Raw genomic sequence first — 56,532 nt, 5'->3', positions numbered from 1 at the left:
CGCTCCGGCGATGAGCGCGAGCCCCACGACGGTCGAGATGGCGCTGAGTGCGACGTTGGTCGTCATGCCGGCGATCTTGTCGCCCGAAGTATCGAACGGGGTCAGAGCGTCGGCGAAGCCGAGGCACCCGAAGATGAGCAGGACAGCGCCGCAGAGCGCGGCTCCGTAGCGGTACACGCGGGCGAGGTGGTGATCCACCGGCAGTTCGTCTTGCAGCTTCATGCCTCCGATTCCCTTCAGGAACGTCTCGCGGATGCACCTTTCATGACATATGTACGAAGATGGGCTGTGCCGCAGAAGTGCGCTTCAGGTCGGCGCCCCGTCCCCATCCAGGAGGTCAATGTGACCGGCACAGCTCGTCCTCTGAACGGCCGCGTCGCCGTCGTGACCGGCGCGGCACGGGGCCTCGGCGCGGCGATGGCGCGTGAGCTCGCTCGGCGTGGAGCCACGGTGGCCCTGCTCGGCCGGGAGAAAGCGACACTGACCGAGGTGAGGGACACGCTTCCCGGGCGAGCCCTGTGCTGGGAGGTCGATGTCACCGACGATGCCCGCATGGAACAGGTGGCCGGCGAGGTCCGAAGCCGCCTCGGGCATGCCTCGGTCGTAGTGGCGAACGCGGGAGTTGCCGAAGGTGGCCCATTCGCCGAGTCCGACCCTGCTACCTGGCGGCGCGTCATCGAGGTGAATCTGATCGGCAGCGCGAACAGCGCACGGGCCTTCCTCCCCCACCTGCGAACGACCCGCGGTTACTACCTGCAGATCGCGTCGTTGGCCTCCATCGGAGCAGCGCCCATGATGAGCGCCTACTGCGCTTCCAAAGCCGGCGTGGAGTCCTTCGCTCATTCGCTGCGCGCCGAACTCGCCCATGAAGGTGTCGGGGTGGGCATCGCCTACCTGAACTGGACCGACACCGACATGATCCGCGACGCCGACGAACACCCCGTACTGCGGGAACTGCGCGCGCACATGCCGAGGCCCGCACGGAAGGTCTATCCCGTGGCCACCGTGGCGGAGCGCATGGTGCGTGCCGTCGAGCGGCGCAGCGCGGCCGTGTACGCACCTGCGTGGCTCCGTGCCACACAGGTGGTACGCGGCGCCATGCCGCCGGTGGTCACGCTGCTCTCGAAGCGGGAACTGCCCCGTCTGGAACGCAGAACCTCGTTCGCGGCGACGGGGCTGCTGGGCGCCGGCGGCCGTGCGGACCTGGAGGACCGCTGACCAACGCCTCCCGACTGAGCGCCGGTTCAGGACGTGGGCGTCAGAACGGTGTCGATGAGGTGGACCGTCGCGTTCTTCGTGGTCACGTCACCGCAGACGATCTTCGCGGAGTCGTTCACCGTGAAGGCGTCCCCGGACCCGGACGTCGTCAGCTCGCCGCCCTGGAGGGTCTTGAACGAGCCGTCGGGCAGCTTGTCGACTGTCACCTTCTCACCGACGACGTGGTAGGTGAGGAGGTCGGTCAGCTGTTCCTTGTCGTTGAGGATCTTGTCGAGGTCGGCCTTCGGGATCTTCTCGAAGGCATCGTTCGTGGGTGCGAAGACGGTGATGTTCTCGGCGTTGTTCAGGGTGTCGACCAGACCGGCCTTCTTGACGGCGGTGACCAGCGTCGACAGTTCGGGATTGTTGGACGCCGCGGTGGCGACCGGGTCGTCGGCCATGCCTGAGGCACTGCCCTCGCCGCTGGTCGGCAGGGACGAGCAGGCGGGGCCGAACGGAGCGGCCTGTGATTCCGCGTTCGCCGCGGGGGCCACGGCGACGAGGGCGAGTGGCGCGAGCAGTGCGCCGGCTCCGGCGAGAGCGATACCCCTGAAGCGGTTGGTGGTCATGACCTTCACCTTCTCCTGAGAGGGAGTACGGGCCGTTGGCGCTGCCCGCCACATCAACCACTTCGCACCGAGTACGCCTCTTGGATGACATTTGGCGCATTTTTCTCAATACGACCTGCGCGAAACGACGTGCGCGAAAACGGCTCCCCGCTCAAGCCCGCGTGCGGCGGCAGATATCTCGGCAGTGTGGTCAGCGAGCCTTCGCAGGCTTCGCGCGATGTCCGGGCCGATGCCCCTGTTCGTGCGCTGCCATCGCCTTCTCGGCCGCTTGGGCCATGTTGCGGGCCATCCCGCCGAACACCAGCGCGTGGAAAGGGGAGACACTCCACCAGTACATGTGCCCGAGCAGACCTCTGGGGTGAAACAGGGCACGCTGGCGGTAGCGCGTCCCGCCGGCCCCGTCTTCGTCCTTCTCGACGTACATCTCCAGCCAGGCCAGGCCAGGCAGCCGCATCTCGGCCCGCAGCCGCAGCAGTCGGCCGGGTTCGATCTCCTCCACGCGCCAGAAGTCCAGGGATTCGCCCACCCTCAGACGCTGCGCGTCGCGGCGGCCCCGGCGCAGTCCTACCCCGCCGACGAGCCGGTCGAGCCACCCTCGGACAGCCCAGGCGAGCGGAAACGAATACCAGCCGTTGTCACCGCCGATGCCCTCGATGACCCGCCAGAGGGCCTCCTGCGAAACGTCGACGGACTGCTCGCGGCAGTCCGTGTACAGGCTGCCGCCGGCCCAGTCCGGGTCCGTCGGCAGCGGGTCACTGGGGACGCCGGGTACCGACGCCGAGGACCATCGGGTGGCGACCTTGGCGTCCCTGACCCGCTGGAGGGCCAGCACCAACGCCGTGTGGAAGTCCAGGGGGCGGCCCGGCAGGTCTGGGACGTACTGGACGATGTCCCGCTCGTGGCAGATCACTTCGTGACGCAGGGACTCCGCGAGCGGCCGGGCGATCGACCGCGGTACGGGCGTGACCAGGCCGATCCAGTGACTGGAGAGCCTTGGGGTGAGCACTGGCACGGGCACGATCAGCCGGCGGGGCAGGCCGGCCACCGAGGCGTACTCCCGCATCATTTCCATGTAGGTGATGACGTCGGGGCCGCCGATGTCGAACGTCCGGCTCACTTCCTGGGGCATGTCGGCGCTGCCGACCAGATACCTCAGCACATCGCGGACCCCGATCGGCTGGATCCGGGTGCGGACCCAGCTGGGGGTGACCATCACCGGCAGCCGCTCGGTGAGGTAGCGCAGCATCTCGAAGGACGCGGAGCCGGAACCGATGATGACGGCGGCGCGGAGCACGGTGGTCGGTACGCCCGAGTCCATCAGGATCCGGCCCACCTCGGAGCGCGACCGCAGATGCGGGGACAACTGTTCTTCGGGGACACCGGCCGGGGTGAGGCCGCCGAGGTAGACGATCCGCGCGACGCCCGCGGCGCGGGCCTGTTCGCCGAAGATACGGGCCGCTTCGCGGTCGGTCTTCTCGAAGCCGGCTCCGGAGCCCAGTGCATGCACCAGGTAGTAGGCGACGTCCACGTCGCGCATCGCCGCGCCGACCGAATCGGCGTCGGTGACATCTCCTCGTACCACTTCGGCGCGGTCGGCCCAGGGGTAGTCGCGCAGCCGGTCGGGCGAGCGCGCCAGGCAGCGGACCTCGTGACCCGCGTCCAGCAGCTCGGGAACCAGTCGGCCCCCGATGTAGCCGGTCGCACCGGTCACCAGACATGTCAGGCCCGTCCGCGGTGCCGGGGTGTCATCGTGGGTCGTCATGGGCGTCTCCGTCGTGGCGCGTGCGTGTACCCGTCGTCCCCCGCCACGACTTCTTCTGTCCGGAAGGCGCCGGCGGATGCACTTGTCGGCGCCCGCGCGGTCAACTCCTCGTACTCCTTGGCGAGTACCTCGGCGGTGACCGACACCGAGTAGTCCCTTTCCACCGTGGTACGGCCGCGTTCGGCCATCGCGCGCAGCGCGGAAGCCGGCAGGGCAAGCAGACGGCGCAGCCCGAACGTGACCGAATCGGCCGAGGAGGTGTCCAGCAGCAGGCCGCTGACACCGTCGGACACATAGTGCGGCGCCCCACCGCGCCGGGGCGCGGCGACGGCCATGCCCGCGTCCATGGCCTCCAGGATCGCCAGTCCGAACTCTTCCTTCACGCTGGGGCACACGTAGAGCGCGGTGCGCCCGCTGCTCGACTGATGCTCCACCAGAGCCCGTTGGAGGAGACGTACATCGCGGTTGGACATCGCCGGCAGCACGGCGAGGCGGGCGGCTGCCTCGGGCCTGCGTACGAGCAGACGCCTGATCCGTTCTCTCATCTCCCTCTCGACCAGGGTGGGTTGATGAGCGGTGCCGCCCACCAGCACCAGTGCGGAGTGCTGATGGATGCCGTCGAGCCATGCCTTGACCAGCACGTCCTGCTGCTTGACGGGATGCAGTCTCCCCACGCACAGCAGTACGGGCAGGTCGCGGGAGGCGGCCGACAGCCGGTCGGGGCGGTCACCGTCACGGTAGAGGGTCTCCAGCAGGTCGTGCCGACGCCGGGCGTCGCCGTTCGCGGGACGGTAGGGCGTGATGCCCTCCGGCGGGGCCGGCAGAGGTCGTCCGCGGTGTCCCTGTGCCAACTGCGGGAAGTGGAGGACGAGTTCTTCGACGCTTCCCGCACGGCCCGGAATCGCCACCACTCCGTCGGCGCGGGCGACCATGCGATCGGCGAGGAAGACGCGGTGCAGATCGTGCCGCAGCGCCGCCGATATCCGCGTGCGGCGGCCGGGGTCGGCGACGTGGCGCCGCATGAGGGTGCGGTGGGGGTCGGCGGTCACGGTGAACACCAGCCGTGCGCCGAGCCGGCGGGCCGCCTCGGCCATCGCGAGTGAGCCGTCGTCCGCGTACCGGACGTGGACCACGTCGGGCCGGGCACCGGCCCCCGCCAGCAGCTCCATGGCCCACCAGGCGAGTGCGGCCCGGTGCTCCCCCATCTCCTCCTGGGCCAGGGAAGGGACGGTGTCCACCGGCAGGGCGAACACCCAGTGGTCGTCTCCCTGGCACCGGATCAGCGGTCCACCGCTGGCGAGGTCCTCACGGCCGGCGGTCACCAGCGTGACCACCCGCGCGACCGGCTCGGTGCCCGTCAGCGCGTCGCCGAGCCCACCGAGCAGCACGCTGAGTCCGCCACTGAGCCCGGCGCCGGGTGCGTCGAACCGCCCGAGCAGCATCGACTGGGCCAGCAGGATCCCCTTCCCGGTGGCGGAGGGCAGCGCGCGCACGACCTCGCGCAGCGGCGCGGCGTACCTGTGCGCCCGCCCCATCTGCCGTCCCCAGACGGCGGCGAGCAGCAGCCGCTCGTAGGCGTCGTCGTCCTGCCCGCCCACACCTCGGTTCGTGTACGCACCGCCACCCCCGCCCGGCTTCCAGGCGCCCGGGGCGGGCAGAGCGGTCGCGCCGTCCTCGATGTGCGCGAGGTAGCGCCAGGCCGCGTGGCGGACGCCACGGTCGGCGTCACGGGCCGGTCCGGCCGCTTCCGCCGGTTCCAGCGGACGAAGACCGCACGCCTGGGCCACCTCCAGCAGGTACTGGCCCTCCCGGGGAGAGGATCCGGCGAGCAGTCGGCGACGCAGCGCCTGGGTGGCCCGGCTGCGGCCGTGCCACAGCACGGCCTGTTCCCAGCCCTCCGATGCCGCGGTCCGCAGTGCGGGGCTGCCGTTCGCGAAGCCGGCAAGGTCCTCCGGGTCCAGCGGCAGCCCCATTCGGACGGCCCGGCGGACTCCCGCCAGCAGCAGATCCTCCGGAGCGCATCCGGCCTCGGGCCGAGCGGTACGGGAGTGCGGCGCCCGGTATTCGGCGCGCAGCAGTGCGCCCAGCGCACGGCCCACGCGCGGGTCGCTGCCGGGGTCGCTGCCGAGGTCCGGACCGCCGTTCGGTCCGGCACCGCGGAAATAGGCGGACCTGATCTCTCGGAAGTAGTCCGGCGGCTCGGGGCGTACGGCCACGGCCGGGGTCCGCTGTACGGCGCGGGCACGGCAGGGATCGACCGCCGAGAGCATTTCTTCCACGGTGAGCTCCAGGAAGGGTGGGTTACGCAGCGCACCTACTTCCACGTCGGACCACCCGCCGGATGCACCCGGACGGGCCGTTTCGCGTCACAGCGCGCGAGGCCCTCATCTGGCACGATCGAGGCCCCTGTGGACCGCTCCGGTGCCACGGGCCGCCCGCGGAAAGGGATCGGATGGACCGCGTCGTCGTCGTCAGCCCGCCCTTTTTCTCCCATGCCCGGCCGATGACGGTTCTGGCGTCGGCCCTGCGCACAGCGGGCGCCGAGGTGTGGTTCGCCTGCGCGCCGTCGTTCGCGCGGGCGGCGGAGGAAGCGGGTGTGGGGTTCGCACCGCTGACCGTGACGCGGAACGCCAATACCGGCATCGCGGAGAGCACGGTTCAGGAGGCCACCGAGGCGACTCGGCTACGGGAGTTCCTGGACGCGACGAGGCAGGGCGCCGTCCCGGCCCTGCTCACTCAGGCACGCCACCGCCGCGCCGACATGCTGGCGGAGCCGGAACGGGTACTGGAGGAGTTGTCGGCGCTGAACGAACGGCTGCGCCCTGACTGGTACGTGGTGGATCAGCTCGGTTACGCCGCGACGCTGGCCCTGCACTGCCTCGGGCTGCCGTACGCCACGTACTGCCCCGGCCACCCGAGCTACTTGCCCGCCGGTCCCGGTGCCTACTTCGGAGTCCCCTACGCCTGGCCTGAGGCCGTCCGCCCCGACGAGGGCGAGCTTGCGGCTCTGCGGAAGTCGGCGGAGGCCAACGACGCTGTGTTCAACCGCCTGTTCGCGGACTTCGCCGAAGCCCGCGCACCCCAGCGGCCTCCGCCCGGACGCGCCTTCGCCCTGGCCTCACCGCACGCTGTGGTGCTCAACTACCCTTCATTCGACTGGCTTCCGGCGTCGTCAGCAGACCCGGTGCGACTGTCCATGGGGCACTGTTCCCCCCTTGCCTCCGGACCACCGGAGCCGCTAGCGGAACCCTGGGCCGGTGAACTGGAGCGTCTGGGTGCCGGTGGACGACCCGTGGTGCTGGTCGCACTGGGGACCTTCCTGTCCGCTCGGGACGACATCCTGGCCACCGTCGCGGAAGGCCTGCTCGAGTACACGGTGGCGAGTGTCGTCGTGGCCGCCGGGGACCGCAGCGCGGAGGTGCTGAGGCGGACAGAGCATGTTCCGGGCCGGCGGGAGCGGCTGCTCGTGGTCGACACCGTGCCACAGACCGACCTGCTGCCGAGGGTGGCGGCGATGGTCCACCACGGCGGCAACAACTCCTTCACGGAGTGCCTCCAGGCAGGCGTACCCGCACTGCTTCTGCCCTTCTCCAGCGACCAGTTCGCCGTCGCGCACGATGCCGAGCGAGCTGGAGCGGGCATCTGTCTGAACCCGGCCACCCTCTCGCCCAGGAGCGTCGGCAGGGCCGTCGCCGGCCTTCTCGCCGAGTCCCCTCCGGGCCTGGCCCGGCTCACTGCACAGGTGCGGTCCCGTGGTCCGCACTGGGCGGCGCCGCGCCTGATCGAGGTGATGGCGGACAGGGGTTCACGGAGTTGACCGGCGGTGCGACCGGGCGGCCGGCGCGAGGGGATCAGGGCATCAGGGGCGCGAGTCGCGCATGGCGAGCAGTTCCTCGTTCATTCCGGCCAGGAAGCGTACGACAACAGCGAGTTCGTCCTCCGTGAAGCGGCTGCGGACGCTCTCGGTGGTCTGGGCCAGCGGGCGGAAGTACTCGCGGGCGACGGCCATCCCCGCGGGCGCGTAGTGCAGATGCACGACCCGTCGATCGGCCCCGTCGCGTACCCGTCGGATGTGCCCCGCGCGTTCCAGCCGGTCGAGGCAGGCCGTCACCGCGCCGGATGTGAGGTTCAGGTGCTCCCGCAGCGCCCCCGGGGTCATCGCGCCGCCCGTGCCGTTGTGCGCCGAGTCCAGCACGGCGACGAGCGCCTGGACGTCGGTGGGGTGCAGACCTTGCGCGTGGGCGAATTCATGAGTGATGCGGTTCAGCTCGCCGGTCATTCCGCGCAGCAGCACGGCGAAGGCATGGAGTCCGGTGGGGTCGGCGCTCATCGTACGCATGTCGGGGGTTTCGTCAGCGGTCTCCATGACCATAGGATACTTTCTCTCAATCATTGAGATAGTCAGTCATTGAGTAACCGTCCGACAGTGGGGATGTAATGAAGACCGCACCACGCGTAACCCGATGGCTGGTCCCCATCGCACTTCTGGTTGTCTGGCTCGGGATCGGGGGCGCGCTCGGCCCTTACGCGGGCAAGCTCGGCGAGGTGTCGACGAACGATCAGGCCGCCTTCCTGCCGCAGAGCGCGGAATCCACTCGCGTCGTCGAGGCCCAGCAGGCGTTCAGCCCGTCCGAGACGATCCCGGCGATCGTCGTCTGGACGAACGACGGCACCCCGATCACGGGCGAACAGCGCACAGCGGCCTCTGAGGCCCTCAGCGCCCTCGCCGGGAAGCCCGGGGTGAGCGGCACGCCCAGTCCCGTGCGGCTCTCCGAGGACGGAGAAGCCCTGTCGGGCGTCGTCCAGGTGAGATCCGACCTCGACAAGGAGCTGCCCGCCGTCATCGCGACCATTCGGACAGCAGCCGAGAGCGTCAGCGGCACCACGGCCGAACTGGCCGGCCCCGCGGCCACCCAGGCGGATCTCGCCGACGCGTTCGGGGGTATCGACGGCCTCCTGCTGGGAGTCGCCCTCATCGCCGTACTGCTGATCCTGCTGCTCGTCTACCGCAGCGTCCTGCTTCCCCTGGTGATCATCATCGGTGCTGTGCTGGCCCTGGGGCTGGCCTGCGCGGTGGTGTACGCCCTCGCCGACGCGGACATCGTCAGGGTCGACGGACAGGTCCAGGGAATCCTGTCGATCCTGGTGATCGGCGCCGCCACGGACTACGCGCTGCTCTACACGGCACGCTTCCGTGAGGAGATCGCCCGGCGCGGGGACCGCTTCGCCGCCACGCGCGCCGCGCTGCGCAGGTCCTTCGGTGCGATCACCGCGAGCGCGGCCACCGTGGCGCTGGGTCTGCTGGCCCTGCTCATCAGCGATCTCACCAACAACCGGGCGCTCGGCCCGGTCGGCGCGATCGGCATCGTCTGCGCCGTGCTGAGCACGCTCACCTTCCTGCCGGCCGTCCTGCTGCTGCTCGGCCGCTCGGCCTACTGGCCGGCCAAGCTCAAGACGGCCTCCGAGGCCGACGAGGCGGCGGGCAGCCGCGGGATCTGGCACCGGATCGCGTCCCTGGTCGACCGCAGGCCCCGACGGGTGTGGATCTCCACCGCCCTCGCCCTCACCGCACTGGCGGCGTTCGCCCCGACCCTGAACTCCAAGGGCGTGCCGCTCGACGAGATCTTCGTCAACGAGGCACCGTCCGTGACAGCTCAGACGACCCTCGGCAAGCACTTCCCCGGCGGCTCCGGGAACCCGGCAGTGATCATCGCCGACTCGCGCCGGGTGCAGGAGGTCACCGCTGCCGCGGCGGACACCGAGGGCGTGGCCGACGCCTCGGCCGTCACAGGGCCGAAGGCAGCGGGAGCGCCCACCGGCGGCGCGGTGCTGGTGGTGGACGGACGCGTACGGATCGACGCGACCCTGAAGGATCCGGCGGACAGCGATGCCGCGAAGGAGACCGTTCAGCGGCTGCGGCAGAGCATGAAGGCCGTGCCCGACGCGAACGCTCTGGTCGGCGGCTCCACCGCGCAGCAGTACGACACCCAGACCACCTCGGAACGCGACCGGATGCTCATCGTCCCGGTGGTGCTGGCGATCATCCTGCTGATCCTGATCGTGCTGCTGCGCTCGCTGCTGATCCCGGTGCTGCTGGTCGTCACCGTGGCGCTCAACTTCCTGGCCACCCTCGGCGTCTCCTCGCTCGTCTTCGAGCACCTCTTCGGCTTCAGCGGAACAGACGCCTCCGTGCCGCTGTACGGATTCGTCTTCCTGGTCGCACTCGGGGTGGACTACAACATCTTCCTGATGTCACGGGTCCGCGAGGAGTCCCTGCGACACGGGACCAGGGAGGGTGTGCTGCGCGGACTGACCACGACGGGTGGCGTGATCACTTCGGCCGGAGTGGTGCTGGCCGCCACCTTCGCGGCGCTGCTGGTGATCCCGCTGGCGTTCCTGGCGCAGATCGCCTTCATCGTGGCCTTCGGTGTCCTGCTGGACACCCTGGTCGTGCGCTCGCTGCTGGTACCCGCCCTGATCATCGACACCGGTCCGCGCGGATGGTGGCCGAGCGCGCTCGCCAAAACCGGGTACGGGCGGGCAAATGCGCCCGCGCAGCCTGCGAGCGACAACTCGGCAGGCGCGGCGTTGGCGGACAACAAGTAGCACGAGCCGGCGAAGCGGCCAGGTGATCGTTGCGGTCGGTGGAGCGCCCGGAGCTCCACCGACCGTAGCTGGATCCGTTACTCCGTACCAAGCTCCCGCCTGGCCCTGGGCGCACGAGCGCGGCGCCGGAGCCGATCGCCTCGACGACCGTGGCCATCGTCCCGCCGAGATCGGCTCCCGGAGGCAGGGCAGGTGCACTGCCCACGACGGGGCGTCCGGCGAACCCGGTGTCCAGGTGCGGCAGTCTGGCCTCCAATACAGCGGGCCCACGGCGTCGTTCCTTTCGCATCGCGCCGAGCCAGGCGGCCAGAGCGGCCTTCGCGGCGCTGTAGTCGGCCATGCCGGGCTGGGGCCGCTCGGCGACCACACCCGTGACGGCGACGACCGCACCCGTCTCGGGAAGCAGAGGGAGCGCTGCCCGCATGATTGCGACCGGCGCGAGGGCGTTGACCGTCATCACATACTCGGCCACCGCCTCATCGACCTCCTCGGCCCTACCGAAAGCCACCACACCCAGCGCGACCACCACGGCGTCCAGACCGCTCAGTTCATCGGCAGCCCACTGGGCCAGCCCGGCGCACGCCTCTCCGTCGTAAGCGTCGAAGGTACGCAAAGGGGCACCACCGCAGACTCGGGCAGCCTCAGTAAGGCGCCCGGAGTCGCGGCCCGCCAGAGCGACTGTGGCGCCCCGATCGGTCAGCAGTCCCGCCAAGGTGCCGCCGATGACGCCGGACGCCCCCGCGACGAGGATGCGCGCACCGCTGATGTCCATCAGCGCTCCCGTCCGTGTCGACTACAAGGGGGTTAGATGATCCGCATATCCGGTATTCCGGGGTCCGCTGGTTCACGGATGCAGACGAACAGTGAAATTTCGTGCACTGCCACGGGAAGACGTACAAACTCCCGCGCACATCATGAAGAGGCATCGCCGTACGGCAGGGTTTCGTCCCCCCGGTCGCGCTCCTGTACCAGCAGCTCCTCCAGATCCGGGAGCCGGTCGAGCCCTCGCACCGCCTGAGCCATCCTCGCGTTGCCTTCGAATCGGTCGCGGTGGCGGTGCAGAAGATTCCAGTACCCGGCGGTGAAGGGACAGGCGTCCTCACCCACTCGTACGGAGGGCTTGTAGCGGCAGGGGCCGCACAGGTCACTCATTCGGTTGATGTACGCGCCTCCGGACGTGTAGGGCTTGGTGGTCATACGACCTCCGTCCGCGTACTGCGACATGCCCACCACATTCGGGACCATGACCCAGTCGTAGCCGTCTACGAAGCTGCGGTGGAACCAGTCGGTGACGGCACGGGGCTCCCACCCTCGTTGCAGGGCATAGCTGCCGAGGATCATCAGGCGCGGGATGTGGTGTGTCCAGCCTGTCGTTCTGACCTGCTCCAGGACGTGGGCAAGGCAGTTCGCATCGGTCCCGTCCGGGGACAGCTCCGTGAACCAGTCGGGCAGTCGATCGTGGTGACGCAAGGTGTTGCTCTCGCGGTACCGGGCGCCGAAGTACCAGTAGACGTGCCAGACGAACTCGCGCCATCCCGCGATCTGGCGCACGAAGCCCTCGGCGCTGTTGAGTGGCACGTCGCCCGATCGCCATCGTGTCTCCGCGCGCTCGACGCATTCCGCGGGGTCCAGCAGGCCGAGATTGAGCGATGAGGAGAGCAAGCTGTGGCTCATGGTCGCGTCCCCGGCGAGAACCGCGTCTTCGTGCGCGCCGAATGTGGCGAGCCGGTGCTCGACGAAGCGGTGGAGCGCGGCACGTGCCTCACGGCGGGTGGCGGGGAACCTGCGTGGTGCGTCCTCGCCGACGAATTCGACGTCCTCGTCGCGCGACCAGCGGTCGAGATCGGCTCGCACCTCGGCGTCGATGTGGCTCTCCCGAGGGCGATAGGGCGCCGGAACACCCAGGTCGGTGGCTCCGAGCGGCGGGGGCTGCCGGTTCTCGTGGTCCAGGTTCCATCGGCCTCCGGCGGGGCGGCTCCCCTCCATCAGCAGGTCATGCGTCTGACGGACCCAGCGGTAGAAATCCTCCTGACGCAGGTGCTTCGTGCCGCGGTCGTCGGCCCAGTTCCTGAACTCGTCGTGCGTCACGAGGAAACCACGAGCCGGCAGAACGCGTACGGAGGTCAGCGCGCTGACGAAGGCGAGGGCCGCGTGGGACGTGGGATGGTGCACGGTCACCGGGGCGCTCCCCACTGCCTCGCGCAGGCCCTGGCGATAGGTGTCCGCTTTGACGTACCGCACGCGGTCACCGAGCTCGGCGGCTCGATGTCGCATCGCCGACAGGACCAGGTGCGCCTTGGCGCGGTGGAACCGCCGTCGCCGGAACACGCTCTTGGCCTCGATCATCAGCAGCGGCGCGTCACGATCCGGGCCGCCTCGCGCCGGGTCGATGAAATGCGGGCCGAGCTGATCGCCGAACAGCCAGTGGTGGGTGCCGGGCTCTTTCTCAGTCATGCCGAGCGCTCCGTAGACGATCTGTCTCCTGGTCGGCGAACCGCGCGACGCAGGCTCCGTGCCACAGATCAAATCGCACGACAGGATGGGCCGGGGCCCTCACACGCCGGGCGCTGGGTTCGTCTGGCCGCAATTGATCCGGGGCGGGCAGCGGATGCGCGAGCGCGGAAACAGCGGGAACCTGAGCATATGACTGACCCACTCGTACCTCCCGAGGAGACTCCTCCGGTCGAGGGCTCCACAGCAGAAGCTCACCAGGAACGTCCCGACGGTGGCATGTTTGAGCACCCGGGCCTCTGGGTTTGGCTGATCCTCATCGGGGCCGTGATCGTCGCTGCCTTCTTCATCGCTCGCGTTATCTCTCTGTAGCCTGAGCGCTGACGGGCACGTACGGCACACTCCGCTGTCCGCCTGCGCCAAGAAGGTTGAGCACCACGCCACGGGTCGCCGAGACAGCTCCCCGCAGACTCTCGCCCTGTGGAAACACGGAGGCATGGGAGCCGAGACTCGCAGTTACATGCTGTCGGGCGGGACGGGTGTGGCCTGGTGGTAATACATCTGCCACGTCGTGGCCGCGCCCTGCTTGCGCCAGAGCGAACTCCGCCGTGCCCGGTCTCCATCCAACGTTGTCTCGTAGGTGAGGTGCACCAGTCCGGGCGCCAGCAGGACACCGGTGATCTTTGAGGGCTCGTAGCGCGGACCGCTTACTGTCGCACCGTCCAGCTCGGGCAGCGCGGCCAGCATCTCGTCATACGTCCACCGGCGCCCCGAAGCGCCGACCTCGACGAAGTCCGGGTCCAGTAGCTGTCGGGCGAGCGAGCGTGACATGCGCACGCCGGGATTCATGAGGCGCAGCTCGCCTGCGATCGCTTCGCGTACCTCATCCGTCTCTCGGCTCATGCAGGCATCTTCGCCCAGGTGACCAAGCCCGTCGCAACCGAGTTACCACGCGCAGAGCACGGCGGGACTGCTGGGCTGGCGCCGGCGTCGAGCATGTCCAGCGCGTCTGCCCGGCTTTCCAACTTCGTGGCATGCAGCACCAAGTCAATCCGGCCGGACACGAACGGCGTCCTGACCACGATCTCGGCATGCCCAGGGCGCTGATCCCCAGCTGGTCCCCAAGAACGGCCAAGGGCCGGTTTCGGATTTCTCCGAAACCGGCCCTGAACTGCGACTCTCTCGAGTCGGGACGACAGGATTTGAACCTGCGACCCCTTGACCCCCAGTCAAGTGCGCTACCAAGCTGCGCCACGTCCCGATGCGTTTCCTCCCGGTTGCCCCGGTTGGCCGCGCATGGGAAACATTACCTCACTCCGAGGACCGCAATGACGCCCGTGCCTGCTGGGCGCGGGTCGCGAGACCCTCCGCTCCGCAGGCCGTGGCCATCTTCTGGGCTCTGGCCAGTTCCCGCGGGGAACGGATCGCGATCCCGTAGTCGTAGCGGGCCAGGGCGTGCTCGTACGTGGATGTCGCGGGGGCCGTCTCCAGATGGCGCACCGCCTCGGACAGCAGGTGGGTGGCCTCCTCCGGCGGTGCGAAGAGGGCGACGCAGCGCAGAGCCTCGCCGATCGCCGTGTCCGTTCCGAAGCGCTCGGCGTGGACGCGGGCCCTGGCGGCGAGTTGGGCGCCACGGACCGGGTCCTCGTCGGCCAGGGCGCGGGCCAGGTCGCAGGCCCAGGGTGCCCAGATGCCGTTGAAGCGTTCGCGGGCCTCCATCGCGGCGCCCGCGGCTTCGAGTTCGGCGATGGCATCCTTCGTACGGCCTTCGGCGAGCAGCAGCCGGCCTCGGACGCACGGGCCGTCCGGCAGGACCATGGCGCTGGGGTAGGGCGCACCGAAGTCGTACCGGTCGGCGACCAGCCGGGCCTCCGATATCCGGCCGCGGGCCAGCAACGTGTCGATGAGGAGGCAGGCCGCGTCCCAGTGGACGGGCAGTCCGCTGCCGACCCGGTCGGCGAGGCGCAGTCCCTCGCGCAGGAAGCCCTCCGCTTCGGCGAGGCGTCCGCGACGGCGGTGGACGAGGCCGAGGAGTGTGTGGGCGAAGGCGAGGTGCGCGCCGCTCCAGCCGGAGATCTCGAAGGCCCGCACGGCCTCCCCGAAGAGTTCCTCGGCCCGGTCGAGCTGGTCGGTGAAGGCGTAGGTGATGCCGACCATCGTAGGGAGTTCGAATCCCCACTCCGTGTCCGTCCAGCCGAGACCGCGGGCCGGATGTCCGTCGACGAGGGCGCGTTCGCAGAGGTCGACGACGAGTTGGGCGTTCTCGCCCCGGAGCATGGCGTCGAAGGCGCGCAGGATGAGCAGGGCCCGTTCGGCGTTGTCCCGGCCGGTCAGGTGGTCCGCGTTGCGGGAGAGCCGGCGCGAGCGGGCGGGCCCGTCGTCCTCGACCGCCTGCATGCCCTCCCAGAGGAAGTGCGCGGCCTGCAGTCGCATCAGACCGGGACCCGGGGCGGTGCGGGATGCCTCGGCGGCGAGTGAGACCGCCGCCTCCTTCAGCTGGTTGTTGTGGGCGAGCGCCGCCGCGAGCCGGAAGGTGGCGTCGATCCGCACGTCGTCGTCGAGGCCCGGCATGTCGAGGGCCGCGCGCAGATGCTGGACCGTGGTGGGCGGCGAGCTGAGCAGCGTGGCGCAGCCCAGTTCGTACAGCAGGGCCGCCTTGGCCTGCGGTCGCGGTGGTTCCTCCAGGGCCCGTTCGAGGCAGCGCCTGGCCGCTTCGGGGGCGCCGACCGCGAGGTGCTGGCCTGCGGCCTCTCGGAGTTGTGCGACCACTTCCTGGTCGTCGTCCGGGTGGACTTCGAGCAGGTGGCGGGAGGCCGCGGCGGCGCCGAGACCGGCCCGGGTGATGGCCCAGGCCGCCCTGCCGTGGAAGGCGGTACGCGTGGCCGGCGGGATCGAGCGGTACACGGCGGTGGCGATCAGCGGATGGACGAACTCCAGCGGGTCGAAGCCGCTGACGATACGGGCGTCGCGCAGCCGTGCGGTGCAGTCCGCGGCCTCCGCCGAGCTCATTCCGGCGAGGGTGGCGGCGACCTCCTGCGAGATGTCGGTGCCGAGGACGGCGGCGGCCCAGGCGAACCGGTTGGCGTTGGTGCCCAGGCGTTCGAGCCGGGCGACGAGCCCGCTGCCGCGCGCCGACGCGCCCAGCTCGCGCAGCATCCCGGCGGATTCCTCGACCGGCGGCAGTTCGCGGTCCTGCACCTTGGCGACGAGTTCGACGGCCTCGTACGGATTGCCGCCGGTGACGGCCCACACCTCGCGGCAGAAGGGGTCGTCGGCGTGCTCGCCGAGCCCCGCGCGGACGAGTTCGGCCGTGGCGTCCGGGGTGAGCGCGCGCAGGGCGACACGGACGAGGGCGTTGTGGCCCTCGGGCGCGGCGTGTACCGCGGTCAGCGCCGCGTTGCGTTCGGCGAGTTCCTGCGGGCGGTGGGCCTGGACGACGAGGACCGGCAGTTCACCGAGGCGTGCGGTGAACGAGGCGAGCCAGGCGAGGGATTCGCCGTCCGCCCAGTGGGCGTCGTCCACCATCAGCAGCAGCGGCCGGTGGCTGAGCCGCGAGGCGAGCCGGCCCACGACGTAGTCGAGGCCGTCCCGGACACCCTGCGGGTCGGGCTGCGGCCCTGTCGGTTCCGCGAGACCGAGTGCGGGGGCGGTGATCTCGTACCAGTCGCCGAACAGGGCCCGCGTCTCGTCCGGGGGGAACTGGTCCAGGGCGGGTTGCAGCAACTGGCGTACGACGTGGAACGGTACGGAGGTGACGGTCTCGCCGCCGCGTGCGGACCAGACGGTGCAGCGGCCGGAGGCGATCGAACTGACTTCCGCGAGCAGCGCGGTCTTGCCGATACCCGCCTCGCCGCTGAAGACCAGCAGTCCGCCGGATGCCTGGGCGCCGCACAGGGCGTCCACGGCTTGTGCGGCAGCGGCGAGTTCCGGTTCGCGCTCGTACAACGGCCGGGACGGCTTCATGCCTACCCTTCCCCAAAGTCTGGCAACGACGACTGCCGAGCCTAGTCGCGTGCGGTGCCCCGCGGACAGGGTTCGAAGAGTTCCTCGCAGGTGCGAGGCACAATCGGAGGGTGGACGAGACTCGCAGGGACCGTGATTCCGAAGGCCGGGCGCGCAGTGCACGCCCCCGGGACGGGCTTGGGCGCCCCCTGCCCTACGGGGCTCCGGGGGTGGAGCGGCAGCCCGAGGGAGTGGTGCGCACCCCCGAGGAGACGGTGCGCGAAGCGCAGCGGCTGCTGGACGCGGGCATGCCGTTCCACGCCCACGAGGTGTTCGAGGACGCGTGGAAGTCGGGCCCGGAGCGGGAGCGCGAACTGTGGCGCGGCCTGGCCCAGCTCGCCGTGGGCCTGACCCACTCCGCCCGGGGCAACGCGGCGGGCGGGGCACGGCTGTTGCGGCGCGGAGCGGTCGCGGTCTCCGGTTACCGGGATGCGCCTGTGCACGGCATCGGTATCGGCCCGCTGATCGCCTGGGCCGATGAGCTGGCCGACCGGGTGGAGGCGCAGAGCCCGAATCCGGTGGACGCGGCTGCCGAGGCACCTCGATTGCGGCCGTAGACCGGACGGCCGCAGGGGGCCGTCACCCCGGTGCCCCCTCGCCCGCCCGGCACTGCAAGCGATTACGATCCGGCGTCATGAGCACTTCTCACGGGGACCAGCACGAAGAGCAGGACCGGAGCACAGATACGGATACGGATACGGATACGGACGCGCCGATACCCGAGCCAGTCACTGACGAAGGCAGACTGACTCCTCGTCAGGCCCGCCGTCTGCGGATCGCCCTATCCTCCGTCGGCATGGCGGCCATGGCCTTGGTCCTCGCTCTACGCATCGCGAGCCGGTCCTCCGTCCTGGTCGTCGGCGTGTACGGGCTGGCGCTCATCCTCTGCGGAATTGTGATCGAACTCAGCAGAAACGGCCGCACCCGGCTCGCCAGCTGGCTCCTGGGAACGGGTCTCGCCGCCGCGGTGGGCGCGGACTGGCTGCTGATTCCCTGAGCGCCGCGCTGTCGAAGCGGGTGTCGCGGTTACGGCAGTTCCGCATCCCTCTCGAACGCGGCCTGGAAGTCGGCATCGCCCATGGCCTTCCGTACAGCGGTGGTGATGCGGCTGACGTCGCCGCGTTCGGCGAGGGGCAGGGGTGCTCCCACCGAGGCTCGGGACCGGGCGGCGGTGCCCAGCAGGCCGGCGGCGGCTTCGGGGCGACCCGCGAGCTGCCACACGCCCGCCAGCCCCTCCAGTGCCAGGGCGATCGCCCTGGGGTCGCCCGTGCTCCGGGCCGCGTTCAGGCCCTCCGTGTGCAGGTTCAGGGCCGCTTCGGCGTCACCCTGCTGCTCGGCGATGAAGCCGAGTTCGGCCAGGATCAGGGCGGTGCCGTTCTCCGCGTCGAACTGACGGTTCCACTCCAGCCAGGTACGCAGATACGCCTCGGCCACATCGAACCGGCCTTGCCTCCGCGCCCCGAGCGCGAGCCCTGTCTCGGCGAACTCCTGGGCCCGACGGTCCCCATGCTCGACGGCCACCCGTCGGCCGCGCTCGTGAAGCTCCTCGGCCCGTGCGTGATCACCGGCCAGCAGGGCGGTCCTGCCCAGTTCGGACCAGCGGGTGGACACCTCGGTCCACAAGCCCAGGGCCTCGGCAATGCCCAGAGCCTCGCGGTGCCCGGCCTCGGCGGCCCGGTAGTCGCCCTCGATCTCGGCCAGCCTGCCGAGCACTCCGGTGGCCTGGAGTTGCCCCCATCGGTCGCCGGTCTCACGGAACAGCGAGAGACTCGTCTCACCGTCGGACCGGGACGCCGCCAGATCCCCGCGTACGTAACGTTGCACGCCCCGCACACTCAGCGCCGCCGCGATGCCCCAGCGGTCCCCCGCCGTACGGAACTCGTCCAGCGAACGGCGTACGAGTTCCTCTCCGTCCTCCGCGGCGCCGAACAGCGTCGCGGCGTAGCCGAGGAACCAGCCTGCTCCCGCCCGGTCTCCGGGGTCGCGCATGTCCTCGTAGAGCCGCAGCGGGGAGTGGCCCTCTCCCCGGAGGCTGTTCCGGTCACCGCACAGCAAGGTCATTCCCGCGTGCCAGGCCGCGAGGACCGCGCGGTCCGAGCCTTTCTGTCCGCCCCCTGGATCCGCACCATGCAACTCCTCGGCGGCCAGTGCCTCGGCCATGGAGCGTCTCGCCTCCGTGAACCTGCCGCGCAGAAACCAGTACCAGGCCATGGCACGGACCAGCCGTCCGGCGAGCCGTGCGTCGCCGGCCCCGGCCGCGGTGTCGAGCGCCGCGCGGATGTTCGCCGACTCGGCGTCGAGCCGGCGCAGCCAGCGCTGCTGGTCGCCACCGCGCAGGTGGATGTCCGCCTTCTCGGCCAGTGCGGCGTAATAGGAGGCGTGGGCGCCTCGTAGCCGGTCGTACTCGGACGTGACCGCCCGGTCGTTCGGAGTGGCCCCGGTGGCGTGCGCGGTGCTGCCCGTGGCCGTCCGGAGCCGGTCGAGGCAGTACGCGGCCACCGACTCCAGAAGCCGGTAGCGGGGCCCGTCGGTCTGCTGAACGACGACCACCAGGGACCGGTCCACCAGCCGGGCCAGCAGGTCGACGACCTCGACGGGCTTCACCCCGTCCCCGGGGCAGAGAGCCTCGGCGGCCTCCAGGTCACAGCCGTCGGAGTGGATCGCGAGGCGCCGCAGCACCGCCCGCTCGGCTGCGGTCAGCAGCTCCCAACTCCAGTCGATCACCGCCCGCAGTGTCTGCTGGCGTGCCGGAGCGTCGCGCCTCCCGTCCGTCAGGAGCCCGAACCGGTCGTCGAGGCGCTCGGCGAGCCGGTCGGCGCCGAGGACCCTGACCCGCGTGGACGCCAGCTCCAGGGCGAGCGGTATCCCGTCCATGCGACGGCAGATCGTGGCCACGGCCTCGGCGTTGTCGTCGGACACAGCGAATCCGGGCGACGCGGCGGCGGCTCTTGCCGCGAAGAGCCGGACCGCGCTGGAACACAGCACGTCCGCCGATTCGGCTCCCGGCAGTGGTACGTCGAGGGGCGGCACCGGCCAGAGCAGCTCGCCCGAAACGCCCAGCGGCTCCCGGCTGGTGGCCAGGATGCGCACGCCCGGCGCAGCCCGTAACAGCAGGTGGGTCAGACCGGCCACCGTCTCGACGACGTGCTCGCAGTTGTCGAGCACCAGAAGAAGCCGACGGTCGCGCAGGGCATCGGCCAGCCGCTCCGCCAGGGGCAGCGCACCCGTGGCCGGCCGCGCGCCGGACCACGCGTCGTCCCGGATGCTCAGGGCGGCGGCCACCAACTCGGCAGGCCCTTCCGTCGTCCAGGCCGCACCCGATGACCCGGCCTGTCCCGGTTCGGCCTCCCCCGCCTTGGCGGAACGTGCCAGTCCGGAGAGTTCCACCAGCCACACGCCATCGGCGAAGGGCTCTGCCGACCCGCTCGCGACCTCCAGGGCAAGGCGTGTCTTGCCGACCCCGCCGGGTCCGGTCAGGGTCACGAGCCGCTCCGTCGCCAGCAGGGCCCTCACGTCGGCCACGGCCTGTGACCGCCCGATGAGCGGCGTGACCGGGGCAGGCAGGTTGGTGCGACGGGGGGCCGTGTCGTCACGCGGGCCGAGGCTCGCCGTACGCGTATCGGAGCCTGAGACCGGGGCGGCCCTCAGGGCAGCCGGGTCCTGGCGGAGGATCTCCTGGTGCAGTGCGACCAGTGCGGGACCCGGTTCGAGGCCGAGCTCCTCATCCAGCCGACGGCGCACGTCCTGATAGACGTCGAGGGCCTCGCCCGGCCGTCCGGCGCCGTACAGGGCTCGCATGTGGGCCTGGCGCAGCCGCTCCCGGAAGGGGTGGCGCTCCGACAATTCCTGTAGTTCTGCTGCCAGTTGACCGTGGTCTCCCAGCTCCAGCCGGGTTTCGGCGAACTCCTCCCAGACCAGCAGCCGTTGTTCCTCCAAGCGCGTCGCTGCGGCGCGTGCGAACGGCTCGTCCGCGAATCCCGCGAACGCCGGACCCCGCCACTGGGCGAGGGCCTGGGCGAACCTGGCGGCCCGCTCCCGGGGGTCCGCGGTACGACGGGCCTGGTCGGCCAGCGAGATGAAACGCTCCGCGTCCACCGCGTCGCCGGTCACCTTCAGGAGATAGCCCGGAGGGCGGTGCGCCACAAGTCCGCCTCCACCGGCGGCAGTCAGCGCCTTGCGCAGCCGGGACACGAGGGTCTGCAGCGCGCTCACGGGGCGGGCGGGCAGCCTGTCGCCCCAGAGGTCCTCGACCAGCCGGCCCGAGGACAGCACACGCCCAGGCTCCACCAGCAGGTCGGCCAGCATCAGCCGGACCTTCGCGTCCGGCACGGCCACAAGTTCACCGTTCGCGGTCCACACCGCCAACGGGCCCAGCACTCCGAAGCGCATCTGACCAGCCTATGGCGCACTGGCCTGTAGCGGGGCACCAGCCCCTGCCCCGCCGTACGCGCCTCCTGAAAGCGGCCGACAGCAGAGCGAAAGGGGACCGAATGCGCCATCCCGCAGGGTCTTGCTTGTAACAGCTCAGCAGCACCCATACCACTGCTACATACAGGGAGTCACGATGAGCAGGTTCGCGGGCAAGAAGACTGTTGTCACCGGCGGGACCCACGGCATCGGCCTGGCGATCGTCAAGGCGCTCCTGGCGGAGGGGGCCGAGGTCGTCCTGACGGGCCGCAACGAGAAGACCCTCGAAGAGGCACGGACCGAGCTGAAGGGCGAGAGCGCGCACGTCGTACGTTCCGACGCGGCGAGCATGGCCGACATCGCGGCCCTCGCCGAGTACGTCCGTACGGAACTCGGCGGTGTCGACCACCTCTTCATCAACCACGGCATCGCCGAGTTCGCCGAGTTGCACGAGGTCACCGAAGCGTCCTGGGACCGGCACTTCGATATCAACACCAAGGGCGCCTTCTTCACTGTCCAGGCCCTCGACCCGCTGCTCACCGACGGCGGATCGATGGTGTTCACCACGGTCGGCAACGACGTCGTCTTCCCCGGCCTGAGCGCCTACTCCGCGTCGAAGGAAGCGATGCGCGCGTTCGCCCATGTCCTGGCGGCCGAGCTGCTGCCCCGGAAGATCCGGGTCAACTCCGTCGCCCCGGGATTCATCAAGACGCCGACGATGGGTGTGGCCGGCCTGAGCGAGGAGGAGCGCCGGGAGTTCGAGCGGCAGGGAGACGAGTCGACCCCGCTCAAGCGCAACGGCACGGTCGAGGAGGTGGCCACCGCCGCCCTGTTCCTGGCCGCCGACGCGACCTTCACCACCAACGTGGAGCTCGCTGTCGACGGAGGCTTCGCCCAGGGCCTCGTCAGCACGCACTGAGACGACCAGGAGAGCCAGGAGGACCTTCATGTCCGTTCACGAGACCGGAAACTCGAACAAGCCCCCGGAAGCGGCCGACAGTCCGGATCCCTCGGTCGCGGAGCACGTACGCCGGTATCTCGCGACCGACGGCGCGAGCGGCTACCGGGAAGGAGGGATGACGAACCTCATCCTCACGCGCCGGGGCCGCACGACACGCAAGCTCTATCGGACCGGCCTCTTCTTCGGCGAGGACAACGGCCGCTACGTCCTCGTCGCCTCCGGCTCGGCCGTCACGCACACCCACCCGCAGTGGTATCTCAATCTGACAGCGAACCCGGAGGTGCATCTGCAGATCCGTGCCGAACGGTTCGCCGCACACGCCCGCACTGCCGAGGGCCAGGAACGGGAGCGGCTGTGGGCGCTGATGACCGGTCTCGCTCCTGTGTACCGCGACTACGAGGCACGGAGCCGCCGGACCATTCCGGTAGTGGTCCTCGATCGCGTCGCGCCGGGGCACACGTAGTTTCGCCGGTGAGGGTTGGCGGAGTCAGCCCTCACCGGCTTCGTCGTTCTCGGGATTCCCGTCGGGCGCAAGATCTCGCTGCCAGGTCTGGGCGACGAGGTCGTGTCCGAAGCTGTGATGGGGTTCTTCCGAGACGAGTGCGAAGCCCTGCTTCTGGTAGATCCTCCGCGCGGATCCGAGGACGTCGTTGGTCCACAGGGTGATCACCTGGTACCCGGCCTCCCGCGCGAACCCCACGCACTCCTCGACCAGCCGGGCCCCGAGGCCCAGGCCGCGCGCCGCCGGATCGACGAGCAGCAGCCGCAGCTTCGCGGTCCGGTCGTCCGCGCGTACGCAGAAGACGCAGCCGGCCCGCACACCGTCGACCTCCGCGATCCACGCCGCGTGCCGCCCGGGGCTGCTGTTCTCCTTGGCGTAGTCCGCGACGATCTGAGCCACGAGGGCTTCGAAACTGGTGTCCCAGCCGAACTCGCGGTCGTAGAACTCGCCGTGTGCCTGTACCACCCAGCCCAGGTCGCCGGGCTTCCCCAGCGGCCGAAGAGTCACTTCACGCTCCGCCATGACACTCTCCCTTCCCACCTGCTGAAAATGATCACTTCAGTAGGTTAGCCAGGTGACGTACCTGCATCAGCGGGTCATCCCACCGCCGCGTGCCTGCGCGCCGAGGGTGTCTGACAGCCGACGATGGCCGGAGCCTCGCGGACCAGATTGTCGTCGGTCAGCGCTTCCACCATGAACAGCGCGAAGTCGGTACGGCGTGTGAGGTTGTCGGCGAGGACCGGGTCGCCGACGTGCCGGGTCCAGACCGGCAGTCCTTGGCCCGCGCCCTCTTCGAGGTTGCTGCCGCGTACCACCGTCCAGCGCGTATCGCTCGCGAACACCCGGCGGCATGCCTCCACCTGGTCGTCGATGTCCCCCACCCGGAACAGTCGTGCCAGTGGGCCGAAGATCTTGAGGAACGCGCGGAGCTTCAGCGAGTAGACGTCCTTGCCGTCCCGCGTGATGTGCCACCCGCACGAGAACACCAGCCGCGCCCCCGCCGGTGCGTGGTCCAGCACCGCCTGGGCCGTGCCGGTCGAGTAGCCGTGGACGCCCCACGGGGCCAGGACCGTCAGCACTCCGTCGCACCCGGCGACCGCGCGTGCGATGACCTCCCGGTCGTCCGTCGCTCCCGGGACGACGGTGATGCGGTCCGCGAAGTCCGCCAGTTTGCCGACGCTCTGCTCACGGCACACACCCACGACCTCGTACCCCCGGTCCAGGGCGTGCTGAACCATGTACCGGCCGAGTTTGCCCGAAGCCCCGACGATGCAGATCTTCGAACGCCCCTGGCCGTCGGCCTTCTCCTGTGCCTGTCGCGTGTCCACGCGTGCCCCCTTTCAGCCGGCTGCCGGATGATCCGGCAGGCCGACACCACTGCCCTTCACCCCCTTACACCCGTAAGGGAGTGCTGTGAGCCATTATCCTTACGGTTGTAAGGCCGTCAAGCGCAAGAGGCGGCGAGAACGTCGGAGACTCCGGAGACAACAGGTGACATCGACCCCGAAGCCAGATCAGAGGCCCCGTCGTTCCCTGAGCAAGGAACTCGTCTTCGAGGCCGCCGTGCGCGTGGCCGACGAGCGCGGGGTCGCCTCGGTGAGCATGCGGAAGGTGGCGGAGCAGCTCGGGGTGGAGGCGATGTCGCTGTACCACCACGTGGCCAACAAGGACGAGATCCTGGACGGGATCGTCAACCTGGTCTTCGACGAGATCGAGCTGCCGCACGACGCGCCCGACTGGAAGACCGCCATGCGCAGGCGCGCGGTCTCGGCGCGGACGGTGCTCTCGCGTCACACCTGGGCCCTGGGGCTGCTGGAATCCCGGCGCAACCCCGGGCCGGCGACCCTGCGGCACCACGACTGGGTGATCGGGTGCCTGCGCGGGGCGGGGTTCTCGATCGGGTCGGCCGCCCAGGCGTTCTCAACCCTCGACAGTTACGTCTACGGGTTCGTCCTCCAGGAGTCGAGCCTGCCGTTCGACACGTCCCAGGATCTGGAGGACGTGGCGGACGGCATCATGGAGCAGCTGCCCGCCGAGGAGTATCCCCATCTCACCGAGATGATCACCGATCATGCCCTGCGGCCGGGCTACGCCTACGCGAACGAGTTCGCGCCCGGGCTGGATCTGATCCTCGACGGCCTGGAGCTGCTCCTCGCCGCGCCGAGTACGGGGCGGGACCAGGTCTTTTAGGGCCGGGTCCAAGGCCCGTTCACAGAGCGGTGATCCGTACGGGCGAGCCGTGCGGGGCCACGCGCGCCAGCCACCCGGCGCCCAGATGGATCGGACGGCCCGGCAGCGCGGGCAACAGCAGTCGCTGCCGGTGGAGTTCTCGCCCGTCCTGGCTGACGACGAGGTGCGGGCGGGGCAGCCGCAGCCCCGTGCGCAGGACGAACCGGCCGTCGAGGGGGAGGTCCGCGTCCGGGGTGATCCGGTTCGGTGCGACCCAGAGGAGCGGGGAGTCGACCTCCAGGGGGACCAGGCGGTCGGCGGGCCGGTCGTGGCCCGCCAGGAAGCGCAGGACGGGAACAGCGGCGGCCCGGCCCTCGGCCGCCGCGACGCCCGCGCGCTCCGCGGGGTGCAGGAGGTTGCCGACGGCGAACACTCCGTGCCGCGACGTGCGGTAACCCGTGTCGTACGCGGGTCCTCGGGTACCCGCGTCGAGCAAGAGCCCGCCGCGCCTGGCCAGTTCGTGTTCGGGGACGAAGTCACCGGTGAAGACGACGGTGTCGCAGGGAAGAGACGTGGTGCGGCCGTCGTCGTGGCGCAGCTCCACGCCGGAGATCCGGGCCCGGCCGGTGAGGCCGGTGACGGTCGCGCCGGTGAGCAGCGGGAAACCGGCCATTGCGCGTACGAGGGCGGGCAGCGGGGACGCGGGCTGGTCGGTCACCATGGCGACGACCTCCAGCCCGGCGAGGCGCAGGGTGTCCACGGCGGCGTGGCCGACGGGTTCGTTGCCGATGACGACCGCGCGGGCGCCGATCCGCTGTCCGTGGACGTGGACGGCCCGCTGGAGTTCGCCGGTGGTGTAGACACCGGGTGCCCGGCTGCCGGGGACCAGGCGGGCGCTGCGTGGGCGCTCGCGGGCGCCCGTGGCGAGGACGACGGCGCGTGCGGTGATCCGTTCGAGTCCGGTGGGTCCTGTGGTCTCGACGGTGCGCGGCCCGTCCCAGCCGGTGACGGAGACTCCGGTACGGAGGGTGGCTCCGGCTCCGAGGGCCGCCGCCACACACCCTTGGGCGAATGCGGGGCCGCTCATTGCGCCCCTCAGCTCTGTTCCCGGGGCTCTTCTCGTATCGCGTACGCCGAATCCGCCGTGGAGGCAGTGGCGCGGGGCTCCGCCCGCGTCCTGTTCTCGCTCCAGGACCTCGACGTGACCGGCGCCCGAAGCGGCCAGTTCGGCGGCGGCTCCGAGCCCTGCAGGTCCGCCGCCGACGACGAGTACGTCCACGGACCGTTCGAGCCGGGTCACGGCCGGGCCTCCTCGTACAGTGCGCGGACGGCGGCCCCGCAGGTGAATCCCTGGCAGCGTCCGCCCCCTGCTCGGGTGCGGCGCCGGAGGCCGTCAGGGGAGCCCGGCGGGATCGTGGAGCGCAGGGCGTCGCGGATCTCGCCGAGGGTGACCTGTTCGCAGTGGCAGACGAGTGTGCCGTACGCGGGGTCCTCGGCGATCAGGTCGGCCCGCCGGTAGGGGCGGGGGAAGGCTTCGCCCACGTTCGGCATGGTGACGGGCGGGAGCTCGCGCGGCGCGCCGAGTTCGAGGCCGGTCCCGGCGAGGAGTCCGGTGACGTGTGCGCCGATCGCCATGGACGCGGTGAGTCCGGTGGACCGGATTCCGCCGACGGCGACGTACCGCAGGGCGGGGTGGTCCTGGATGCGGTAGTCCTCGCGTCCGGTGGCGGCACGAAGTCCGGCGTACACGGCGGTGATCTCCTCGTCGAGCAGGGCGGGCAGGATCTGCCGGCCCTTCTTTCGGAGGAAGTCGATGCCGTCCGCTGTGGAATCGGTGGCGCTCTTGTCGTCGGTCTCCTCGGAGGTCGGGCCGAGCAGCACATTGCCGAAGACGGTCGGCGCCACCAGGACCCCCTTCCCGGCGGCGGTGGGGACCGGGAGAAGGATGTGGCGGACCAGTTCGCGGGCGAGTTTGTCGAAGACGATGAGCTGGCCCCGGCGCGGGGTCACGGTGAAGGTGTCGTGGCCGAAGTGCCGGTCGATCTCGTCGGCGTACAGTCCGGCCGCGTTGACCAGGTACCGGGTGCGCAGGGTGCCTCGGGACGTGGTGAGCAGGTGGCTGCCGCGGTCGTCGGCGATGTGCCGCACACGGCAGTTGAGGTGGAGGTGCACGCCTGCCCGGACGGCCTGGGTGGCGTAGGCGAGCGGTGTCGACCAGGGGCAGATGATGCTCTCGTCGGGGATCTCCAGCGCCCCGAGCGCGCCCGGACCGAGGCGCGGTTCGCGTACCGCCAGCTCTCCGGGGCCGAGCATGCGGGCCGCGTGGTAGCCGTTGCGCTCGGCCTTGGCCAACAGCTGCGGCAACACGGCCAGTTGCTCTTCGTCCCAGGCGACGAGGAGGGCGCCGACCCGCTCGACGGGGATGCCGGTCTCCGCCGCGTACGCGGCCAGCATGTGCCGGCCTTCGCGGACCAGGCGGGCTTCCAGCGAGTCCGGGACGGCGTCGAAACCGGTGTGCAGGATGGCGGTGTTGGCCTTCGACGTGCCGTTGCCGATGTCGTGGGATGCCTCGACGAGCGCGGTACGCAGGTGGTAGCGGGCCAGTTCGCGGGCGATGGCCGCGCCGACCACTCCGGCCCCGATGACCGTGACGTCGTACGTGTCGTCGGCCGCGCCCGACCCGGTCAGCTCTCCGGCCCGGGTGATCGTGACCGTCATGTGCGCTCCAGCAGGGTGTCCACCGCCGTGCGGAAGCGGGCGCGGCGTGCCGCCGCCTCGTCCGCCCCGATCCGGGGTTCGTACCGGGCCGAGGGTTCCCATGCGGGCAGGGCATCCCTGACCGCCAGGTGCGGGTCGAGGCCGAGGCGGGCGACGGCGCCGGCCCCGAGCGCCGTGGCGTCCGGCCGGGCGGACACTTCCACGGGGCGTTGCAGCAGGTCTGCCTGGGTCTGCATGAGCAGTGCCGAGCGGGTCAGACCGCCGTCCACGCGCAGCACCGACAGGGGCGAGCCGAGGTCGGTGGCGGCGGCGTCGGCGAGTTCGACGACCTGGGCGGCGATGCCCTCGCACAGGGCGCGCACCAGGTGGCCCGCGGTGGTGTCCAGGCCGAGGCCGGTCACCGAGCCGCGCAGGTCACCGCGCCACCAGGGGGCGGCGAGGCCGGCGAGCGCGGGAACGAAGGTGACACCACCGGCGTCGGGGACGGAAAGGCCGACCGGGTCGAGGTCGGCCGCACCGGTGATCACTCCGAGTTCGGTGAGCCAGCGCGCGGCCGACGCGGCGGTGTAGACCTGCCCGTCGAGGCAGTAGCTCGTGCGTCCGGCGAGCCGCCAGGCGACGCAGCTGACGAGTCCGGACGAGCCGCGGCGCGGCTCGGCACCGGTCTGGGCGAGGAGGAAGGCCCCTGTGCCGTAGGTGCATTTGGCGGTGCCCGGGTCCAGTGCGTGCTGGGCGAGGAGGGCGGCCTGCTGGTCGACGAGAAGGCCGGTGAGCGGGATGTCCGCGCCGAACGCGGTCGTGGTTCCGACCTGCCCGTCGGCGTCGACGACGGCCGGGAGCGATTCCCCGGTCAGGCCGAATATCTCCAGCGCGGCGGGCGACCACTCGACCTGGTCCAGGTCGAGGAGCTGGGTGCGCCCGGCGGTGGACGCGTCCGTGACGAAGGCTCCCGTCAGCTGGTGGACGAGCCAGGAGTCGCTGGTGGTGACGACCCCTTCGCGGGTCAGTTCGCGCCGTATCCAGGCCATCTTGGGAGCGGCGAAGTACGGGTCGAGGGGCAGACCGGTGAGGTGCCGCAACTCGTCTGCCTGCGGGGCGAGTTCGTCGCAGAGTGCCTGCGCACGGCGGTCCTGCCAGACGATCGCGTCGGTGAGCGGGCGGCCGGTGGCGGGGTCCCAGGCGAGGACGGTTTCGCCCTGATTGGCGAGGCCCACCGCGTGGACGGGTTCGGCAGCCTCGTACAGTGCCTGTCGACCGGCGTCGAGGACAGAGCCGAGCAGTTCGGCGGGGTCGGCCTCGACCACTCCCCCGGTTCCGTTGCGCGGCCGGACGGGAGCCGAACCGGAACCGATCACGCCACGCTCCGGGCAGATCACCAGCGCCTTGGTCCCGGAGGTTCCCTGGTCGACGGCGAGCACCGGGCCTGTCATCACCACTCCAGACCACTCCAGTCGTACGGAATCCGCCGCAATCGTGATCACTGGCCGTCCGCACACAGAATTGTGCAGACCACGGCCCACGTCAACCCTTGCCAGGAACACCGGTGATCTCGGACAACTTCCCTGAGCAGTAGGTGACTTGAGCGCCCAACCCCCTAGGATCCGGGAGTCCGCACGGCGCACGCCACGGCAGGTTCCACGCTCCGTGCCGAGCAACAAGCGGACGTCACCGGGCAGTTCGCTGTCCGGTGCCAGGCCGACCCCCCACGCGCTTGAGGATCCATGACGACCAGATCATGCCCCTTACCCCGATGCCCGGCGCATCGCCTCGCCCCGTCAGGTCGTACCGGGGCGGGGCGAGCAGATGCCCCCCAGTGACTTCCGGCCGGTCTATCACCCCGCCGGTCACGACCACGCTCTGCGCGGCGCGTTACAGGAACTGCGGACCGGCCGCTGGCTCTCCATGCGCGATCTGCTGGAGAGCACGCCCGGCTGGGGCCTGTGGACCCAGCGGACGCAGGTACTCGCGACCGTGGCCGCAGGCTCCGATGCCGTCGATGCCTGGCAGGCCGAGGAGCCACGGAGTGTCGCCGCAGCCGTCATGCACGCCCGCGTCGTCGTCGAGCGGGCGGTACGCGCCCACCGCGAAGGCCACTCCCGGGCAGGGGAGTTGTGGCAGGAGGCGTGGGAGGGCTGCCGGTCCGCCGCGCACGCCGCTCCCCCGGACCCGGTGCCGTGGATCTGTCTGCTGGCCCTCTCGCAGCTCGACGAGCGGCAGCGGCTGGAGGAACACCGGCTGCCGCCACCCGGGCCGATGCTCTTTCCCGGCCCCTGGGGCCTGCTCGCGGAGGCGGACAGGCGTGATCCGCACAACCGTGAGGCGTACCACCGGATGCTCCAGTTCGTGTACGCGCGCAGGGCCTGCGGAAGCCTGTCGGAGGCCGTCGACTTCGCGCAGTGGGCCGCCTCGTCGGCTCCCGACGGGTCCGCGCTCCACGTACTTCCGCTGTACGTGAGGGTGGAGCGCTACCGCCGCGAGCGCGGCCACGAGAAGGCGCTGGATCTCCACTGGGTCACCGAGGACGGCGAACGGGACGCCCGGCGGGCGCTGCATCTCTGGTTCCGTCGCACGGATCCGGCCGCCCGGTCGCTCCTGGACCTCAACCACCTGGCCCACGCTCTGTGGGGCTCGCTCCGATTCACCGACGCCGCACCGGTGTTCCATGCCCTCGGCCCGTACTACACCTCGGTTCCCTGGGCCTTCCGCACGCGGGACGCGGCAGGAGCCGAGGAGGTGTTCCTGCGGGCCCGCGGCAGGTGTCTCACCGCCGCGCACGATACCGATCGCGGCGGACACGGCTGATCCCGCAGGCGGTCATCCGCTTTCGTTCCGTCCCAACCCCCCCACACCCGGAGGATCTCTCCATGTCCATACCCGCCCCCACCCGGCCGAGCTCACAGGCGGAACCCCCCAAGGACGAGGAACAGCGGCTGCGCGAGCTGGGCTACCAGCCGGTGCTGGCCCGTCGTATGGGCGGCTTCGGCAACTTCGCGATCAGCTTCTCCGTCATCTCGATCCTGTCAGGCTGCATGACCCTGTACGGCTTCGGCATGTCCGCCGGCGGCCCGTCGGTGATGCTCTGGGGCTGGGCCGGTGTCGGCCTGTTCGTGCTCTGTGTGGGCATGGCCCTGGCCGAGGTCACCAGCGCCTACCCGACGTCGGGGGCGCTGTACTACATGGCCGACCGGCTAGGCGGCCGCAAGTGGGGCTGGTACACCGGCTGGCTGAACCTGCTCGGGCTGCTGGGCGCGATCGCCGGAATCGACTACGGCGCGGCGCTGTTCACGGGAGCGCTGCTCAATCTCCAGTGGGGCTTCGACCCGACACCCGGCTCCACGATGGTCATCTTCCTCTGCATCCTGCTGCTCCACGCCGTGCTGAACCTGTTCGGCGTGCGACTCGTCAGCGTGCTGAACTCGATCAGCGTGTGGTGGCATCTGGGGGGTGTCGCGGTGATCGTGAGCGTGCTGGCGATCGTGCCGTCCGACCACCAGTCGCCCTCGTTCGTCTTCACCGAGTTCGTCAATGGCACCGGCTGGGAGAACCCGCTGTACGTGGCGGCGATCGGCCTGCTGCTTGCCCAGTACACGTTCAGCGGCTACGACGCCTCCGCCCATCTCTCCGAGGAGACGTCCAACGCGTCCGTCTCCGCCGCCAAGGGCATCGTCCGGGCGATCTGGGTGTCCTGGGTGGCCGGCTTCGTCCTGCTCGCCGGCCTGACCTTCGCCATCCAGGACTACGCGGGCGCCCAGAACAGCGCGACGGGGGTGCCGCCCGCGCAGATCCTGATCGACGCGCTGGGCACGGCGGGCGCCACGGCCATGCTGCTCATCGTGATCGCGGCCCAGCTGTTCTGCGGCAACGCCGAGGTCGCCGCCGCCAGCCGGATGGTGTTCGCCTTCAGCCGTGACAACGCGCTGCCCGGCTCGTCCCTGTGGCGCAAGGTCAGCGCGCGCACCCAGACGCCCGTTCCCGCCGTGTGGCTGTCCGTCTGCGTCGCCGCTCTCCTCGCCCTCCCTTCGCTGTACTCCGCGACCGCGTACGGGGCGGTGACGGCGATCAACGTCATCGGCATCACGCCCGCCTATGCCATCCCCATCTATCTGAAGCTGCGGGCCGGGGACCGCTTCGAGCGCGGTCCGTGGCATCTGGGCCGCTGGTCCAAGCCGATCGGCTGGATCGCCGTGGTCTGGGTGGGCATCGTGACCGTGCTGTTCCTGCTGCCGCAGTCTGCGCCGGTGACGTTGGAGTCGATGAACTACGCGTCCATCGCCCTCGTCGCCGTGCTGGTCCTGGCCACCGCGTGGTGGTTCGTCGCCCGTCGTTCGTACGGGACCCCGAAGGCGTACGGAAACGCCCGCGAGCAGGCGGAGATCGCCGAGAGCATCGTCTGATCCACGGACGGGTCATGTCCGGGCGGGCTCCTTCGGCGCAGGTGTATCAGCGCAGCAGCAGTTGGAGCCCGCCCAGCACGGTGGCGCCGAGGACGAGCCGCTCGAAGAGCTTCTGATTGATCCGGTCCACGCACTTGCGGCCGACGTAGGCACCGGGGACGACGAAGAGCACCATGCAGGCGTCCAGCAGCAACGAGGGCCCGTCGATGAGACCGAGGCCCACACTGAACGGCACCTTGGACACGTTGACGATCAGGAAGAACCAGGCGGACGTGCCCAGGAATCCGAGCTTCCGGAATCCGGCGGAGAGCAGGTAGAGGGACATGACCGGGCCGCCGGCGTTGGCGACCATGGTCGTGAATCCGCCGAGCGCACCATAGCTGCGGGCCTTGATCCGCGCGGTGCGCGAAGGGCCCGCGGTTCCCTCGTCCTCCGGCGCGTTCGTGCCGCTGTCGGCGGCGCGCCTGCGCAGGATGGTGACGGCCGACATGAGCAGGAGGATCGCGCCGATCGAGGTGCGTACCGCCTCGTCGTCCGCCCACATCAGGAAGAGGGTGCCCGCCACGACGCCCACGGCGACTGCGGGGAACAGCCGCAGCAGCGTCGGCCAGTGGGCATGGCGGCGGTAGACGTATACGGCGAGGATGTCGCCGGCGATCAGGATCGGGAGCAGCACTCCGGTCGATTCGCGGGCCGGGAGTACGGCCGCGAAGACCGCGAGGCTGATCGTGTTGGCCCCGCTGACGGCCGTCTTGGAGAAGCCGACGAGGGCGGATGCCGCCGCGAGCGCGGCCAGTTGCCAGAGTGTGAGCGTGTCCATGCCGGTTCAGATAGTAGACACCACCCCGCTCGGGGCCACGGGTGCCCTTTGAGCGAATGACCGTTTCGATCTTCATCTGATCGATCTCTTGACCCTCACCGATCAGTCGATCAGGATTCTGGTGTCCCGAGAAAGGCTGCGCCCTCGTATGACCCTTCCTTTGTCCCTTCCGTTCGCGCTCCCCGCCGAAGACCGTGAATCGAGCCCGTACACCGGTTACACCCGGGCGCACTGGGAGGCCGCCGCCGACGGGCTGCTCGACGCGGCCTGGCGATGGGCCACCCCCGGACGCGCCCTGCTCGACCTCCCGGGCCGGCCGTCCGCATCCGGTGTCCGCTCCGACGGTCTTGAGGGGTACGCCCGCACGTTCCTCGCCGCCGCCTTCCGGGTCGCGGGCGCGGAAGGCAAGGATCCCCACGGCTGGCTCGACCGGTACGCGGACGGGCTCGCGGCGGGGACGCGGACGCCGGGCCGCGAGGACACCGAATCCTGGCCGCTGATCCTGGACCACCATGTGCAGGGTCAGCCGATGGTCGAATCGGCGTCCGTCGCGATCGGGCTGCGGCTGACCAGGCCCTGGCTCTGGGACCGGCTGGACGCCGGGGTGCAGGACCGTGCCGAGGAATGGCTGCGCGGGGCGCTGCGCCACCTGCCGTCCCCCAACAACTGGTACCTGTTCCCGTACTCCGTCGCCGGGTTCCTGGAGTCGGTCGGCCGCGGTGACGCGGAGACGGCCCGCGCGCTGGACCGGGCGCACGAACTGATGGAGGGCTGGTACCGCGGCGACGGCTGGTACGCCGACGGCGACGGACGCGCCTTCGACCACTACAACGGCTGGGCCCTGCACCTGTATCCGATGCTGCACGTGCATCTGACGGGCGACGGGGAGCTGTCCGCGCACTACGGCGACCGGCTGCGCGAGCATCTCGACGGCCTGTCGCTCCTGTTCGGCTCGGACGGGGCGCCGATCCACTTCGGCCGCTCTCTCTCGTACCGCTTCGCGGCCGGTTCCGCCGTCGCGCTCGGTGCCCTCACCGGGCACACCCCGCTCTCCCCCGGTGCCTCGCGCCGGCTGATCAGCGGGTCGCTGCGCTACTTCCTGGACCGGGGCGCGGTGGACCGGGACGGACTGCTGACCCTCGGCTGGCACGGGCCGCACGAGGCGACACTGCAGAACTACTCGGGGCCCGCGTCGCCGTACTGGGCGTCCAAGAGCTTCGTTTCGCTGCTCGCCCCGGCTCGTCATCCGCTGTGGACGGCGACCGAGGAACCGGCGCCGAGCGAGGGTCCCGACCGCGTGCTGGCGCTGCCTGCTCCGGGGTTCCTCGTGCAGTCCACCCGGGCCGACGGCATCGTGCGGCTGCACAACCACGGAAGCGACCATGTCAGGCCGCAGGAGGGCGAGTCGGCGGCGGAGGAGGACCCGCTCTACAGCCGCCAGTCGTACTCGACCGTCACCGGCCCCACGGCCGGGGGCAACCAGGCGGACAACCATCTGGCCGTGGTCGTCGCGGGTCTGCGCAGCCATCGGCGCCGCATCCGCCCGCTGGGTGCGGGCGGGGGCGACGGCTGGGGGTGGGCCGCGTCCTGGCACCTGCCCGTGTTCGGCGGCGGTGCACCGATGGTGCCGGGTATGCGGGTCGAGTCCGTCACCGTGGTGCGTGGCCGTTACGAGCTCCGGGCCCACCGCGCCCTCGGTGTCCCGGCCGGATCAAGGGTCGAGCAGACGGGCTGGGCCACCGGCCGCGACGACGCGCTGACGTCCTCGTTGCACGGCCTGCACGGCTGGGAGACGCACGAGGAGGTACGGGCTCCGCAGGGCACGGCGTACACGAACTGGGCGGTGCTGCCACGGCTGGCGGCGGACGCGGAGGGCAGGGTGATCCTGCTGTCGCTCGCCTCGCTCACCGGGCAGAGCGACGCGGCACCGCTGGCGGGGGTGGTGAGCGGGGTGCGCGTCGACGGCGGCCGGATCGAGGTCGACTGGGCGGACGACGGGGCCACGACCCGTATCGACTTCGAACCGCTGACGGTCACGCACGGCTGAGCCGAAGGGCAGACCCTGGCTACACGTCCGTGCGGATCACCACCACCAGCGTGCGAGGGCCGTGCACGCCCTCCACGCGCTCCAGCTCGATGTCCGACGTCGCCGAAGGTCCGCTGATCAGCGTGGTCGGCCGGGTCGGCACCAGCCGGGCCACCGCTTCCGGCACCCCGGCCTCGACCGTCGACAGGTCGACGACGCACACATGCAGATCGGGGACGAGGGAGAGCGCCCGCCGGCCCTGGCCGGGCGAGCCGTCCAGGAAGATCGTGCCGGTCTCGGCGCAGCTGACGGCGGAGGCCGTGACCACGCCGTCCAGCGCGTCGAGGCTCGGCGCGGGAATGTCGGCGGAGTCCCGCTGCACCTCGCCGTCGTAGCCGCTGAGCCACCCCTCGTCGAGCCCGTCCGGCACGCCGATCCGCCGGGCGCCGAGCTCGCGCAGCACATCTGCGAGGACCTCGGCGGTGCGGTCGGCGGTGCAGGTGTGCACCCGTGCCTTGTAGTCGACGAGCCGGTGGGTGAGGAGGGCGAGGCGTTCGCCGTCGGGCAGCGTGCGTCCGGTGCGGTAGGCCCGCGGGATGGTGATCTCGGGTGCGGGGGCCAGGGCCAGTGCGTCACGCACGCGGCCGAGTACGGTCTCCCGCGCTTGTGACTGAGGGGTCGTCACTTCTCGTCCTCCTGGGTGGTGTTCGCGTGCTCGGCGGCGGCGGCCCGCATCGCGGCGGCGCCCTCGTCGGATGCCAGCCAGGAGCGGAAGGTCTGCTTGGGCGGGGCCTGGGTGTCGCGGCTGTCGCTCCAGCCGCTGAACGGAGCCGGCAGACGGGAGATCGTGCCGTCCCGTCCGGCGACGACGCGGCCGAGTGCCGATGCCTTCTGCGCGGCCGTGTACAGCTTCGGCCGCTTCATCACCCCGGCCGCGGCCTTCATCGCGAGCTTCTCGGCCGTCGTCCCCGACTCCTCGGTGTTCTGGTGGCGCAGTTCGACGAGCAGAGAAGGAATGTCGATCTTCACGGGGCAGGCGTCGAAGCAGGCACCGCAGAGGCTGGAGGCGTACGGGAGTGAGCTGTTGGGGTCGTCCTTGGCCGCATGCATCCCGGCGAGCTGCGGCGTGAGGACCGCGCCGATCGGTCCGGGGTAGGTCGAGCCGTACGCGTGCCCGCCCGCCCGCTCGTACACCGGACAGACGTTGAGACAGGCCGAGCAGCGGATGCAGTTGAGTGCCTCCCGGCCGATCCTGTCGGCGAGCGCGGCGGTGCGTCCGTTGTCGAGCAGGATCAGATGGAAGTCCTGCGGGCCGTCGCCGGGTGTCACACCGGTCCACATCGAGGTGTACGGGTTCATGCGCTCACCGGTCGAGGAGCGCGGCAGCAACTGGAGGAAGACTTCGAGGTCCTGGAAGCGCGGCAGTACCTTCTCGATGCCCATGACGGTGATGAGGGTGTCGGGCAGGGTCAGGCACATCCGTCCGTTGCCCTCGGACTCGACCACGGACAGTGTGCCGGTCTCCGCGATGCCGAAGTTGGCGCCGGAGACGGCCACCTTCGTCGTCATGAACTTCTCACGCAGATAGGCGCGGGCGGCTGCGGCGAGGTGGGCCGGCACGTTGTCGAGCGCCGGGTCGACGCCGGGGATCTCGTCGAGGAAGATCTGCCGGATCTCGTCGCGGTTGCGGTGGATCGCGGGCACCAGGATGTGTGAGGGCTTGTCGTGGGCGAGCTGCACGATGAGCTCGGCCAGGTCGGTCTCGTACGGGGTGATGCCGATCGATTCCAGGTGTTCGTTGAGGCCGATCTCCTGGGTGGCCATCGACTTGACCTTGATGACGTCGCTGCTGCCCGTCTCCTTGATCAGCCGGGCGACGATCTCGTTCGCCTCGCCGCCGTCCCTCGCCCAGTGGACGGTGCCGCCGCTCTCGGTGACCTTCCGCTCCAGCTGTTCGAGGAGCTCGGGGAGCCGGTTCATGGTGTCGGTCTTGATGGCGGCGCCCGCGTCGCGCAGCTCCTCCCAGTCGGGGAGTTCACCGGTGACGTCGAGCCGTTTGGCCCGGATGGTGTGGGTGGCTTTGCCGAGGTTGCGGCGCAGCTGCTCGTTGCGCAGCTCGTCGTGGGCGGCCTCGGGGAACGTGCGCTCGCCGCGCAGATTGCCCGTCCCGTACGGGGAACGGGGCGGGGTGGCGGGCATGCCGAGGAACGTACTCATGCGGCGGCCTCCGTCAGGACGTACGGCGAGGTGCGGGTGGAGGCGAGGATCTGCGCGAGGTGCAGGGTCCGTGTGCCCGCCTTGATGCGGGCGAGTCCGCCGCCGATGTGCATCAGGCAGGAGGAGTCGCCCGCGGTGCAGACATCGGCCGCCGTGGTGGCGATGTTGCGCATCTTGTCCTGGAGCATCGCGGTGGAGGTCTCGGCGTTCTTGACGGCGAAGGTGCCGCCGAAGCCGCAGCAGGAGTCCGCCTCGGGGAGCTCGACGAGGTCGATGGCGTCGACTGCGCGCAGCAGCCGCAGCGGCTTGTCGCCGGCCCGGAGCATCCGCAGGGAGTGGCAGGTGGGGTGGTAGGTGACGCGGTGCGGGAAGTAGGCGCCGACACCTGAGACGTCGAGGACGTCGACGAGGAACTCCGAGAGTTCGTACGTCTTGGCCTTGACCGTGGCGACTCCGGCGCGCAGCGAGGCGTCGCCGTACCGCGCGGCGATGATCTCGTGCTGGTGGCGGACCGAGCCGGCGCACGAGCCCGACGGCATGACCACCGCCTCGATCGAGGAGTCGCCGAACTGCTCGGCGAAGTTTCGCACCAGCGGGACGGGCTCGCGCTGGTAGCCGGTGTTGACGTGCATCTGGCCGCAGCAGGTCTGCTCCGGCGGGAACACCACGTCGTGGCCCAGGCGGGCGAGCAGGAGCGCGGTGGATTTCACCGCCTCGGGGAAGAGCGTGTCTCCCAGACAGGTGGCGAAGAGTCCGATGCGCATGGCGCCTCCCCGGTCGTTTGTATGGTCGGACCATACTACCCTCGGGTCGAAGGAGGAAGCATGAAGGGCACGGGGACACGAAAGCGGGGACGGTGCTTCCCGCACCGTCCCCGCTCCATCCCGCTCTCGCCCGCGTTCCTGCGCGTGCCTCAGTCCTGTGAATCCCCGGAGTTCTCGTCGACGAGCGTTCCGTGCAGACCGCGGATGTGCTGCTCGACCAGGTCGGCCGCCTCGCCTCCCCGCCCCTCGCGCACCAGCCGCAGCAGCTTCAGATGGTGGGCGTTGAGCGCCGCCGCCGTGGCGGGCCAGTCCTCGGCCTCTTCCAGCGCGCGCAGGATCAGCGGACGCACCGACTCGCGCACGGCGGATGTGAGCGTCGACGTCAGCTCGTTGCCGGAACTCCGGGCGATCAGGACATGGAAGCGGGTGTCCAGGTCGTTGAACTCGGGCACACCGACGTCCGGTTCCCCCATGCGTACGAGCAGGCGCTCCGCCTCGTCGAGGTCCTCGGCGGAGGCGTGCCGTGCGGCGGCCTCGAAGCTGGACCGCTCCAGTACGACGCGGGCCTCCAGCACGTCGTGCAGGCTGTAGCTGCCGAGCGCGAAGTGCAGCCGCAGCAGCCGGCCGAGGGCGTCGTCCGGATTGCGCACGATCCGGGCCCCGGAATCCGGACCACGGCCGGGCTGCGCCACCAGCACACCGATGGTCTCCAGCACCCGCAGCGCCTCGCGCAGCGCGGACCGGCTGACACCGAGAACGGGCGCCAGTTCGCGTTCGGGCGGCAGCCGGTCACCCGCCTTGAGCTCACCGGCGAAGACCCGCTCCTCGATGCTCTGGAGCACGAGTTCATGGGTGCGGGACTGCCGTACGGGTTGCCACTCGACCGGCATCCATTACTCCCTGTTCCGGTACTCCCTGTTCCGGGCGATACGCCCTGATCCCGACTATGTCACACAGTCCGTGTGGTCGGACCAAAGCGCAATCCGGCCAACTCCCCGGCACCCCTGCCCCGGTTCATGTGATTCTCAGGCTGTCCGTTTAATGTGCACACCGTGACCCAGATGACCCCGCCCGGCTGGCATCCAGATCCCGGGCATTCAGGAATCGGCCCCGCCCAGGAACGCTGGTGGGACGGGAGCCGCTGGACGGACCAGCTCCGCCTGCCGCCCGCGATGGTCAGGCGCCGCAGGACGCGCATCGGCGCCGGCATCGCCGCCGGTGTGGTGCTGCTCGCCGCGGTCGGAGGCGGGGCGTTTCTGCTGGGGCAGGACTCCAGCGGCTCGACGGACAGCGCCGTCGCCGCCACGCCGTCCCCCTCCGGCCCGCCGTCCGGCGCACCCGGCGTGCCCGGTGCGCCCGAGGACGGCGAGGAGAAGGGCGGCGACCAGGCCCCGGACCAGCAGATGCCGCCGGTCGAGGACGGGTACGCGACGGACCTGGCCAGCGGTATCAGCATCCCGGTGCCCGACGGCTGGACCGGCTCGTCGGGCGTCGTCGGCGCCGGGCTGACCACCGGCGAGTACGCCTGCCCCGGTGACGCCGGCGAGAAGTGCGTGCGCGGCGGGGTGTTCTCCGCGCCGGCCGCCGCCCTCGAACTCAAGGCGAAGACGGCGGAGGCCGCGGCGAAGGAGGACATCGCGGCCAACGCGGAGGAGTCGTACGGCGAGAAGATCTACGAGGGCATCACCTCGCACCGGACGCTCAAGTCCGAAGCGGTCACCGTGGCCGGCAAGAAGGGCTACCTGGTGCGCTGGCAGGTGGTGACGAAGAAGGGCGACGACGGGTACGTCGAGTCGCTGGCCTTCCCCTCCCCCACCGCGAAGGACCTCCTGGTCGTCGTCCGCTCGGGCTTCGACATCAACGACAAGGCGCCGAAGCTCTCCGTCCTGGACGAGATCACGAAGGGCATCAAGGCCGCGCCGAACGCCGGCTCGGGCTCCGGCCAGACCGCGTAGCGGCGGCGCGTGGACAGACGTAACACAGAGAGGCCGTACCGGATTGCTCCGGTACGGCCTCCTTGTCTGTGGCTCGTCACGCAACCGAGCCGGGACGACGATCCGCCGGGGTCAGGCCACCGGAACCGGGAAGGTCGGGTACTCGACACCGGAGACGTGCTGGACGACCCGGATGACCTGGCAGGAGTAGCCGAACTCGTTGTCGTACCAGAGGTAGAGGATCGCGTCGTCGCCCTCGACCTTGGTGGCGCCCGCGTCGACGATCGAGGCGTGGCGCGAACCGATGAAGTCGCTCGACACCGCGTCGGGAGCGGTGGTGAAGTCGATCTGGCGCTTGAGCGGCGAGGTCAGCGACACGTTACGGAGGTAGTCGAGGACCTCCTCGCGGGTCGTCTCGCGACCGAGCCGCAGGCTCAGGATCGCGATCGAGACGTCCGGCACCGGGACGCGGATCGAGCTGCCGGTGATCCGTGCGTTGAGGTCGGGCAGCGCCTTCGCGACGGCGGAGGCGGCACCGGTCTCGGTCATGACCATGTTGAGCGGCGCCGAACGGCCACGGCGGTCGGAGCTGTGGTAGTTGTCCAGCAGGTTCTGGTCGTTGGTGAACGAGTGGACGGTCTCCACGTGGCCACGCAGGACGCCGTACTCCTCCGCCATCGCCTTCAGCGGCGGAACGATCGCGTTGGTGGTGCACGAGGCGCAGGACAGGATCTGCTCGTCCGGCTTGATCGTGTCGTGGTTGACACCGTGGACGATGTTGGGGACGTCACCCTTGCCCGGCGCGGTCAGGACGACCTTGTCGATGCCGGGACGCAGGTGCTTCGACAGGCCCTCGCGGTCACGCCACTTGCCGGTGTTGTCGATCAGGATGGCGTCCTTGATGCCGTACGCCGTGTAGTCGACCTCGGAGGGGTCGTTGGCGTAGATCACCTTGATCACGTTGCCGTTGGCGATGATCGTGCTGCTCGCCTCGTCAACGGTGATCGTGCCCTGGAACTGCCCGTGGATCGAGTCGCGGCGCAGCAGCGAGGCGCGCTTGACGAGATCCTCGGCGGCGCGCCCGCCACCCCCGCGGACGACGATGGCACGCAGCCGCAGGCCGTTGCCGGAGCCGGACTTCTCGATGAGCAGCCGGGCGACGAGACGGCCGATGCGGCCGAAACCGTAGAGGACGACGTCGCGTCCCTCGCGGCGCGCGGCCTTGTTGGCACCCGTGGCCCCGGCGACGGCCTCCGCGGTGAACTCCTCGACGGAGAGCCCGCGGTCGTCGGCCTTGTAGGTCACGGCCAGCATGCCGATGTCGATCTGCGAAGGACCGAGATCCAGCGTGGTGAGGGCCTGAAGGAACGGCAGCGTCTCGGTGACCGAGAGTTCCTCACCGTCGATCTGGCGCGCGAACCGGTGAGTCTTGAGGATGCTGACCACCGACTTGTTCACCAGGGAGCGGCTGTGGAGAAGGACCGTGACGTCCTGCTCCCGGTGCAGCTTCCCGATGACGGGGATCATCGACTCCGCGATCTCTTCGCGGTTCTTCCAGTTGGTGAACGAGTCGTCATTGACAGTCACAGGTTTATCTTTCGAGCTAGGCGGCGCTCATATGCTAACCCGTCCCCACTTTGATCATTCAATCGGTGCCACCCGAGTGGCCTGAACTGCACCGTCCCGCCCGTCCAGGGAGCAGTTGTCCAGGAGTGCCGCCGCGTCCGCCTGTGCGGGCAGGCCGATGGTCCGGGAAGCGGGTGGGCGGTGGCCTTCGGCAAGCCAGCGCTCGAGCGCGGTGAACGCCGAGCGGTGGCACGGCGTGAGCGGGCGCAGCCGGTCCGGGAACACGTCGACCAGGGAGTCGGCGTGGGTGCCGCCCTCGATGCGGTAGTAGCGGTGCAGTTGGCCGCGGCCCGCGTCGCGCACCATGCGGGCGTACACATCGGAGTCCCGGCCGATCGGCAGCAGTACGTCAAGGGTGCCGTGCAGGGTGATCAGGGGCTTGCCGATGCGTCCGGTCAGCGCGATCTTCTCCACGGCGCGCCGGACCTCCGGTGGCCGGGCCGCGTAGTCGTAGTCGGCGTCGCAGGCAGGTGTGCCCGTGAGGCAGTACGGGGTGCCGGCCTCGGTCGCCCCGTCGAAGCCGGGGTCGAGTTCCTCGCGATAGATGCGCTGGGTCAGGTCCCAGTAGACCTTGTGGTGGTACGGCCAGAGGAACTCCGATCCGGCCGGGAACCCCGCGTCGTGCAGGGCTCCCCTCGCCCGCTCCGCCCCCTCTCCTCCAGCGGCGTACACGGGATAGTGGCGCAGGGACTCGGGCAGGAAGTCCAGCAGGGTGGGACCGTCGGAGCGCCAGAGAGTGCCTTCCCAGTCGACGCCCCCGTCGTAGAGCTCGGGGTGGTTCTCCAGCTGCCAGCGCACCAGGTATCCGCCGTTGGACATGCCTGTCACCAAGGTCCGGGACGGCGGGCGGTGGTAGCGCTGGGCGACCGTGGCGCGGGCGGCCCGGGTGAGCTGGGTGAGCCGGTCGTTCCACTCGGCGATGGCGTCACCCGGCGCCTTGCCGTCCTGGTGGAAGGCGAGGCCGGTGTTGCCCTTGTCGGTGGCGGCGTAGGCGTAGCCGCGGGCGAGCACCCAGTCGGCGATGGCCCGGTCGTTGGCGTACTGCTCACGGTTGCCGGGGGTGCCCGCGACCACCAGCCCGCCGTTCCACCGGTCGGGCAGGCGGATCACGAACTGGGCGTCGTGCCGCCAGCCGTGGTTGGTGTTGGTGGTGGAGGTGTCGGGGAAGTAGCCGTCTATCTGGCCGCCGGGAACCCCGCTGGGGACGGCCAGATCCTTCGGGGTCAGCCCGGCCCAGTCGGCCGGGTCGGTGTGTCCGGAGGCGACCGTGCCCGCCGTGGTCAGCTCGTCCAGGCAGGCTGCCTGCTGGTGTTCGGCGCCCGGAACGCGCACATGTGCCAGGTGCGCGCAGTGACCGCCGGGGTTCCCGGGGGCGGCCGTGGCCGCCGCTGGGGTGATCGCGAGAGCGGCCAGAGCGAGGACTGCCGAAACACCCCGCCGACGGAATCGTGGTGCGGAACTGAGGGAGAGACGCATCGGCCTGCCTCCGAGGTCGTGTGCAAGGACGCCTCGGGACGCTATGGCACCGATTCCCCCGGATACATGGGTCCGTCAACCACCGTCCGTCGCCCGGGGATGGCCGGTGACGCCACCCCGGGCCCGCGGGCGCCCGAACCAGCTGGTCGCGAAGGCCGTCATGGATAGCTGTCTGTCACCCGCACCACCGGGCGCACCGAGTACGCGAACCGACGGTCGGCGGAACGGCGCCCACGGCGGTGGCATGCGGTCAGGCAGGGGTGCTCCTGCTGAACCAGCCGCTGAAGCTCTGCGTCCCGGCCTCGGATTCGGTCACGGGTCGCGCGCCAGTGACCTTCCCGGGGTCGCGCCGCACCGCCCTGGCCAGGACCCGCTCCGCCTCGGCCCGCCAACTCGCCGGGTCCGCGCGGGGCGGCGGCAGGAACAGGCCCCGCTCCGGTGCGTCGGACGCCGCTCCGAAGAAGTCGCCGCCCTTGCGTTTCACGTCGTCCGTTCCCCAGGTGCGGCCGGAGCCGCGCGCGGGGACCCTCTGCAGGTGCGGGATGTGTTTGGCGCAGTGGATGTACGCCTCCTCGACGGTGATCACCACCCATACCTGGGCCCGCCGGCCGGGCACCGGGTCGACCGCGAGCGTGGCGTCGGCACGGCGCATGTCCTCGTCGGCCACGATCCTGGCCCGGCCGTTGACGTGCAGTCCGATGCGGTCACGGAGGAAGTCCAGCATGAGGACGCCGACGTGCGGGTTCTCCTCGATGTTGCCCAGGCTGGCGTGGACGCCGTTGCCCCGGTACTCGGGGTAGGCGAGCGTCGTGTCGTCCAGGACGTGGAGAAAGCCGGGCGGGCCGGCACGGAAGGTGTTGTCACACTCGCCGTGCCGGTCGGCGGTGGCGAGGAAGAACATCTCCTGCTGAGCCACGAACTCCCGCATACGCGGGTTGAGTCGCTCAAGAACCTGCTCGGCGTAGAAGCGGTCGGCGCGCTCCGTGGTGCCCATGCGCCGCTGAACGCCGTGTTCGCCGTCACTGCCCGGGCGGGTGGTACGCAGGGGCGTCGTGTGTGTCTGCCGCTGCCCCGCCTGCTCGAAAGTGCTCACTTCGCTGCCCCGACCAGTCCCTCGATGGAGTCGTGCCGTATGCGACGGGAGGGGACACCCATGTCCAACAGGGTGTCGACGCCGCGTCGGATCATGCCGGGCGGACCGGACAGGTACACGTCGTGGGTGTGCCACGAGCCGTACTCGCGTACCGCCTCGGGGAGTCCGCCGGACAGACCGACGGGATCGTCGTCGACCACCGGCCGGACCGAGAGCCACGAGTGCGACTGCTGCAGCCTCAGCATGGCGTCGAAGTCGTACAGGTCGTCATTGCGGCGTGCGCCGTAGAGCACGTCGACGGAGCGGTACCGGCCGTGCTGCACCACGTCCTCCACCAGGGCCTTGATGGGCGCGATACCGGTGCCGCCACCGAGGCAGAGCAGCCCGCTGTCGGTGGTGTGGTCGACCGTCATGGAGCCGGTGGGGGGACCCAGTCGGAGAACATCCCCAGGACGGGCGCGGTGGACGAGGGCGTTGGAGACCCAGCCCGCCGGCACGGCCTTGACGTGGAAGGAGAGCAGGCCGTCGGAGCGCGGGGCCGAGGCGAAGGAGTAGTGCCGCCACTCCCGCGGCCACCAGGGCGTCTCCAGGGCGGTGTACTGCCCGGCGAGGAAGGGGTACGGCTGGTCGGGCCGGACCGTGACGATCGCGATGTCCTTCGTACGCATGTCATGGGCGACCACCTCCGCCTGCCACCAGGCGGGCGCGCGCATCTCGTCCGCGCTCGCCGCGTCGATCATGATCTGGGAGATGGTCGTGTAGGCACTGACCCACGCGGCTTCGGTCCTGGGCCCCCAGTTCGACGGCGCGTAACGGGCGAGGGCGCCGATCAGGGCCTCGCCGACGGCCGGATAGTGCTCGGGTCGGGTGCCGTACTTGCGGTGGCCTCGGCCGAGGTGGGTCAGGTAGGTGGTCAGGGTGCCGGGGTCGTCCGCGTGGGTGGCGGCGGTGAGCAGCGCTGTGAAAAGCCGGTCCCGCTGGGTGTCCATCGCCACGGGGAAGAGCGCCCGCAGGGCGGGGTGGCGCACGAAGAGCAGAGCGTAGAAGTACGAGGTGACCGTGTCGGCGATGGGCTCGATCTCGGCCATCGTCCGGCGCAGCAGCTCTGTGTCGGAAGTGTCCGCACCTTCGGCGGGCGGCCGCGGGTGGTCCTGCGGCGGCGGTACGGAGCGGGACGTGAGGTCGTGGCCGTTCAGGGGTGCGGGTGCCGGCGTCACCTTGCCCGGGCTTCGCGCGAACCAGCCTCCGCTGCCCGCACCCCCATCGGCTCGGTCGCCGTCGGCCGAAGCGGTGGCCGGAACTTCCATCGGTCTGCCTCGCCTCGAACATCTGCGGTCGGTCTCGTCCTGGGCCTGGTCGCCGCGCGGGGCCCGAAAGAGCTTGCGTCGCCCCCTCCACATTCACCCGGTCAGGCGAACGCGGCCGACCATACCCCGGCCGAGCGAACACGGAACGGGCGCTGCGCCACGTCCGACACATCCGCGTTTTCGCTGGTCAGTCGTTGGTTACTGGCGAGTCGGAGGGATGCGGCAGGCCCTTCGACCCGAGTCCGCGCGCAATTCACCGACGGAAGAGTCACGGAGTCCCCAGACCTCCTCCACATTTACGGGGAGGGTCTTCACGAGCACTCCGGCTTGCGTGCGGCCGGCTGCGGCGGCGCGGCACCACACAGCCGCCTTGGCCCCCAACTGGTCCCCGAAAACGACCGAAAGGCCGCATCGGATTCACTCCGATACGGCCTCTGATCTGCGACTCTGTCGAGTCGGGACGACAGGATTTGAACCTGCGACCCCTTGACCCCCAGTCAAGTGCGCTACCAAGCTGCGCCACGTCCCGATGCCCGCCTGACCTGGGGTTTCCCCTGGGCCGAACGCGCATGAGAACAATACCGCACTTGAACCAGTGGTCACGAACGTCTTTCGGGTCTTGACCTCAACCGAACTTGACGTTGGACGCTGATCCGCATGACGAACACAACCGCCGCGCCGGCGCCGGACTACCGCGACCTGAACCGGCTGATGAGCCTGATGACGGGTGACGAGAAGCACGGGCCCGCCGCGACCTCCACACTGGACGCCCTCTGGGTGCTCTACGACCGGGTACTGCGCGTCACACCCGGCACCGCCGACGACCACTGCCGGGACAGGTTCCTGCTCTCGAAGGGGCACGGACCCATGGCGTACTACGCCGTTCTGGCCGCGCACGGGTTCTTCGACGACGCGCTGCTGCCGGGCTTCGGCTCGTACGACTCACCCCTCGGACACCATCCGGACCGGCTGCTGGTGCCCGGTGCCGAGATCGGCAGCGGGTCCCTGGGGCACGGGCTGCCGCTGGCCGTGGGGAGCGTGCTGGGGCTGCGGGCTCAGGGGCTGACGGATCCGCGCGTGTGGGTGCTGATCGGGGACGCCGAGCTGGACGAGGGCAGCAACCACGAAGCGATCGCCTACGCCGGTCCGGCGGGGCTTGAGCAGCTGCACACCCTCGTGATCGACAACGCATCGGCCACCCACGGCTGGCCCGGCGGCATCGCCTCCAGGTTCGAGAGCGCCGGGTGGTCCGCCGCGACCGTGGACGGGCGGGACCACGAGGCGCTGTACGCCGCCTTCACCGCGCCGCACCCCGGACGGCCCCGGGCCGTGGTCGCCACAGTCGCCCCCAAGTAGCGCGCAGCACAGACACCGCACGACGGAGAAGACGACGGAGAAAGAGTTCTCATGGACACCATGCGTGACCGTTTCATCGCCACCACGTCCCGGCTCCTCGACGAGGGCCCCCGGCTGGCGCTGGTGCTGGCCGAGATCAGCCGGGACGGCTTCGACCGGGCGGAGCGTGCCCACCCGGACCGGGTGATCAACGTGGGCATCCGGGAGCAGCTGCTGATCGGGGCGGGCGCCGGGATGGCGCTGACCGGGATGCGGCCGATCATGCACACCTTCGCGAGCTTTCTGGTGGAGCGGCCGTTCGAGCAGGTGAAACTGGACCTCGGGCACCAGGGGGTGGGAGGGGTCCTGGTGAGCGCCGGGGCTTCGTACGACTGGCCGGCCGGGGGCTTCACCCATATGTCGCCGGGTGATGTCGCGCTCCTCGACACGCTCGACGGCTGGACGGTGCACGTGCCGGGCCACCCGGACGAGGCCGAGGCGCTGCTGCGGCTCGCGGCCGGCGGGGACGACCGGGTGTACGTGCGGCTCTCCCTCCAGTCGAACCGGGCCGGCCGGCCGGTGGACGGGGGCGGCTTCGCGACGGTGCGCGAGGGGCGCGGCGGAGTCGTGATCGCGGTCGGTCCCATGCTCGACAACGTCCTCGCGGCCACCGAGGGCCTGGACGTGACGGTGCTGTACGCGACCACCGTGCGCCCTTTCGACTCGGCCGGGCTGCGCGGGGCCGTGGGGGCCACGGAGGGCGCGGACGTGGTGATCGTCGAGCCCTACCTGGCGGGCACATCCACGGCGGCGGCCAATGACGCACTGTCCGCGCTCCCCCACCGCGTGCTCGGCCTCGGTGTGGGCCGGGCCGAGCTCCGCCGGTACGGACAGATGGACGAGCACCTCGCGGCGCACGGGCTGGACGCGCGGGGGCTGCGGGAGCGGATCAGCGGTTTCGTACGGCGGTGAACCCACCCCGGCCCAAGCGCCCTTCTAGGGTCTCAACTCCGGGTGCGCGTCCAGCAGTTTGCGTGGGGCCGCCTGGCGCCAGGAGTCGGTGAGGATCGCCGTCAGCTCCTCGGCGTCCTCAAGGGCGGACAGGCGCACCCGCAGCCAGGCGTAATTGTCGTCGTGGCCCGCGCGGGTGAAGAACTTCTCCGGCTCGGAGGCGATCAGCTCCGCACGGTCCTCGACGGGGCACTTCACCCCCATCGTGGTGTCGTCGTCCCCGAGCCCGGCGAAGATCTTCCCGGCCACCCGGAACGTGGGCTGACCCCACGCCAGCTTCTCGGCGGTGTCGGGCAGGGACAGGGCGATGGTGCGGACGTCATCGGCGGTGGTCGTCATCCACGGTCTCCGATCCGGTGGCCCCGGCGGACGCGAGGCGGGTCGGGTCCGACCGTAACGTCCGGCACTGACAATCGGCGGGACCACCGGGCGCCCACGACGACCGACCCGGGGCGTGCCTCTGGGCCGTCCTGCCGGCATGCCTCGGTCACAGAGGTCGCTGCCGACCCATTGACCCCGCCGAAGGCTGGAACCTACCCTGAACGGCGTACTTCAGAAAGCGCTTTCTTAATCCCGCAGCCGGCATCTACCGCACTGGGAGCGCCCATGAATAGTCGTCAATCCCGTACCGGTCAGGCGCGAAGATTCCCCTCCCCCGCCTTCGCCCTCACCGCCTTACTGGCGCTGATCCTCGGCCTTCTGGTGGTCTCCCCGCCGACGGCCCAGGCAGCGCCTTTTCGCGTCCTCGTCTATTCCGAGGTCACCAACTTCACCCACGACTCGATTCCCGCCGGGATCGAAGCGATCAAGAAACTCGGTGCCGAGAACGGCTTCGAGGTGGAAGCGACCGCTGATTCGGCCGTGTTCAACGACGCGGACCTCTCGCGCTTCCAGGCCATCGTCTTCAACAACACCAACTCCACGCCCGAAAAGGGCGACTTGCTGACCGCCGATGAGCGCGCCGCCCTGCAGCGGTTCATCCGCGCGGGTGGCGGCTGGGTCGGTCTGCACGCCGCGTCCGCGAGTGAGCGCGACTGGGGCTGGTACGAGGGTCTGGTCGGCGCGATCTTCGACCAGCACCCGGCGATCCAGACCGGCCGGGTCAAGGTCCTCGACCAGGCCCACCCCTCCACCAAGGGCCTTCCGGAGCTCTGGGAGCGCACGGAGGAGTGGTACAACTGGCGCACCAACCCCACCTCCAAGGTGCATACGCTCGCGCAGATCAAGGTGCGCGACGGTGTCACCGGTCTCGACGAGGGTGTCGACCATCCGTGGTCCTGGTGCCAGAACTACGACGGCGGCCGGTCCTGGTTCACCGCGGGCGGGCACGCGTCCTCGGCCTTCCAGGAGGAGGGCTTCGTCAAGCATCTGCTGGGCGGCATCGAGTGGGCCGCGGGCGCGAAGCCGGGCGACTGCACCGCGACGCGCACCGGATCCTTCCAGCGGACCCCGCTGGTCACCAGCGATCTCGCCGACCCGTTCGAGCTGGCCGTCGCCCCCGACCGCCGCGTGTTCTTCGCCCAGCGCACCGGGAAACTGAAGGTCATCGACCAGCAGACGATGAAGGTGACCACGGCGCTGGACCTCGCGTACACGCCGGAGATGACCAGCCAGTCCGACGGGCTGCTCGGTCTCACCCTGGACCCGGGATTCGCGGAGAATCACTGGCTCTATCTGCTGCATTCGGACAAGACGGAGAAGCGGCTGAATCTGTCGCGCTTCACCGTCACCGGAAATACGGTCGATCCCGCATCCGAGAAGCGGCTGCTGACGGTTCCGACCTTCCGGGGCGAGGGCCGGGCCAACTCCCATATGGCCGGATCGCTGGCCTTCGACAAGGACGGGAATCTGTACGCGGCGACGGGGGACAACACCGACCCGTTCGCCTCGGACGGCTTCTCGCCGATCGACGAGGGCGAAGGGCGCCGCGCCTGGGACGCCCAGGGCACCTCCGGCAATACGAACGATCTGCGGGGCAAGGTCCTGCGGATCACCCCGCAGGACGACGGCACGTACACGGTGCCGGAGGGCAATCTCTTCGCGCCGGGCACGGACAGGACCAAGCCCGAGATCTACGCCATGGGGATGCGCAATCCGTTCCGGATCACCACGGACCCGGCCAGTGGCGCGCTCATGGTCGCGGACTACGGCCCGGACGCACGCTCGGCGGTCGCGAACCGGGGTCCAGAGGGCACGGTCGAGTACACCCGTATCACCAAGGCGGGGAACTTCGGCTGGCCGTACTGCATCGGCAACAACACCCCGTTCAACGACTACGACTTCGGCACGAAGACGTCGGGTCCGAAGTTCGACTGCGGGGCGCTCGTCAACGAGTCCCCGAACAACACCGGGCTGCGGGAACTGCCGCCCGCCCAGCCGGCCACGGTCTGGTACGCCTACTCCGCGTCCGCCCAGTTCCCGGAGCTGGGCACCGGGGGCGGCGGTCCGATGAGCGGTCCCGTCTACGACTACGACCCGGCGAACACGTATCGCACCAAGTTCCCGGAGTACTTCGAGGGGAAGTGGCTGAACTACGAGCTGACCCGGCGCTGGTTCAAGACGTTCTCGATCCAGCAGAAGGACCAGACGTTCACCGATCCCCGGTTCGCGCCGGCCGCCGCGGGAGACGTGCAGTCGATCAACGGCATCTTCGAGGACATGAAGTGGAACCAGCCGTTCGATGCCGACTTCGGCCCCGACGGCGCCCTCTACGTCATCGACTTCGGTCTCGGCAGCGGTACCGGACGTGGTGGCAGCAACGAGGGATCGGGTATCTACCGCATCGACTACGTCGGTGACGGCCGGCTGCCCGACGCGAAGATCACGGTGGACCGTGACAACGGTCCCGCGCCCCTCACCGTCGCCTTCTCCAGCGCGGGTTCGGGGCTCCCTGGCGGTCAGCAGGTCACCTACGCCTGGGACTTCGACGGCAACGGAACCACGGACTCGACCGAGGCGAACCCCTCCCACACGTACGCCACCAAGGGGGTGTTCACGGCGCGCCTGACGGTCACCGGGCCCGGCGACCTGACGGGACTGGCCGTGCAGGACATCACCGTCGGCAACACCCGTCCCGTCGTGACGATCAAACAGCCCCCGAACGGCGGGATGTTCAGCTTCGGCGACACGATTCCCTTCACCGTAAAGGTTCAGGACAAGGAGGACGGGAAGAGCGGCCCGATCGACTGCTCGCGCGTCGTCGTGCAGTCGCAGCTCGGCCATGACACCCATCTGCATCCGCTGGACAACTACAGCGGCTGCACGGGCGAGATCGCCACGGACGCCGGGGACAGCCACGGGCCCGGACAGAATCTCTACTACGGGATCACGGCGCAGTACACGGACAAGGGCGCTCCGGGCGCCCCCGCCCTCACCGGCTCCACCTCGCTGACGCTGCGCACCTCGTTCCGGGAGGCGGAGCACTTCACGAAGACCGGCGGTACGCACGACGGTGCCGTGATCGGTTCGAGGGCCGACGCCTCGGGCGGCAAACGGCTGACGGAGATAGAGGACGGTGACTGGATCAGCTTCGATCCGGTGCATCTGAAGGGCGTCGACTCCGTGACGGTCGGCGCGGCATCGGGCGGGATCGGCGGGAGCGTCGAATTCCGGTCCGGATCGCCGACGGGCCCGCTCCTCGGGCAGGTGACCGTTCCGAACACGGGTGACTGGGGCAAGGTCGTCTCCCCGACGACGGACCTGGTGGACCCCGGGAGCAGCGTGAAGCTGTACGCGGTGTTCACCAACCCGGAGTGGAGCAGTGAGAAGGCCGACCTGTTCGCCGTCGACTGGCTGCACTTCAACGGCCCGGGAGTCCAGAAGATGCCGGGCACCCAGGTAGAGGTCACCGCTGCCCCGGCGGCCGGGACGTCACCCCTGACGGTCGCGCTGAGCAGTTCGGTCGAGCCCGTGGCGGGTCGCACGATCGCCTCGTACCACTGGGACTTCGGGGACAACGTCAAGCCGACCGCGCCCGAGGGAGCGACGGCCACGCATGTCTACGGCCGTCCGGGGGCGTACACCGCGCATCTGACGGTGACCGACGACAAGGGCGACACGAGCACCGGATCCGTTCGCATCGACGTGAGTTGAGAGGGGACAGACATGAGGACAGACATCAACGGCACGCGCAGAGCGTTCCTCGGAGGGGTCCTGGGGGCCGCAGCGGCCGTCGGGCTCGGTACGGGAGTGGCCTCCGCCTCGGAGGCCGGACCGTACCGGCCGGTCCCGCCGTCCGGCATCGGGATGCACCTGTACACGATGCGTACGAAGCTCGCCGCGGACTTCAAGGGCACGCTGGCGCGCCTCGCCGAGATCGGTTACGCGACGGTCGGGGTGAGCGGTCGGCACGGTCACAGCGCGGCGGACATCCGGCGGATGCTCGATGAGACCCGGCTGAAGGCGGTGCTCGAACACGTCGGGTACGGCACCGTGACGGGGGCCGGGCTGCCCCAGGCCATGGAGGACGTCCACACCCTCGGCGGGAAGTGGATCGTCGTACCCAGCCTGCCGGGGTCGCTGCACTCACCGGCCGGATACCGGCAAGTGGCACGGGAGTTCAACCGGGTGGGGCTCATCGCACGCGAATCCGGGCTCAAGCTGCTCTACCACAACCACGGCGGCGACCATCAGGTCGTGGACGGTGTGAACCTGTACGACATCCTGCTCAACGAGACCGATCCCGAACTGGTCGGCTTCGAACTGGACTTGTACTGGGCGGCCAACGGCGGGGCCTCGGCGCCGGGTGAGCTCTTCGTACGCCATCCGGGCAGGTTCCCGGCCCTGCATGTGAAGGACATGGCACCCGACGGCAGTTTCGCCGATGTCGGGTCCGGGGTGCTGGACTTCCCGGCCATGTTCGACACGGCGCGGCAGGGCGGGGTGAAGCAGTGGCTGGTGGAGCACGACGCGCCGGCTGATCCGTTCGCCTCGGCGCTCGCCAGCTATACGTATCTGTCGCGCCTGCGGTACTGAGCGGCGCCGCGCGCATCGGTCCGGCCCCGGGCGGGGTGGTCGACCCGCCCGGGGCCGGGCTGTGCCGGCCGGGAACAGCAGGGCGGACACACGAAAGCGGGGATGCGCGGCGACCGGCCGCACATCCCCGCATTCCCGCATTCTCGTCAGTCGTGCGCCGAAACCGCTCCCAGCAGGCCCCGGATGTGGGCCGCCGCGTCGCGGAACTCCGGCCTGCCGAGTGTCTCGGCGTACTCCCGCTCAGGCGGCAGGCCGACCTCGATGAGCTCGGTGATCGTGCCCGGACGCGGGCTCATCACCACCACCCGGTCGGCCAGATAGACCGCCTCCGAGATCGAGTGGGTGACGAGGAGCACCGTGGTGCCCGTCTCCCGCCAGATCCGGTTGAGCTCCATGTTCATCTGTTCGCGGGTGAGGGCGTCGAGCGCGCCGAACGGCTCGTCCATCAGCAGGACCGGCGGCTCGTGCAGCAACGCCCGGCACAGGGCCACTCGTTGCTGCATGCCGCCGGACAGCTCGTGCGGATACGCGTCCTCGAAACCGCTGAGGCCGGTCATCCGGATCAGTTCGTCGGCACGCCCGCGCGCCTGCGCCGTGGGCATCTTCCGGATCTCGGCCTGGAGCAGGATGTTGCGCCGCGCGGAACGCCACTCCAGGAGTGCGGCGCGCTGGAACACGTAACCGATGTCGTGCCGCGGCCCGTCGACCCGTTCGGCGCCGAGGCGGACCTCGCCCGATGACGGCTTCAGGAGGCCCGCGACGAGCTTGAGGAGCGTCGACTTGCCGCAGCCCGAGGGACCGACGATGGCGATGAACTCGCCCGGCCGCACATCGAGCGAGACGTCCCGCAGGGCGGTGACGTCACGCTTCTTGCTGCGGAAGCGGACCGCGACGTCGGACAGGGACACGGCAGCCGCGGCCGGTGGAGGTTTCTGCGCCTTCGCCGTGGTGAGTGTCGCGTCTTCCTTGGGCATCGTCATCCCTTCAGCGCCGTCTTCTCGTCCCAGTAGTCCGCCACGGCCTTGGGCGTGCGGACCAGGCCGGCCTCGGCGAAGACGTCGATGGTCTGCTGCCAGTCCGCCTCGTTGTTCACGCCGGGTGCCTTGCCCTGCGTCGAGGGGGTGTGCAGGAGGGTGAGCGTCGTCTTGAACTGTTCGGCCAGGACCGTCTCCGGGGGCAGTTGCTCCGAGGCCCCGTCCATCGCGGCGACCGCCGGATCGGGGGCCTTCTCGGCCGCGGCCCACGACTCGCTCACGGCCTTCACCATGCGGCCTGCCAGGTCGGACTTGGAGGTGAGGAGCCGCTGTCCGGCCAGCAGACCGTTGGAGTAGAAGTTCAGTCCGTGCTCGGAGAAGCGCAGATAGGAGACCGGCTTCTTCGCCTTGTCCTGCATCGTGGGCCCCTGGTCGCTGGCATAGCCGAGCAGACCGTCGGTCTTCCCCGAGATGACCGCGGCGATCTTGCCCGCCGGGTCGGTGTTCTGGACCTTGACGTCCGATTCGCTGATGTCGTTCTTCTTCAGGAAGATCGGGAACGTCTTGGAGAGCGCGTCCCCGGCCGTCCCCGCGATCGTCTTGCCCTTCAGGTCGGCGGGCGACGCGATGCCCTGGGCCTCGAAGGACTGGACCGAGGCCGGGGTGGTCTGGAGGAAGACGCCGAGGCTCTTGACCTTGACGCCCTGGTCGACCCCGGCGAGCAGCGCGGGGGTGTCGGCCCAGCCGAAGTCGGTCTGCCCGGCGGCGGTCGCCTGCACGGTCTTCTGCGAGCCCTGGCCCGCCTGGATCGTCAGGTCGATGCCGTGCTTCTCGAAGATCTTCTGCTGCTTGCCGTAGTAGAACGGCGCGTGTTCGCCGTACGGATACCAGTTGAGGGTCAGTGTGACCTTGTCCAGCTTCTTGCCCGAATCACTGGTGGTGGTCGACGCCTCGTTGCCGCCGCAGGCGGTGGCCATGAGGACGAGGGGTACGGCACCGATGAGGAGTCTGCGCGCATGCATGGGCTGGCCCTTCTCGCGATGAGGTCAGAACGTGGTCGTGGCAGACGCGTCCCTGCGGCTGGCGTGCCACGGGAGCAGGAGCTTCTCGGCGATCTCGACGAGGACGAAGAGGACGACGCCGATCAGTGACATCACGAGCAGCCCCGCGAAGAGCATCGGGGTGTCGAGGTTTCCGTTGGCCTGGAGGATCACATAGCCGAGGCCCTCGTTCGCGCCGACGAACTCTCCGACGACGGCCCCGGTCACCGCAAGCGTGACGGCAACCTTGAGCCCGGAGAAGAGATGCGGCAGCGAGGCCGGGAAGCGGATCTTGAGGAAGGTCTGCCAGGGCTTGGCGCCCATCGTGGCCGACAGCTGGAGCATCTCGGGGTCGACCGCCTTGAGGCCGGTGACCATCGAGATCACGACCGGGAAGAAGGCGATGAGGACGGCGATCAGGATCTTCGGCGCGATCCCGAAGCCGAGCCAGACGACGAACAGCGGGGCGATCGCGATCTTCGGGACGACCTGGGCGAAGAGCAGGATCGGGTAGAGCGTGCGCTCGACCGTGGACGAGTACACCATGACGACCGCCGCCAGGACGCCGACGGCGACGGCGATGACGAAGCCGAGCAGTGTCTCGTACGTGGTCACCCAGCTGTGCTGCCACAGATAGGCGGACTTGCCGGTGAGCACGTCGAAGGTCGCGCCGGGAGAGGGTACGAGATAGGGCTCGACCAGCTCCGCCGCCGCGATCGCCCACCAGATGACGAAGCAGGCGATCAGCAGCGCGACGGGGCGCCAGCTCTGTTCGGCCGCGCGGGCGAGCCGTTCACCGGCCGATGGCCCGTCCCTTCGGGCAACTCCCGCCACTTCTGCGGGATTTTTGGCCAACGCGCTCTGGCTCACTGTGAACTCCCTGGACATCGGTGGCTGTTGTCGAGAGCTGTGCGATGCTGCGGTGCCGTGATGCTGTCGTGCGGAGAAGGCGCTTTCAGAAAGCGCTTTCTGATAAGGTGTCGCCACGCTAATGACTGTCTGCACGCACGGTCAATAGGTCGTCCCGAAGTTTCGGGGCCCTGCCACCACCGCACCCCTGGGGGTCGAGTTGAGTGAACGGGAAACACCGGTCCACCCGGCACATGTGACGCTCGACGCCGTGGCCCGTGAGGCCGACGTCTCCCCCGCCACCGCCTCACGCGCCCTGAACGGCACCGCACGGGTGCGCGAGGACCTCCGCGAGCGGGTACGGGCGGCGGCCGACCGGCTCGGGTACATCCCCAACGCGCACGCCCAGATACTGGCCAGCGCCTCCAGCAACCGTACGGTGGGCGTCATCTGTCACGACGTCAGTGACCCCTACTTCGCCGCCATCGCGAGCGGCGTCATGCGGGCGGCGGCCGAACAGGATCTGCTGGTGATGCTGGCCTCCACCTTCCGCGAGCCGGCCCGGGAGATCGCGTACGTCTCCATGCTGCGGGCGCAGCGCGCCAGGGCCATCCTGCTGATCGGTTCCGGATTCCAGGACCGGGCGTGGGAGCGGGCCATGAACAGCGAACTGGAGCCGTACGTACGCCTCGGCGGGCGTGTCGCGGTCGTCAGCCGGCACCGCAGTCTGCGGGTGGACACCGTGCAGCCGGAGAACCGGGCGGGGGCCGCTGCCCTCGCCCGGTCGCTCGCCGCGCTCGGCCACCGGAGGTTCGCCGTGCTCACCGGGCCGCCGTCGCTGACCACGGTCTCCGACCGGCTGGCCGGGTTCCGGGAAGGGCTCGCCGGAACGGGCGCGGTCATCGACCGGGTCATGGAGGGCGCGTTCACCAGGGAGGGCGGCCACCTCGCCGCGCGTCGGCTGCTTGCGGCCGGGCCGCCCCGGGCGACGTGCGTCTTCGCCGTGACGGATGTGATGGCGGTCGGCGCGCTGGCCGCGCTGCGCGAGGAGGGCCTGCGGGTGCCGGAGGACGTGTCGCTTGCGGGGTTCGACGACATCCCGCTGGTACGGGAGTTGTCGCCGCCGCTCACCACGGTGCGGTTGCCGTTGACGGCGATGGGCGAGGGCGCGATCGCGCTGGCGCTGCGGGAACCGGCGGGTGGCGGGCGGTCGCGGGTGCTGCGGATCGAAGGCGAGGTGGTGCTGCGCGGCAGTACGGGGGTTCCGGGGGTGGAGTGAGGGGGTGGC

General features: G+C 70.2%; 46 protein-coding genes, 2 tRNA genes and 1 pseudogene (1 of these 49 only partly in view). 18 read left to right on the top strand and 31 right to left on the bottom strand.

Annotated elements, in window-relative coordinates; genetic code table 11:
- Nucleotides 1-222 carry the start of a DUF4383 domain-containing protein gene (locus tag ACWGO0_RS26700; protein ID WP_453540082.1) on the bottom strand. 297 nt of this gene lie to the left of the window's left edge, so the window shows 222 of its 519 coding nt (coding positions 1-222); its start codon is at nucleotides 220-222; the stop codon falls past the left edge of the window.
- Nucleotides 223-342: 120 nt separating this feature from the next.
- Between ACWGO0_RS26700 and ACWGO0_RS26695 the strand changes: the two genes are divergently transcribed.
- Nucleotides 343-1,218 (top strand): SDR family oxidoreductase, encoded by an 876-nt coding sequence (locus ACWGO0_RS26695; protein WP_453540079.1) that lies wholly within the window; start codon nucleotides 343-345, stop codon nucleotides 1,216-1,218.
- A gap of 26 nt (nucleotides 1,219-1,244) precedes the next feature.
- On the opposite strand, the gene ACWGO0_RS26690 is transcribed toward ACWGO0_RS26695, so the two are convergent.
- From ACWGO0_RS26690 to ACWGO0_RS26680, 3 genes are all read right to left on the bottom strand, one after another.
- Nucleotides 1,245-1,826, bottom strand: a complete 582-nt coding sequence (locus ACWGO0_RS26690; RefSeq protein WP_453540076.1) for a fasciclin domain-containing protein — start codon at nucleotides 1,824-1,826, stop codon at nucleotides 1,245-1,247.
- Nucleotides 1,827-2,016: 190 nt separating this feature from the next.
- Nucleotides 2,017-3,588 carry an SDR family oxidoreductase gene (locus ACWGO0_RS26685; protein ID WP_453540073.1) on the bottom strand — a complete coding sequence of 524 codons (1,572 nt, stop codon included), beginning with the start codon at nucleotides 3,586-3,588 and terminating at the stop codon, nucleotides 2,017-2,019.
- Entirely contained in the window at nucleotides 3,585-5,912 is a 2,328-nt protein-coding gene (locus tag ACWGO0_RS26680; protein WP_453540070.1) for a glycosyltransferase, read from the bottom strand. The genes ACWGO0_RS26685 and ACWGO0_RS26680 overlap by 4 nt, the downstream gene beginning before the upstream one ends.
- Before the next feature lie 179 nt (nucleotides 5,913-6,091).
- Here ACWGO0_RS26680 and ACWGO0_RS26675 point away from each other — a divergent pair, with 179 nt between their 5' ends.
- On the top strand, nucleotides 6,092-7,405 hold the full coding sequence (locus ACWGO0_RS26675) for a glycosyltransferase (RefSeq protein WP_453540067.1): 1,314 nt from the start codon (nucleotides 6,092-6,094) through the stop codon (nucleotides 7,403-7,405).
- A 42-nt stretch (nucleotides 7,406-7,447) separates the two neighbouring features.
- Here the strand turns inward: ACWGO0_RS26675 and ACWGO0_RS26670 are convergent, their stop codons facing one another.
- Nucleotides 7,448-7,954 carry a MarR family winged helix-turn-helix transcriptional regulator gene (locus ACWGO0_RS26670; RefSeq protein WP_453540064.1) on the bottom strand — a complete coding sequence of 169 codons (507 nt, stop codon included), beginning with the start codon at nucleotides 7,952-7,954 and terminating at the stop codon, nucleotides 7,448-7,450.
- Nucleotides 7,955-8,025: 71 nt separating this feature from the next.
- Between ACWGO0_RS26670 and ACWGO0_RS26665 the strand changes: the two genes are divergently transcribed.
- Nucleotides 8,026-10,194 carry an MMPL family transporter gene (locus tag ACWGO0_RS26665; protein ID WP_453540061.1) on the top strand — a complete coding sequence of 723 codons (2,169 nt, stop codon included), beginning with the start codon at nucleotides 8,026-8,028 and terminating at the stop codon, nucleotides 10,192-10,194.
- A gap of 286 nt (nucleotides 10,195-10,480) precedes the next feature.
- Here ACWGO0_RS26665 and ACWGO0_RS26660 read toward each other — a convergent pair.
- A pseudogene (locus ACWGO0_RS26660) lies at nucleotides 10,481-10,966 on the bottom strand (SDR family NAD(P)-dependent oxidoreductase); the annotation flags it as partial.
- A 140-nt stretch (nucleotides 10,967-11,106) separates the two neighbouring features.
- On the bottom strand, nucleotides 11,107-12,648 hold the full coding sequence (locus ACWGO0_RS26655; RefSeq protein WP_453540058.1) for a cryptochrome/photolyase family protein: 1,542 nt from the start codon (nucleotides 12,646-12,648) through the stop codon (nucleotides 11,107-11,109).
- On the opposite strand from ACWGO0_RS26655, the gene ACWGO0_RS26650 reads away from it, so the two are divergent.
- Nucleotides 12,589-13,017: a DUF6480 family protein gene (locus tag ACWGO0_RS26650; RefSeq protein ID WP_453540055.1), complete on the top strand. Its 429-nt coding sequence runs from the start codon at nucleotides 12,589-12,591 to the stop codon at nucleotides 13,015-13,017. The two genes, ACWGO0_RS26655 and ACWGO0_RS26650, sit on opposite strands and share 60 nt — an antisense overlap.
- A 144-nt stretch (nucleotides 13,018-13,161) precedes the next feature.
- Here ACWGO0_RS26650 and ACWGO0_RS26645 read toward each other — a convergent pair whose 3' ends face one another.
- The 4 genes from ACWGO0_RS26645 to ACWGO0_RS26630 form a co-directional block, all read right to left on the bottom strand.
- Entirely contained in the window at nucleotides 13,162-13,548 is a 387-nt protein-coding gene (locus tag ACWGO0_RS26645; RefSeq protein ID WP_453540052.1) for a nuclear transport factor 2 family protein, read from the bottom strand.
- On the bottom strand, nucleotides 13,545-13,727 hold the full coding sequence (locus ACWGO0_RS26640; protein WP_453540050.1) for a hypothetical protein: 183 nt from the start codon (nucleotides 13,725-13,727) through the stop codon (nucleotides 13,545-13,547). The genes ACWGO0_RS26645 and ACWGO0_RS26640 overlap by 4 nt, the downstream gene beginning before the upstream one ends.
- Before the next feature lie 105 nt (nucleotides 13,728-13,832).
- A tRNA-Pro gene (locus ACWGO0_RS26635) sits at nucleotides 13,833-13,906 on the bottom strand.
- Nucleotides 13,907-13,956: 50 nt separating this feature from the next.
- Nucleotides 13,957-16,608 carry an ATP-binding protein gene (locus ACWGO0_RS26630; RefSeq protein ID WP_453540047.1) on the bottom strand — a complete coding sequence of 884 codons (2,652 nt, stop codon included), beginning with the start codon at nucleotides 16,606-16,608 and terminating at the stop codon, nucleotides 13,957-13,959.
- Between the two features lie 110 nt (nucleotides 16,609-16,718).
- Here ACWGO0_RS26630 and ACWGO0_RS26625 point away from each other — a divergent pair, with 110 nt between their 5' ends.
- A complete protein-coding gene (locus ACWGO0_RS26625; RefSeq protein ID WP_453540044.1) occupies nucleotides 16,719-17,204 on the top strand; it encodes a DUF309 domain-containing protein in 486 nt (161 codons plus the stop codon).
- Nucleotides 17,205-17,281: 77 nt separating this feature from the next.
- Entirely contained in the window at nucleotides 17,282-17,644 is a 363-nt protein-coding gene (locus ACWGO0_RS26620) for a hypothetical protein (protein WP_453540041.1), read from the top strand.
- A 29-nt stretch (nucleotides 17,645-17,673) separates the two neighbouring features.
- Here ACWGO0_RS26620 and ACWGO0_RS26615 read toward each other — a convergent pair whose 3' ends face one another.
- Nucleotides 17,674-21,036 (bottom strand): BTAD domain-containing putative transcriptional regulator, encoded by a 3,363-nt coding sequence (locus ACWGO0_RS26615; RefSeq protein WP_453540038.1) that lies wholly within the window; start codon nucleotides 21,034-21,036, stop codon nucleotides 17,674-17,676.
- A gap of 175 nt (nucleotides 21,037-21,211) precedes the next feature.
- Here ACWGO0_RS26615 and ACWGO0_RS26610 point away from each other — a divergent pair, with 175 nt between their 5' ends.
- Nucleotides 21,212-21,973: an SDR family oxidoreductase gene (locus tag ACWGO0_RS26610; RefSeq protein ID WP_453540035.1), complete on the top strand. Its 762-nt coding sequence runs from the start codon at nucleotides 21,212-21,214 to the stop codon at nucleotides 21,971-21,973.
- Between the two features lie 28 nt (nucleotides 21,974-22,001).
- Nucleotides 22,002-22,478, top strand: coding sequence for a nitroreductase/quinone reductase family protein (locus ACWGO0_RS26605; RefSeq protein ID WP_453540032.1), 477 nt, complete (start codon nucleotides 22,002-22,004; stop codon nucleotides 22,476-22,478).
- Between the two features lie 24 nt (nucleotides 22,479-22,502).
- Here the strand turns inward: ACWGO0_RS26605 and ACWGO0_RS26600 are convergent, their stop codons facing one another.
- Both ACWGO0_RS26600 and ACWGO0_RS26595 read right to left on the bottom strand, forming a co-directional pair.
- Nucleotides 22,503-23,039, bottom strand: a complete 537-nt coding sequence (locus ACWGO0_RS26600) for a GNAT family N-acetyltransferase (RefSeq protein WP_453540029.1) — start codon at nucleotides 23,037-23,039, stop codon at nucleotides 22,503-22,505.
- A gap of 74 nt (nucleotides 23,040-23,113) precedes the next feature.
- Nucleotides 23,114-23,845, bottom strand: a complete 732-nt coding sequence (locus ACWGO0_RS26595) for an NAD(P)-dependent oxidoreductase (protein ID WP_453540026.1) — start codon at nucleotides 23,843-23,845, stop codon at nucleotides 23,114-23,116.
- Nucleotides 23,846-24,008: 163 nt separating this feature from the next.
- On the opposite strand from ACWGO0_RS26595, the gene ACWGO0_RS26590 reads away from it, so the two are divergent.
- Complete coding sequence (locus tag ACWGO0_RS26590; RefSeq protein ID WP_453540023.1) at nucleotides 24,009-24,707, top strand: TetR/AcrR family transcriptional regulator; 699 nt, start codon at nucleotides 24,009-24,011, stop codon at nucleotides 24,705-24,707.
- A 19-nt stretch (nucleotides 24,708-24,726) separates the two neighbouring features.
- Here ACWGO0_RS26590 and ACWGO0_RS26585 read toward each other — a convergent pair whose 3' ends face one another.
- The 3 genes from ACWGO0_RS26585 to ACWGO0_RS26575 are packed head-to-tail and all read right to left on the bottom strand — an operon-like array spanning nucleotide 24,727 to nucleotide 28,834.
- Complete coding sequence (locus tag ACWGO0_RS26585; RefSeq protein WP_453540020.1) at nucleotides 24,727-25,986, bottom strand: FAD-dependent oxidoreductase; 1,260 nt, start codon at nucleotides 25,984-25,986, stop codon at nucleotides 24,727-24,729.
- Complete coding sequence (locus ACWGO0_RS26580) at nucleotides 25,983-27,404, bottom strand: FAD-dependent oxidoreductase (RefSeq protein WP_453540018.1); 1,422 nt, start codon at nucleotides 27,402-27,404, stop codon at nucleotides 25,983-25,985. The genes ACWGO0_RS26585 and ACWGO0_RS26580 overlap by 4 nt, the downstream gene beginning before the upstream one ends.
- Nucleotides 27,401-28,834 carry an FGGY family carbohydrate kinase gene (locus ACWGO0_RS26575; protein ID WP_453540015.1) on the bottom strand — a complete coding sequence of 478 codons (1,434 nt, stop codon included), beginning with the start codon at nucleotides 28,832-28,834 and terminating at the stop codon, nucleotides 27,401-27,403. Before ACWGO0_RS26575 ends, ACWGO0_RS26580 begins: the two co-directional genes overlap by 4 nt.
- A gap of 373 nt (nucleotides 28,835-29,207) precedes the next feature.
- Here ACWGO0_RS26575 and ACWGO0_RS26570 point away from each other — a divergent pair, with 373 nt between their 5' ends.
- Together ACWGO0_RS26570 and ACWGO0_RS26565 are read left to right on the top strand one after the other, a co-directional pair.
- Nucleotides 29,208-30,206, top strand: a complete 999-nt coding sequence (locus ACWGO0_RS26570; RefSeq protein ID WP_453540012.1) for a hypothetical protein — start codon at nucleotides 29,208-29,210, stop codon at nucleotides 30,204-30,206.
- A 62-nt stretch (nucleotides 30,207-30,268) separates the two neighbouring features.
- Entirely contained in the window at nucleotides 30,269-31,798 is a 1,530-nt protein-coding gene (locus ACWGO0_RS26565) for an amino acid permease (RefSeq protein WP_453540009.1), read from the top strand.
- A 46-nt stretch (nucleotides 31,799-31,844) separates the two neighbouring features.
- On the opposite strand, the gene ACWGO0_RS26560 is transcribed toward ACWGO0_RS26565, so the two are convergent.
- The gene (locus ACWGO0_RS26560) at nucleotides 31,845-32,618 is read right to left on the bottom strand and encodes a sulfite exporter TauE/SafE family protein (RefSeq protein ID WP_453540006.1); all 774 of its coding nucleotides are present in this window, start codon (nucleotides 32,616-32,618) and stop codon (nucleotides 31,845-31,847) included.
- Between the two features lie 148 nt (nucleotides 32,619-32,766).
- Here ACWGO0_RS26560 and ACWGO0_RS26555 point away from each other — a divergent pair, with 148 nt between their 5' ends.
- Complete coding sequence (locus ACWGO0_RS26555) at nucleotides 32,767-34,665, top strand: DUF2264 domain-containing protein (RefSeq protein ID WP_453540003.1); 1,899 nt, start codon at nucleotides 32,767-32,769, stop codon at nucleotides 34,663-34,665.
- A 19-nt stretch (nucleotides 34,666-34,684) separates the two neighbouring features.
- Here ACWGO0_RS26555 and ACWGO0_RS26550 read toward each other — a convergent pair whose 3' ends face one another.
- The 4 genes from ACWGO0_RS26550 to ACWGO0_RS26535 all read right to left on the bottom strand — a co-directional run bounded on the left by ACWGO0_RS26550 (nucleotide 34,685) and on the right by ACWGO0_RS26535 (nucleotide 38,515).
- On the bottom strand, nucleotides 34,685-35,329 hold the full coding sequence (locus ACWGO0_RS26550; RefSeq protein ID WP_453540000.1) for a LutC/YkgG family protein: 645 nt from the start codon (nucleotides 35,327-35,329) through the stop codon (nucleotides 34,685-34,687).
- The gene (locus ACWGO0_RS26545; RefSeq protein ID WP_453539998.1) at nucleotides 35,326-36,861 is read right to left on the bottom strand and encodes a LutB/LldF family L-lactate oxidation iron-sulfur protein; all 1,536 of its coding nucleotides are present in this window, start codon (nucleotides 36,859-36,861) and stop codon (nucleotides 35,326-35,328) included. Before ACWGO0_RS26545 ends, ACWGO0_RS26550 begins: the two co-directional genes overlap by 4 nt.
- A complete protein-coding gene (locus ACWGO0_RS26540; protein WP_453539996.1) occupies nucleotides 36,858-37,625 on the bottom strand; it encodes a (Fe-S)-binding protein in 768 nt (255 codons plus the stop codon). Before ACWGO0_RS26540 ends, ACWGO0_RS26545 begins: the two co-directional genes overlap by 4 nt.
- Before the next feature lie 149 nt (nucleotides 37,626-37,774).
- Nucleotides 37,775-38,515, bottom strand: a complete 741-nt coding sequence (locus ACWGO0_RS26535) for a FadR/GntR family transcriptional regulator (protein ID WP_453539993.1) — start codon at nucleotides 38,513-38,515, stop codon at nucleotides 37,775-37,777.
- 162 nt (nucleotides 38,516-38,677) lie between these two features.
- Here ACWGO0_RS26535 and ACWGO0_RS26530 point away from each other — a divergent pair, with 162 nt between their 5' ends.
- Nucleotides 38,678-39,580 (top strand): DUF2510 domain-containing protein, encoded by a 903-nt coding sequence (locus ACWGO0_RS26530; protein ID WP_453539990.1) that lies wholly within the window; start codon nucleotides 38,678-38,680, stop codon nucleotides 39,578-39,580.
- Between the two features lie 111 nt (nucleotides 39,581-39,691).
- Here ACWGO0_RS26530 and ACWGO0_RS26525 read toward each other — a convergent pair whose 3' ends face one another.
- The 5 genes from ACWGO0_RS26525 to ACWGO0_RS26505 form a co-directional block, all read right to left on the bottom strand.
- Entirely contained in the window at nucleotides 39,692-41,146 is a 1,455-nt protein-coding gene (locus ACWGO0_RS26525; protein WP_453539987.1) for a glyceraldehyde-3-phosphate dehydrogenase, read from the bottom strand.
- 54 nt (nucleotides 41,147-41,200) lie between these two features.
- Nucleotides 41,201-42,661, bottom strand: a complete 1,461-nt coding sequence (locus tag ACWGO0_RS26520) for a tannase/feruloyl esterase family alpha/beta hydrolase (RefSeq protein ID WP_453539984.1) — start codon at nucleotides 42,659-42,661, stop codon at nucleotides 41,201-41,203.
- Between the two features lie 250 nt (nucleotides 42,662-42,911).
- Nucleotides 42,912-43,655, bottom strand: coding sequence for a pyridoxamine 5'-phosphate oxidase family protein (locus tag ACWGO0_RS26515; RefSeq protein WP_453540133.1), 744 nt, complete (start codon nucleotides 43,653-43,655; stop codon nucleotides 42,912-42,914).
- Nucleotides 43,656-43,750: 95 nt separating this feature from the next.
- A complete protein-coding gene (locus ACWGO0_RS26510) occupies nucleotides 43,751-45,061 on the bottom strand; it encodes a globin domain-containing protein (RefSeq protein ID WP_453539981.1) in 1,311 nt (436 codons plus the stop codon).
- A 455-nt stretch (nucleotides 45,062-45,516) separates the two neighbouring features.
- Nucleotides 45,517-45,590 (bottom strand) — tRNA-Pro (locus ACWGO0_RS26505).
- A gap of 128 nt (nucleotides 45,591-45,718) precedes the next feature.
- Here ACWGO0_RS26505 and ACWGO0_RS26500 point away from each other — a divergent pair.
- Nucleotides 45,719-46,417, top strand: a complete 699-nt coding sequence (locus ACWGO0_RS26500) for a transketolase (RefSeq protein WP_453539978.1) — start codon at nucleotides 45,719-45,721, stop codon at nucleotides 46,415-46,417.
- Nucleotides 46,418-46,468: 51 nt separating this feature from the next.
- Nucleotides 46,469-47,368, top strand: coding sequence for a transketolase family protein (locus ACWGO0_RS26495; RefSeq protein WP_453539975.1), 900 nt, complete (start codon nucleotides 46,469-46,471; stop codon nucleotides 47,366-47,368).
- 24 nt (nucleotides 47,369-47,392) lie between these two features.
- Here ACWGO0_RS26495 and ACWGO0_RS26490 read toward each other — a convergent pair whose 3' ends face one another.
- On the bottom strand, nucleotides 47,393-47,746 hold the full coding sequence (locus ACWGO0_RS26490) for an MmcQ/YjbR family DNA-binding protein (protein WP_453539972.1): 354 nt from the start codon (nucleotides 47,744-47,746) through the stop codon (nucleotides 47,393-47,395).
- A 267-nt stretch (nucleotides 47,747-48,013) separates the two neighbouring features.
- Between ACWGO0_RS26490 and ACWGO0_RS26485 the strand changes: the two genes are divergently transcribed.
- Both ACWGO0_RS26485 and ACWGO0_RS26480 read left to right on the top strand, forming a co-directional pair.
- A complete protein-coding gene (locus tag ACWGO0_RS26485) occupies nucleotides 48,014-51,499 on the top strand; it encodes a ThuA domain-containing protein (RefSeq protein ID WP_453539969.1) in 3,486 nt (1,161 codons plus the stop codon).
- A 153-nt stretch (nucleotides 51,500-51,652) separates the two neighbouring features.
- Complete coding sequence (locus ACWGO0_RS26480) at nucleotides 51,653-52,381, top strand: sugar phosphate isomerase/epimerase family protein (protein ID WP_453540130.1); 729 nt, start codon at nucleotides 51,653-51,655, stop codon at nucleotides 52,379-52,381.
- Nucleotides 52,382-52,527: 146 nt separating this feature from the next.
- Here the strand turns inward: ACWGO0_RS26480 and ACWGO0_RS26475 are convergent, their stop codons facing one another.
- From ACWGO0_RS26475 to ACWGO0_RS26465, 3 genes are read right to left on the bottom strand one after another with little or no spacing between them, the layout of a single operon-like run.
- On the bottom strand, nucleotides 52,528-53,355 hold the full coding sequence (locus ACWGO0_RS26475; protein ID WP_453539966.1) for an ABC transporter ATP-binding protein: 828 nt from the start codon (nucleotides 53,353-53,355) through the stop codon (nucleotides 52,528-52,530).
- A 2-nt stretch (nucleotides 53,356-53,357) separates the two neighbouring features.
- Entirely contained in the window at nucleotides 53,358-54,377 is a 1,020-nt protein-coding gene (locus ACWGO0_RS26470; protein ID WP_453539963.1) for an ABC transporter substrate-binding protein, read from the bottom strand.
- A gap of 24 nt (nucleotides 54,378-54,401) precedes the next feature.
- Nucleotides 54,402-55,265 (bottom strand): ABC transporter permease, encoded by an 864-nt coding sequence (locus tag ACWGO0_RS26465; RefSeq protein WP_453539960.1) that lies wholly within the window; start codon nucleotides 55,263-55,265, stop codon nucleotides 54,402-54,404.
- A gap of 235 nt (nucleotides 55,266-55,500) precedes the next feature.
- Here ACWGO0_RS26465 and ACWGO0_RS26460 point away from each other — a divergent pair, with 235 nt between their 5' ends.
- The gene (locus tag ACWGO0_RS26460) at nucleotides 55,501-56,523 is read left to right on the top strand and encodes a LacI family DNA-binding transcriptional regulator (RefSeq protein ID WP_453540127.1); all 1,023 of its coding nucleotides are present in this window, start codon (nucleotides 55,501-55,503) and stop codon (nucleotides 56,521-56,523) included.
- Nucleotides 56,524-56,532: the final 9 nt, after the last annotated feature.

The organism is Streptomyces sp. NPDC055749, from assembly GCF_053617235.1.
The sequence above is the reverse complement of the archived record's forward strand: the minus strand, read 5'-3'. Positions and strand labels throughout refer to the sequence as shown.

Excerpts from the sequence above, each read along its gene's own strand:
- ACWGO0_RS26690 (WP_453540076.1), bottom strand. The coding sequence starts at position 1,826 with ATGACCACCAACCGCTTCAGGGGTATCGCTCTCGCCGGAGCCGGCGCA.
- ACWGO0_RS26685 (WP_453540073.1), bottom strand. The coding sequence starts at position 3,588 with ATGACGACCCACGATGACACCCCGGCACCGCGGACGGGCCTGACATGT.
- ACWGO0_RS26675 (WP_453540067.1), top strand. The coding sequence starts at position 6,092 with ATGACGGTTCTGGCGTCGGCCCTGCGCACAGCGGGCGCCGAGGTGTGG.
- ACWGO0_RS26670 (WP_453540064.1), bottom strand. The coding sequence starts at position 7,954 with ATGGAGACCGCTGACGAAACCCCCGACATGCGTACGATGAGCGCCGAC.
- ACWGO0_RS26665 (WP_453540061.1), top strand. The coding sequence starts at position 8,026 with ATGAAGACCGCACCACGCGTAACCCGATGGCTGGTCCCCATCGCACTT.
- ACWGO0_RS26650 (WP_453540055.1), top strand. The coding sequence starts at position 12,589 with ATGCGGGCCGAGCTGATCGCCGAACAGCCAGTGGTGGGTGCCGGGCTC.
- ACWGO0_RS26655 (WP_453540058.1), bottom strand. The coding sequence starts at position 12,648 with ATGACTGAGAAAGAGCCCGGCACCCACCACTGGCTGTTCGGCGATCAG.
- ACWGO0_RS26645 (WP_453540052.1), bottom strand. The coding sequence starts at position 13,548 with ATGAGCCGAGAGACGGATGAGGTACGCGAAGCGATCGCAGGCGAGCTG.
- ACWGO0_RS26630 (WP_453540047.1), bottom strand. The coding sequence starts at position 16,608 with ATGAAGCCGTCCCGGCCGTTGTACGAGCGCGAACCGGAACTCGCCGCT.
- ACWGO0_RS26620 (WP_453540041.1), top strand. The coding sequence starts at position 17,282 with ATGAGCACTTCTCACGGGGACCAGCACGAAGAGCAGGACCGGAGCACA.
- ACWGO0_RS26615 (WP_453540038.1), bottom strand. The coding sequence starts at position 21,036 with ATGCGCTTCGGAGTGCTGGGCCCGTTGGCGGTGTGGACCGCGAACGGT.
- ACWGO0_RS26610 (WP_453540035.1), top strand. The coding sequence starts at position 21,212 with ATGAGCAGGTTCGCGGGCAAGAAGACTGTTGTCACCGGCGGGACCCAC.
- ACWGO0_RS26605 (WP_453540032.1), top strand. The coding sequence starts at position 22,002 with ATGTCCGTTCACGAGACCGGAAACTCGAACAAGCCCCCGGAAGCGGCC.
- ACWGO0_RS26600 (WP_453540029.1), bottom strand. The coding sequence starts at position 23,039 with ATGGCGGAGCGTGAAGTGACTCTTCGGCCGCTGGGGAAGCCCGGCGAC.
- ACWGO0_RS26580 (WP_453540018.1), bottom strand. The coding sequence starts at position 27,404 with ATGACGGTCACGATCACCCGGGCCGGAGAGCTGACCGGGTCGGGCGCG.
- ACWGO0_RS26575 (WP_453540015.1), bottom strand. The coding sequence starts at position 28,834 with ATGACAGGCCCGGTGCTCGCCGTCGACCAGGGAACCTCCGGGACCAAG.
- ACWGO0_RS26570 (WP_453540012.1), top strand. The coding sequence starts at position 29,208 with ATGCCCCCCAGTGACTTCCGGCCGGTCTATCACCCCGCCGGTCACGAC.
- ACWGO0_RS26565 (WP_453540009.1), top strand. The coding sequence starts at position 30,269 with ATGTCCATACCCGCCCCCACCCGGCCGAGCTCACAGGCGGAACCCCCC.
- ACWGO0_RS26560 (WP_453540006.1), bottom strand. The coding sequence starts at position 32,618 with ATGGACACGCTCACACTCTGGCAACTGGCCGCGCTCGCGGCGGCATCC.
- ACWGO0_RS26555 (WP_453540003.1), top strand. The coding sequence starts at position 32,767 with ATGACCCTTCCTTTGTCCCTTCCGTTCGCGCTCCCCGCCGAAGACCGT.
- ACWGO0_RS26545 (WP_453539998.1), bottom strand. The coding sequence starts at position 36,861 with ATGAGTACGTTCCTCGGCATGCCCGCCACCCCGCCCCGTTCCCCGTAC.
- ACWGO0_RS26540 (WP_453539996.1), bottom strand. The coding sequence starts at position 37,625 with ATGCGCATCGGACTCTTCGCCACCTGTCTGGGAGACACGCTCTTCCCC.
- ACWGO0_RS26535 (WP_453539993.1), bottom strand. The coding sequence starts at position 38,515 with ATGCCGGTCGAGTGGCAACCCGTACGGCAGTCCCGCACCCATGAACTC.
- ACWGO0_RS26520 (WP_453539984.1), bottom strand. The coding sequence starts at position 42,661 with ATGCGTCTCTCCCTCAGTTCCGCACCACGATTCCGTCGGCGGGGTGTT.
- ACWGO0_RS26515 (WP_453540133.1), bottom strand. The coding sequence starts at position 43,655 with ATGGGCACCACGGAGCGCGCCGACCGCTTCTACGCCGAGCAGGTTCTT.
- ACWGO0_RS26510 (WP_453539981.1), bottom strand. The coding sequence starts at position 45,061 with ATGGAAGTTCCGGCCACCGCTTCGGCCGACGGCGACCGAGCCGATGGG.
- ACWGO0_RS26500 (WP_453539978.1), top strand. The coding sequence starts at position 45,719 with ATGACGAACACAACCGCCGCGCCGGCGCCGGACTACCGCGACCTGAAC.
- ACWGO0_RS26495 (WP_453539975.1), top strand. The coding sequence starts at position 46,469 with ATGGACACCATGCGTGACCGTTTCATCGCCACCACGTCCCGGCTCCTC.
- ACWGO0_RS26490 (WP_453539972.1), bottom strand. The coding sequence starts at position 47,746 with ATGACGACCACCGCCGATGACGTCCGCACCATCGCCCTGTCCCTGCCC.
- ACWGO0_RS26485 (WP_453539969.1), top strand. The coding sequence starts at position 48,014 with ATGAATAGTCGTCAATCCCGTACCGGTCAGGCGCGAAGATTCCCCTCC.
- ACWGO0_RS26480 (WP_453540130.1), top strand. The coding sequence starts at position 51,653 with ATGCACCTGTACACGATGCGTACGAAGCTCGCCGCGGACTTCAAGGGC.
- ACWGO0_RS26475 (WP_453539966.1), bottom strand. The coding sequence starts at position 53,355 with ATGCCCAAGGAAGACGCGACACTCACCACGGCGAAGGCGCAGAAACCT.
- ACWGO0_RS26470 (WP_453539963.1), bottom strand. The coding sequence starts at position 54,377 with ATGCATGCGCGCAGACTCCTCATCGGTGCCGTACCCCTCGTCCTCATG.